Origin of the sequence: Mycobacterium alsense (assembly GCF_002086635.1) — a bacterium.
Classification (GTDB): Bacteria; Actinomycetota; Actinomycetes; order Mycobacteriales; family Mycobacteriaceae; genus Mycobacterium; species Mycobacterium alsense.
The window spans coordinates 111749-169419 of record NZ_MVHD01000002.1; the positions used below are offsets into that span (position 1 = coordinate 111749).

At 69.9% G+C, this 57671-nt stretch carries 51 protein-coding genes and 1 pseudogene (2 of these 52 running past the window's edge); 28 read left to right on the plus strand and 24 right to left on the minus strand.

All coding sequences use genetic code 11. The annotated features are described in order from the left end of the window. The 3 genes in view from BST11_RS01940 to BST11_RS01950 are tightly spaced (at most 43 nt apart) and all read right to left on the minus strand, a layout consistent with a single transcriptional unit that may run on beyond the window. Positions 1 to 416, minus strand: partial view of an Rv0361 family membrane protein gene (locus BST11_RS01940; protein WP_083136332.1) — the 5' portion only. Its footprint begins 70 nt before the window's first position; only the first 416 of its 486 coding nucleotides appear in the window; its start codon is at positions 414 to 416; its stop codon lies off the left edge, out of view. Between the two features lie 15 nt (positions 417 to 431). Continuing rightward, positions 432 to 2144 (minus strand): serine/threonine-protein kinase PknH/PknJ, encoded by a 1713-nt coding sequence (locus tag BST11_RS01945; protein ID WP_264010275.1) that lies wholly within the window; start codon positions 2142 to 2144, stop codon positions 432 to 434. Positions 2145 to 2187: 43 nt separating this feature from the next. Next, entirely contained in the window at positions 2188 to 3048 is an 861-nt protein-coding gene (locus BST11_RS01950) for an IclR family transcriptional regulator (protein ID WP_083136333.1), read from the minus strand. 138 nt (positions 3049 to 3186) lie between these two features. Here BST11_RS01950 and BST11_RS01955 point away from each other — a divergent pair, with 138 nt between their 5' ends. The 6 genes from BST11_RS01955 to BST11_RS01980 all read left to right on the plus strand — a co-directional run bounded on the left by BST11_RS01955 (position 3187) and on the right by BST11_RS01980 (position 11170). Continuing rightward, complete coding sequence (locus BST11_RS01955; protein ID WP_083136334.1) at positions 3187 to 4242, plus strand: zinc-binding dehydrogenase; 1056 nt, start codon at positions 3187 to 3189, stop codon at positions 4240 to 4242. Next, the gene (locus tag BST11_RS01960) at positions 4239 to 4652 is read left to right on the plus strand and encodes a nuclear transport factor 2 family protein (protein WP_067323615.1); all 414 of its coding nucleotides are present in this window, start codon (positions 4239 to 4241) and stop codon (positions 4650 to 4652) included. The genes BST11_RS01955 and BST11_RS01960 overlap by 4 nt, the downstream gene beginning before the upstream one ends. A gap of 1 nt (position 4653) precedes the next feature. Then, positions 4654 to 5472 carry an SDR family NAD(P)-dependent oxidoreductase gene (locus BST11_RS01965; RefSeq protein WP_083136335.1) on the plus strand — a complete coding sequence of 273 codons (819 nt, stop codon included), beginning with the start codon at positions 4654 to 4656 and terminating at the stop codon, positions 5470 to 5472. A gap of 275 nt (positions 5473 to 5747) precedes the next feature. Continuing rightward, a complete protein-coding gene (locus BST11_RS01970) occupies positions 5748 to 7043 on the plus strand; it encodes a sodium:proton exchanger (protein WP_083136336.1) in 1296 nt (431 codons plus the stop codon). A gap of 75 nt (positions 7044 to 7118) precedes the next feature. Continuing rightward, on the plus strand, positions 7119 to 10289 hold the full coding sequence (locus BST11_RS01975; RefSeq protein WP_244897446.1) for an ATP-binding protein: 3171 nt from the start codon (positions 7119 to 7121) through the stop codon (positions 10287 to 10289). A 41-nt stretch (positions 10290 to 10330) separates the two neighbouring features. Further along, on the plus strand, positions 10331 to 11170 hold the full coding sequence (locus BST11_RS01980) for an SDR family oxidoreductase (protein ID WP_083136337.1): 840 nt from the start codon (positions 10331 to 10333) through the stop codon (positions 11168 to 11170). Here the strand turns inward: BST11_RS01980 and BST11_RS01985 are convergent. The 3 genes from BST11_RS01985 to BST11_RS01995 are packed head-to-tail and all read right to left on the minus strand — an operon-like array spanning position 11083 to position 15128. Continuing rightward, positions 11083 to 12699, minus strand: coding sequence for a flavin-containing monooxygenase (locus tag BST11_RS01985; protein ID WP_083136338.1), 1617 nt, complete (start codon positions 12697 to 12699; stop codon positions 11083 to 11085). The two genes, BST11_RS01980 and BST11_RS01985, sit on opposite strands and share 88 nt — an antisense overlap. Next, positions 12696 to 14480, minus strand: a complete 1785-nt coding sequence (locus BST11_RS01990; RefSeq protein ID WP_083136339.1) for a flavin-containing monooxygenase — start codon at positions 14478 to 14480, stop codon at positions 12696 to 12698. The genes BST11_RS01985 and BST11_RS01990 overlap by 4 nt, the downstream gene beginning before the upstream one ends. Before the next feature lie 27 nt (positions 14481 to 14507). After that, a complete protein-coding gene (locus BST11_RS01995; protein ID WP_083136340.1) occupies positions 14508 to 15128 on the minus strand; it encodes a TetR/AcrR family transcriptional regulator in 621 nt (206 codons plus the stop codon). A 66-nt stretch (positions 15129 to 15194) separates the two neighbouring features. Between BST11_RS01995 and BST11_RS02000 the strand changes: the two genes are divergently transcribed. Then, the gene (locus tag BST11_RS02000; RefSeq protein ID WP_083136341.1) at positions 15195 to 15869 is read left to right on the plus strand and encodes a TetR/AcrR family transcriptional regulator; all 675 of its coding nucleotides are present in this window, start codon (positions 15195 to 15197) and stop codon (positions 15867 to 15869) included. Here the strand turns inward: BST11_RS02000 and BST11_RS02005 are convergent. After that, entirely contained in the window at positions 15793 to 16263 is a 471-nt protein-coding gene (locus BST11_RS02005; RefSeq protein ID WP_083136342.1) for a DUF417 family protein, read from the minus strand. The two genes, BST11_RS02000 and BST11_RS02005, sit on opposite strands and share 77 nt — an antisense overlap. An 86-nt stretch (positions 16264 to 16349) precedes the next feature. Then, positions 16350 to 16823: an SRPBCC family protein gene (locus tag BST11_RS02010; protein ID WP_083136343.1), complete on the minus strand. Its 474-nt coding sequence runs from the start codon at positions 16821 to 16823 to the stop codon at positions 16350 to 16352. A 325-nt stretch (positions 16824 to 17148) separates the two neighbouring features. Here BST11_RS02010 and BST11_RS26980 point away from each other — a divergent pair. The 6 genes and pseudogenes from BST11_RS26980 to BST11_RS02040 form a co-directional block, all read left to right on the plus strand. After that, positions 17149 to 17277: pseudogene (locus BST11_RS26980) on the plus strand (sulfotransferase family protein); the annotation flags it as partial. A gap of 61 nt (positions 17278 to 17338) precedes the next feature. Further along, positions 17339 to 18160 carry a mycofactocin-coupled SDR family oxidoreductase gene (locus BST11_RS02020; RefSeq protein ID WP_083136345.1) on the plus strand — a complete coding sequence of 274 codons (822 nt, stop codon included), beginning with the start codon at positions 17339 to 17341 and terminating at the stop codon, positions 18158 to 18160. A gap of 226 nt (positions 18161 to 18386) precedes the next feature. Further along, positions 18387 to 18599 carry a heavy-metal-associated domain-containing protein gene (locus BST11_RS02025; protein ID WP_083136346.1) on the plus strand — a complete coding sequence of 71 codons (213 nt, stop codon included), beginning with the start codon at positions 18387 to 18389 and terminating at the stop codon, positions 18597 to 18599. Beyond that, a complete protein-coding gene (locus BST11_RS02030; RefSeq protein WP_083136347.1) occupies positions 18596 to 20842 on the plus strand; it encodes a heavy metal translocating P-type ATPase in 2247 nt (748 codons plus the stop codon). The genes BST11_RS02025 and BST11_RS02030 overlap by 4 nt, the downstream gene beginning before the upstream one ends. Before the next feature lie 42 nt (positions 20843 to 20884). Next, positions 20885 to 22276 carry an alpha/beta hydrolase gene (locus BST11_RS02035; protein WP_142276160.1) on the plus strand — a complete coding sequence of 464 codons (1392 nt, stop codon included), beginning with the start codon at positions 20885 to 20887 and terminating at the stop codon, positions 22274 to 22276. A 219-nt stretch (positions 22277 to 22495) separates the two neighbouring features. Next, positions 22496 to 23305, plus strand: a complete 810-nt coding sequence (locus BST11_RS02040) for a polysaccharide deacetylase family protein (RefSeq protein WP_083136472.1) — start codon at positions 22496 to 22498, stop codon at positions 23303 to 23305. Here the strand turns inward: BST11_RS02040 and BST11_RS02045 are convergent. Next, positions 23292 to 24476, minus strand: coding sequence for an aromatic ring-hydroxylating oxygenase subunit alpha (locus tag BST11_RS02045; protein WP_083136348.1), 1185 nt, complete (start codon positions 24474 to 24476; stop codon positions 23292 to 23294). The genes BST11_RS02040 and BST11_RS02045 overlap by 14 nt on opposite strands. Before the next feature lie 60 nt (positions 24477 to 24536). Between BST11_RS02045 and BST11_RS02050 the strand changes: the two genes are divergently transcribed. Next, positions 24537 to 25322: a PaaX family transcriptional regulator C-terminal domain-containing protein gene (locus tag BST11_RS02050; RefSeq protein ID WP_244897448.1), complete on the plus strand. Its 786-nt coding sequence runs from the start codon at positions 24537 to 24539 to the stop codon at positions 25320 to 25322. Here BST11_RS02050 and BST11_RS02055 read toward each other — a convergent pair. Then, positions 25319 to 26707: an FAD-binding oxidoreductase gene (locus BST11_RS02055; RefSeq protein ID WP_083136349.1), complete on the minus strand. Its 1389-nt coding sequence runs from the start codon at positions 26705 to 26707 to the stop codon at positions 25319 to 25321. The two genes, BST11_RS02050 and BST11_RS02055, sit on opposite strands and share 4 nt — an antisense overlap. 156 nt (positions 26708 to 26863) lie before the next feature. Here BST11_RS02055 and BST11_RS28910 point away from each other — a divergent pair, with 156 nt between their 5' ends. Then, the gene (locus BST11_RS28910; RefSeq protein ID WP_083136350.1) at positions 26864 to 29887 is read left to right on the plus strand and encodes a helix-turn-helix transcriptional regulator; all 3024 of its coding nucleotides are present in this window, start codon (positions 26864 to 26866) and stop codon (positions 29885 to 29887) included. Here BST11_RS28910 and BST11_RS02065 read toward each other — a convergent pair. Together BST11_RS02065 and BST11_RS02070 are read right to left on the minus strand one after the other, a co-directional pair. Next, complete coding sequence (locus tag BST11_RS02065; protein ID WP_083136351.1) at positions 29780 to 30049, minus strand: DUF4242 domain-containing protein; 270 nt, start codon at positions 30047 to 30049, stop codon at positions 29780 to 29782. The two genes, BST11_RS28910 and BST11_RS02065, sit on opposite strands and share 108 nt — an antisense overlap. Before the next feature lie 75 nt (positions 30050 to 30124). Beyond that, positions 30125 to 30577, minus strand: a complete 453-nt coding sequence (locus BST11_RS02070) for a MarR family winged helix-turn-helix transcriptional regulator (RefSeq protein ID WP_083136352.1) — start codon at positions 30575 to 30577, stop codon at positions 30125 to 30127. 74 nt (positions 30578 to 30651) lie between these two features. Here BST11_RS02070 and BST11_RS02075 point away from each other — a divergent pair, with 74 nt between their 5' ends. Further along, positions 30652 to 31590 (plus strand): extracellular catalytic domain type 1 short-chain-length polyhydroxyalkanoate depolymerase, encoded by a 939-nt coding sequence (locus BST11_RS02075; RefSeq protein ID WP_083136353.1) that lies wholly within the window; start codon positions 30652 to 30654, stop codon positions 31588 to 31590. A gap of 31 nt (positions 31591 to 31621) precedes the next feature. On the opposite strand, the gene BST11_RS02080 is transcribed toward BST11_RS02075, so the two are convergent. After that, entirely contained in the window at positions 31622 to 32230 is a 609-nt protein-coding gene (locus BST11_RS02080) for a TetR/AcrR family transcriptional regulator (protein ID WP_083136354.1), read from the minus strand. 66 nt (positions 32231 to 32296) lie between these two features. Between BST11_RS02080 and BST11_RS02085 the strand changes: the two genes are divergently transcribed. The 3 genes from BST11_RS02085 (at position 32297) to fadD1 (ending at position 35634) form a co-directional block, all read left to right on the plus strand. Next, complete coding sequence (locus BST11_RS02085) at positions 32297 to 33127, plus strand: alpha/beta fold hydrolase (RefSeq protein WP_083136355.1); 831 nt, start codon at positions 32297 to 32299, stop codon at positions 33125 to 33127. Positions 33128 to 33165: 38 nt separating this feature from the next. Then, entirely contained in the window at positions 33166 to 33927 is a 762-nt protein-coding gene (locus tag BST11_RS02090; protein ID WP_083136356.1) for an SDR family NAD(P)-dependent oxidoreductase, read from the plus strand. Positions 33928 to 34002: 75 nt separating this feature from the next. Beyond that, positions 34003 to 35634: a fatty-acid--CoA ligase FadD1 gene (fadD1, locus tag BST11_RS02095; RefSeq protein ID WP_083136357.1), complete on the plus strand. Its 1632-nt coding sequence runs from the start codon at positions 34003 to 34005 to the stop codon at positions 35632 to 35634. Here fadD1 and BST11_RS02100 read toward each other — a convergent pair. Genes BST11_RS02100 through BST11_RS02125 form a run of 6 tightly spaced genes read right to left on the minus strand, consistent with a single transcriptional unit; the run spans position 35579 to position 41835 of the window. Further along, positions 35579 to 36226, minus strand: coding sequence for a MarR family transcriptional regulator (locus BST11_RS02100; RefSeq protein WP_083136358.1), 648 nt, complete (start codon positions 36224 to 36226; stop codon positions 35579 to 35581). The two genes, fadD1 and BST11_RS02100, sit on opposite strands and share 56 nt — an antisense overlap. Then, on the minus strand, positions 36223 to 36663 hold the full coding sequence (locus tag BST11_RS02105) for a Zn-ribbon domain-containing OB-fold protein (RefSeq protein ID WP_083136359.1): 441 nt from the start codon (positions 36661 to 36663) through the stop codon (positions 36223 to 36225). Before BST11_RS02105 ends, BST11_RS02100 begins: the two co-directional genes overlap by 4 nt. Continuing rightward, on the minus strand, positions 36660 to 37823 hold the full coding sequence (locus tag BST11_RS02110) for a thiolase family protein (protein WP_083136360.1): 1164 nt from the start codon (positions 37821 to 37823) through the stop codon (positions 36660 to 36662). The genes BST11_RS02105 and BST11_RS02110 overlap by 4 nt, the downstream gene beginning before the upstream one ends. Then, entirely contained in the window at positions 37813 to 38142 is a 330-nt protein-coding gene (locus tag BST11_RS02115) for a hypothetical protein (RefSeq protein WP_083136361.1), read from the minus strand. Before BST11_RS02115 ends, BST11_RS02110 begins: the two co-directional genes overlap by 11 nt. A gap of 1 nt (position 38143) precedes the next feature. Beyond that, positions 38144 to 40480 carry a CaiB/BaiF CoA-transferase family protein gene (locus BST11_RS02120; RefSeq protein ID WP_083136362.1) on the minus strand — a complete coding sequence of 779 codons (2337 nt, stop codon included), beginning with the start codon at positions 40478 to 40480 and terminating at the stop codon, positions 38144 to 38146. A 2-nt stretch (positions 40481 to 40482) separates the two neighbouring features. Next, positions 40483 to 41835 (minus strand): amidohydrolase family protein, encoded by a 1353-nt coding sequence (locus BST11_RS02125; RefSeq protein WP_083136474.1) that lies wholly within the window; start codon positions 41833 to 41835, stop codon positions 40483 to 40485. Positions 41836 to 42020: 185 nt separating this feature from the next. On the opposite strand from BST11_RS02125, the gene BST11_RS02130 reads away from it, so the two are divergent. The 4 genes from BST11_RS02130 (at position 42021) to BST11_RS02145 (ending at position 46976) form a co-directional block, all read left to right on the plus strand. After that, a complete protein-coding gene (locus tag BST11_RS02130) occupies positions 42021 to 43034 on the plus strand; it encodes a LacI family DNA-binding transcriptional regulator (protein ID WP_083136363.1) in 1014 nt (337 codons plus the stop codon). A gap of 138 nt (positions 43035 to 43172) precedes the next feature. Continuing rightward, entirely contained in the window at positions 43173 to 44627 is a 1455-nt protein-coding gene (locus tag BST11_RS02135) for an aldehyde dehydrogenase family protein (protein ID WP_083136364.1), read from the plus strand. Between the two features lie 64 nt (positions 44628 to 44691). Continuing rightward, entirely contained in the window at positions 44692 to 45804 is a 1113-nt protein-coding gene (locus BST11_RS02140; RefSeq protein ID WP_083136365.1) for a DUF1214 domain-containing protein, read from the plus strand. Then, the gene (locus tag BST11_RS02145; protein WP_083136366.1) at positions 45804 to 46976 is read left to right on the plus strand and encodes a sulfotransferase family protein; all 1173 of its coding nucleotides are present in this window, start codon (positions 45804 to 45806) and stop codon (positions 46974 to 46976) included. The genes BST11_RS02140 and BST11_RS02145 overlap by 1 nt, the downstream gene beginning before the upstream one ends. Positions 46977 to 46983: 7 nt before the next feature. On the opposite strand, the gene BST11_RS02150 is transcribed toward BST11_RS02145, so the two are convergent. After that, complete coding sequence (locus BST11_RS02150) at positions 46984 to 48012, minus strand: hypothetical protein (RefSeq protein WP_142276162.1); 1029 nt, start codon at positions 48010 to 48012, stop codon at positions 46984 to 46986. Between the two features lie 200 nt (positions 48013 to 48212). On the opposite strand from BST11_RS02150, the gene BST11_RS02155 reads away from it, so the two are divergent. From BST11_RS02155 to BST11_RS02165, 3 genes are read left to right on the plus strand one after another with little or no spacing between them, the layout of a single operon-like run. Beyond that, a complete protein-coding gene (locus BST11_RS02155; RefSeq protein ID WP_083136368.1) occupies positions 48213 to 48704 on the plus strand; it encodes a hypothetical protein in 492 nt (163 codons plus the stop codon). A gap of 55 nt (positions 48705 to 48759) precedes the next feature. Then, positions 48760 to 50292: a glycoside hydrolase family 25 domain-containing protein gene (locus BST11_RS28340; RefSeq protein ID WP_244897450.1), complete on the plus strand. Its 1533-nt coding sequence runs from the start codon at positions 48760 to 48762 to the stop codon at positions 50290 to 50292. Between the two features lie 45 nt (positions 50293 to 50337). Further along, positions 50338 to 51333 carry a peptidoglycan-binding domain-containing protein gene (locus tag BST11_RS02165; RefSeq protein ID WP_083136369.1) on the plus strand — a complete coding sequence of 332 codons (996 nt, stop codon included), beginning with the start codon at positions 50338 to 50340 and terminating at the stop codon, positions 51331 to 51333. 14 nt (positions 51334 to 51347) lie between these two features. On the opposite strand, the gene BST11_RS02170 is transcribed toward BST11_RS02165, so the two are convergent. The 3 genes from BST11_RS02170 to BST11_RS02180 are packed head-to-tail and all read right to left on the minus strand — an operon-like array spanning position 51348 to position 55212. Then, entirely contained in the window at positions 51348 to 51764 is a 417-nt protein-coding gene (locus tag BST11_RS02170) for a Zn-ribbon domain-containing OB-fold protein (RefSeq protein ID WP_083136370.1), read from the minus strand. A gap of 2 nt (positions 51765 to 51766) precedes the next feature. Further along, complete coding sequence (locus BST11_RS02175) at positions 51767 to 52975, minus strand: thiolase family protein (RefSeq protein WP_083136371.1); 1209 nt, start codon at positions 52973 to 52975, stop codon at positions 51767 to 51769. 17 nt (positions 52976 to 52992) lie between these two features. After that, positions 52993 to 55212, minus strand: a complete 2220-nt coding sequence (locus BST11_RS02180; protein ID WP_083136372.1) for an acyl-CoA dehydrogenase family protein — start codon at positions 55210 to 55212, stop codon at positions 52993 to 52995. A 144-nt stretch (positions 55213 to 55356) separates the two neighbouring features. Here BST11_RS02180 and BST11_RS02185 point away from each other — a divergent pair, with 144 nt between their 5' ends. Both BST11_RS02185 and BST11_RS02190 read left to right on the plus strand, forming a co-directional pair. Then, positions 55357 to 55956 (plus strand): TetR/AcrR family transcriptional regulator, encoded by a 600-nt coding sequence (locus BST11_RS02185; protein WP_083136373.1) that lies wholly within the window; start codon positions 55357 to 55359, stop codon positions 55954 to 55956. Between the two features lie 53 nt (positions 55957 to 56009). After that, on the plus strand, positions 56010 to 57089 hold the full coding sequence (locus tag BST11_RS02190) for a DUF190 domain-containing protein (protein WP_083136374.1): 1080 nt from the start codon (positions 56010 to 56012) through the stop codon (positions 57087 to 57089). Positions 57090 to 57110: 21 nt separating this feature from the next. Here BST11_RS02190 and BST11_RS02195 read toward each other — a convergent pair whose 3' ends face one another. Further along, on the minus strand, positions 57111 to 57671 hold the 3' portion of the coding sequence (locus tag BST11_RS02195; protein ID WP_083136375.1) for a fructose bisphosphate aldolase. Its footprint extends 333 nt past the window's final position; 561 of the gene's 894 nt are visible here — the last part of the coding sequence; the start codon falls outside the window, past its right edge; it ends in the stop codon at positions 57111 to 57113.

A 57671-nucleotide genomic window follows, 5' to 3' on the forward strand; every position in this document is an offset into this window, starting at 1 on the left:
TCGTTCTGGGCGTCCATTGTCGCGGTGGCGGTGTCGCCGGTGATCGCGACCGAGGTGACCTTGACCGTGGTGAGCCCGTTCTGCACGCGGGTCTTCTTCAGGTAATCCATGGTGGGGCCGGTGAATTCGACCCGCATCGCCGAGCACATCAGTTCGGTGTAGGCGTCCCAATTCTGCGTGTTGTAGGCGTCTTGGAAGGCCATGACGGTCTGCCGTATCTGGTCCTCGGCGGACTCCGTCGTCGGGGGTGCCGGCGCGGCGGAAGGGTTCGCGGGGGCGGCGCCGACCGGCGATGTCGGGGCGCTGGTGCGTGGCGATATGGCGGTGCCGCCGGTCACGACCGAGCAGGAGGCGGCGATCGCGGCGGCGGCCAGCGCCGCGGTGGCCGCGGCGAGTTTCGTTGGCTGCGCGCTCATTTCATCCAACCCTACTCACTGCCTGGGAACCTTGGCGGCGGTCGCGGTGACGAGGGCGGCGACGTCGGCGTCACCGGCGGCGCGGCATTGCCGGATGTCGATGAGGACGTTGCCGCGCACCTGTATCCCGTGCTGACAGGAGGCGCCGCCCCCGCGCAGGGTGGCCGCGAGGGTGAGCACGCCGGAGGTGGTGGTCGGCTGGCCGAACTCCCACGCCTGACCGGGCGCGCCCGGTTGGGCCACCGTGACGGTCTTGCCGCCGCACAGCCCCCACTGTCCGCGCTGGGTGATGTAGAACGGTCCCGCCTTGTCCGGCGGGAACGCGATGACGGCCTGGGTCACGCTGTCCTGCCACGCCGTCTCGTTCAGGGCCCGCAAATCCTGGACCGCCGCCCCGCTGTAGGCGCTCGAGCCGTACGTCGCCTGCTGCGCGGGCGCCCACGCGCCCACGCACTGCGGGTTGTCGAGGGCCGCGGAATCGTCCAGGAACGTCGTCCCGTCGCGCTCGAGGACCAGGGGTCCGCCGTCGGTTCCGCTGGGGATCTGGGCCGACGTCAGCAGGATCGAGCGCAACTGGGCGGGGGCGACGTCGGTGGCCGGCGGTCCCTGCGCGGCGACCGATCCCGAACCCGGGGCCGCGCCCGGCGCGCCGCCCGGGCCCGCCGACCCGCCGTCCGGCCAAACGACCACGGTGACCGTGGCGGCGACCAGCGCCACCGCGGCCGCCGCGGCGCCGATCAGGCCGCGGCGACGCCGCTTCGGCGGCCACGGGCCGGGTCCCTGCGCCATCGTGCGCGGTCCGCTGTGCTGCCACCAGGCCGGGGCCGGTGCGCCGACGGGATAGGGCCCGACCGCGCCGCTGGGCACGGGCGGCAGCGGCGCGGCCCGGGTGGGGTCGCGCAGTGCGGCGGCCGCGGCCGCGGCGAGCTCGCCCGCCGAGCCGAACCGGGCCGCCGGGTCCTTCGCCATGGCGACGGCGATCACCCGGTCCAGCGCGGCGGGCAACGACGGCACGGCGTCGGTCACCCGCGGGGGCGGGCTGAACAGGTGCGCCATCATCACCGCCGCCGCGCCGTTGGTGGCTGGGAACGGCGTCTGGCCCGTCAGCAGCCGGAACAACGCGCAACCCAGCGAGTAGATGTCGACACGGCCGTCGATCGGCGCGTTGGACAGCACCTCCGGCGCCGCGTAGGCGACGGTGGCCATCACCGAGCCGGTCGCGGTCAGCCCGACGTCGTCGAACGCGCGGGCAATTCCGAAGTCGCCCAGCAGGACTCGCTCGTCGGGGCCCACCGGGCCCGAGAGCAGGAAGTTGCCCGGCTTGATGTCGCGGTGCACCACGTTGTGGGCGTGGGCGAAGTCGAGCGCCCTGGCGACCTGGGCGACGACGTGCACGGCGCGTTGGGGGGCCATGGTTCCCTCGCGCAGCGCGGCGTCGGCGTCGATGCCGTCGACGAACTGCATGGCGATCCAGAGCTGGCCGTCCTCGGTTTGCCCGCGGTTGTAGACCGAGACGATCTGGGGGTGTTCGAGCGCGGCGGCCATGTCGGCCTCGCGGATGAATCGGGCCCGGAAATCGGGATCGCGCGACAGTTCGGAGGAGAGCACCTTGAGCGCGGTCTGGCGCGGCAGGGTCGGGTCGGCTGCCAGGTACACCGTGCCCATGCCCCCGGCGCCCAACACGCGCTCGATGCGGTACCCGCAGACCACCGACCCCGTCGTCAGCACGTCAACACCCTACGGTCACCCCCAACAATCCGTACGGCCCAAACTAGACGGCCCGGTCCGCCGCGTGCGCCTGGGACTTTGTGATGGCCGCCGTTTCGTCGGTCAGCTTCTTCCCGATGACCCGGATCTGCCGCGCGCTCAGCGGGCACAGCGGATGCACGGCCAGCATCAGGGCCACCTGCCCGCGATCGTCGAAAACCGGTGCGGCGATGGTGACGACGGGCTGTTTGCGGCGGCCCGGATTGTCGTCGGAAAGAAAGCCGATGGTGGTGAACTCGACGAGCAACTGGTCGAGGATGTGCCGCACCGGGGACGGCATCTCGCGGCTATCGAGCGTGCCCACCACCTGGACGGCCTGGGCCAGCGCCGGCGTCGTCCAGTCCACGTCGAATCCGCGCTCGCGCGTGTGCTCCAAAACGCGTTCGAGGCGTTGAATGCGGTCGACGTTGGTGCCCGCACCGCGCCGGATCCACGCCCGCTGTTCCTCCTCGGTGTCCCAGGCGGCCAGGGCGACGCCGAACGGCGGGGCGTAGGGGATGCGGTCGCCCGGTATTCCGGCCGGCTGGGTGGCGGGGTCACCCTCGAAGGCGGTGACCACCAGTGAATCACCGAATCGCTCGACGACCGAGCCGGCGTACCCGACGTCGCGGGAGAGCCGCAGCGCCGCGGAACGTGCGGCATGAGCGAGCGGGCGCGCGGTGTCCGTGCGAGCGGCGACCACCGCGAGCGCGGGCCCGAGCGTGAACGTCTTGGTGACGGGATCGCGGCTGGCCCAGCCCCGGTCGCACAGGGTCTTCAGGATCGCGTGTGCCGTCGCCTGGGTGAGGCCGAGCTCGCGCGCGATGTCGGAGAACCGCAACCGCGCGTGCGCGGAGCGCGCCAGCAGTTCGACGACGTCGAGCACCCGGGAGGTCGGCGCCGACGGCGATCCGCGAATGGCTTGACTCCCTTACAACGAGGTTCTTACAGTTGGGCCGAGCATTCGAGATTTTATATCGATTATTCGAGAAACACGAATCGAGGCGGATTCCTTTTGCGCGCAGTGGTGTTGAGAGAAGGCCGGCTGCAGGTTCGCGAGACGCCGGACCCCGCGCCGGGCACCGGCGAGTTGCTGCTGCGGACGCTGAGCACCGCGATCTGCGCCTCCGACGTGCACTTCATGGACCACCCCGAACTGGCGGTCGACGATCCGACCGGCCGTTCCCTCTACGACGCGGACCGCGACATCGTGCTCGGTCACGAGTTCGTCGGCGAGGTCGTGGGGCACGGCCCGGGCTGCACGGGCCAGTTCCCGGTCGGCACCCGGGTGACGTCGATCCCGGTGCGCCTGGTCGACGGCGGCGCCGGCGGCATGCGCATCATCGGGCAGCACCCCGACGCGCAGGGGAGTTTCGGTGAGCTGCTGGTGATTTCCGAGGCCGCCGCCAAGCCGGTGCCGGGCGGGGTCTCCGACGATGCCGTCGCGCTGACCGACGCGTTCGCCGTCGGCGAGTTCTACGTGCGGTCGGCGCAGATCCAGCCGGGCGAGATCGCCGTCGTCATCGGCGCGGGAGCGATCGGCCTGTCGGCCGTCGCCGCGTTGGCCGGTCGAGGCGTCGAACCGATCGTCGTCGCCGATTACAAGCCCGACCGCCGCGCGCTGGCCCGGGATCGCTTCGGCGCGCACGTCCTGGTGGACCCCGCCGAGATGTCACCCTTAGACGCGTTCAGGCAGGTGCGCGGCGAGCGCGGAATGCCCGGCCCCGCCGTCGTTTTCGAGTGCGTCGGCGCCGCGGGCCTGCTGCAGAGCATCGTGGAGTCGGCCGAGATGGCCACCCGGATCTACTGCGCGGGCGGCTGGTACACCGGCGACACGCTGGACGTCACCACCGCCACCCGCCAGGGCGTCACGATCCAGTTCGGCGGCGGCCCCTATCCGCAGGACTGGTACGGGACCCTGGATGCGATCGCGTCGGGACGACTGGACCCGCTGCCGAGCGTCGGCAGGATCATCGGCCTCGACGAGGTGCCGGACGCGTTCGACCTGGCCCGCAGATCCGACGGCCCGCCGCGCATCGTGGTTCATCCGAACGGAGACCCAACCAAAAGGGCACCATGACCGAACGTGAAGACCGCCAGGACATCTCGGAGCTGTTGGTGCGCTACGCCACCGGAATCGACCGGCGCGACTGGGCGCTGTTCCGCACGGTGTTCACCGACGACTGCGAACTCGACTACGGCGTGATCGGCGCGTGGAAGGGCGTCGACGCGGTAGCGGAGTTCATGGAGCAGGTGCATGCCCTGGCGGGTCACACCATGCACCGGCTGAGCAACCAGGCCATCACGCTCGACGGTGACAAGGCCGCCGCACGCACGTACATCGACGGGCTGATCATGGCCGGCGACAACGCATCCGGCGTCAACGCGATCGGCTTCTACGACGACGAGATCGTCCGCACCGACGACGGGTGGCGCATCGCGCGCCGCCGGTACACCCAGGTGCGACTGAGCACGGTTGGGAGCGCCTGAGGTGACTTTTGCAGCCAGGTACGGGCCGTGGGCGCTGGTCGCGGGCGCTTCCGACGGCCTGGGCGCGGCGTTTGCCGCGGGGCTCGCCGAGCGCGGCGTGCACGTCGCGCTCTTGGCCCGTCGTCAGTCGGCGCTGGAAGGCGTTGCCGCGGAGATCAACTCGCGGTATTCGGTCGAGACGCGGGTCCTGGCGACGGACCTCGCCGACCCCGGGGCGGCTGCGGCGATCGCCGCGGCCACGGACGACCTGGAGATCGGGTTCCTGGTGTATTGCGCCGGCGCCGACCCCAACTTCAAGCCGTTTCTCGACGCCCCGCTCGCGGCCGCCGAGGCGATGGTGCAACGCAACTGCATGGTGCCGATGCAGCTATGCCATCACTTCGCTCCCGCGATGGTGGCGCGCGGCGGCGGCGGCATCGTCATCTTCGGGTCGGGCGCCGGGTTGGCCGGAGGCCCCAACATGGTCGCCTACGGCGCCTCCAAGGCCTTCGACATGGTGTTCGCCGAGGCGCTCTGGGCCGAACTGCACGACAAGGGCGTCGACGTCCTGGGCCTCATCCTGGGCAAGACCAACACGCCCGCCTTGCGGGCACTCGAGCACAGCCGCGGGCAGATCGGCTCGCCCGACCAGGTGCCGCCGGGGGCCGCCGCGGTCGAGGATGTGATCGCGGAGGCGTTCGCGAACCTGACCAACGGCCCGACCTGGATGGTCGGCGAGGACATGCGCGCCGCCGTGCAGATGATGGCCTCGATGACCCGCAATCAGATCGTCGAACTGATGACACAACTCGGCGCCGCGGCGATGGGTACGCCGGGCTGACCCTTCGCGGAACCTCGGGGGCAGCCGCCGCGTCGTAGAAGGGTGGAAGCACACCCCGGCGCCGCGCGGAAGGTTTGCCAAAGTTTCGGATCAGCACGCCCGAACTTTCGGAATCGCCATGGGTAACCAGCAAAGATAGGTCCGGGAATGGAGGCCCTGACAGTCACCTGCAACGTTGCTGGCATACCGTTTCGCGGGTAGGTTGGGACAAAGCAGTCCGCGGCGGCAGGCGCGCCGACGTCGCACCAGACCGGCACCCCTCCAATACGCAAAGGATGACGATGCTGGCCGTAGACAGGCCCGTTGCCGCAGCCCCCACCGCCCGCGGGCGGCTCACCCTGACCCGTTCCGCGCTGATCACCGCGGCCTTCATCGTCCCCGCGGTCGTCGTCCGGATCGCGGGCCTGCGCCCGGATCCGGTGGCCGCCCTGCTGGTCTTCGGGGCCGCGGTGGTGGCGGCCAGCTTCCTGTTGGCGTGGGCCGCCGAGGCGGCACAGATCGACGTTTCCGGCGGGCTGGCGATCGCGGTGCTGGCGCTGGTCGCCGTGCTCCCCGAGTACGCCGTCGACCTCTACTACGCCTACGCCTCTGGCCACAATGCCGAGTACACGCAGTACGCGGCCGCCAACATGACCGGGTCCAACCGGTTGCTGATGGGTCTGGGTTGGCCCGTCGTGGTATTGGTCAGCATCGTCGTGGCGCGCAAGGCAGGCGTCGGCAAACCCACCGGGTTGGTGCTGGAGCCCGCCAATCGCGTCGAACTCGGCTTCCTGTTGTTCGCCGGGGTGGTCGCATTCGTCATCCCGGCGAGCGGCGAGATCCACCTCGCGCTGGGGCTGGTGCTGCTGGCCTGGTTCGGCTTCTACCTCTACAAGGTCAGCCACGGCGACGTCGAGGAGCCCGAACTCATCGGCACCGCGGCCGCGCTCGGCGAGCTACCCGATCGCGGGCGGCGCATCGCCGTCATCGGCCTGTTCGCCCTGTCGGGCGCCGTGATCCTGCTGTGCGCAAAACCGTTCGCGGACAACCTGGTTGCCGCCGGGACCGAGCTGGGCATCGACCGATTCCTGCTCGTTCAGTGGCTTGCCCCGCTGGCCTCCGAGGCCCCGGAGTTCATCATCGCGGTCATCTTCGCCAGCCGCGGCAAGGGCACGGCGGCCATCGCCACGCTCATTTCCTCGAAGGTCAACCAGTGGACACTGCTGGTCGGATCGTTGCCGGTGGCCCACGTGCTCGGCGGGGGCGGGGCCTCGCTGATGCTCGATTCCCGCCAGGTCGAGGAGGTGCTGCTGACGGCCACCCAAACCCTCATGGGTGTCGCGCTGATCCTCGGGCTCCGTTTCCCCCGCGCCGCGGCGTGGGCGCTGCTGGGATTGTTCCTCGTCCAGTTCCCGCTCGTCTCGACGCAGCAGCGGCTGGTGCTGTGCGGGGTGTACACCGCGGCGGCCGTCGCCGGGCTGATCATCAACCGCGGCCATCTGGTCGCCACGATCCGGGCGCCGCTCCTCGGCAGGGCGATCCGGCACGGCGGCCACCCGCACCACGCGGAGCGGCTCCCGCTCGGGGACTAGCCCCAGCAACGCGCGTTGCCCCGGTTTTCCGCTGGTACGCCACCCTTTTGTCACCGACTGGGTTATTGTGCTCGCGTGACTCGGGCACCCGAGGCGGAGCTGACATGCGTTTCGTGCGGCGCCGGATTGCGCGCCGCGGCGAAGTTCTGCGACGAGTGCGGGTCACGAGTCAGGCCTCCGGACCGCCCGGCGGAGTACAAGCAGGTGACGGTGCTGTTCGCCGACGCCGTCCGGTCGATGGACCTCGCCGCCGCCGTCGGCGCCGAGCGGTTGCGCGAGATCATGGCGGACCTCGTGGAGCGCTCCTCGGCGGTGGTGCATCGATTCGGCGGCACGGTGGACAAGTTCACCGGCGACGGGATCATGGCCGTGTTCGGCGCGCCGGTCGCGTTGGAAGACCACGCTTTTCGCGCTTGCCTGGCGGCGCTGCGAATCCAGGATGCGGCCGCGCGGCTGGCCGCCGAGGTCGCGGGTCGCGACGGGGTGGAGCTGCGGCTCCGGATAGGGCTCAACTCCGGTCAGGTGATAGCCGGCGAAATCGGTTCCGGCGCATTGGGTTACACCGCGATCGGTGAGCAGGTGGGGATGGCGCAGCGGATGGAGGCCGCGGCGCCGCCGGGCGGGGTGATGCTCAGCGAGTCGACCGCGCGGCTGGTGGCGGACGTCGCGTCGCTGGCTGAACGGGAATCGGTCCACGTCAAGGGAGCGGCCGAGCCGGTACCCGCGCACCGGTTGATCGCGGCCAGCGGCGGTCACCGCCGGCGCAGCGACCCGCGGCTGGTCGGCCGCAGCTGGGAACTCAACACCATCGCCGGGCTCCTCGAGGAGGCGATCGGCGGGGCCGGCTGCGTGGTCGGTGTCCAAGGGCCGGCGGGCATCGGGAAGAGCCGCATCGTCCGCGAGGCAGCCGCGATGGCGAACGCTCGCGGCGTGGAGGTGTTCGCCACCTACTGCGAATCCCACACCGCCGAGATTCCCTTCCACGCGGTGACGGGGCTGCTGCGCGCGGGCCTGGGGGTGGACGGCCTGAGCGGCGAGGCCGCCCGGGCGCAGCTCCGCGCCCGGTTTCCCACCGCCGATGCCGAGGACCTCTGGCTCCTGGGGGACCTGCTGGGAGTTGCCGATCCCGCCGTCGACGCGCCCGGCATCGAAGGTGATGCCCGCCAGCGGCGTCTCACCGCGCTGGTCAACGCCGCGTCGCTGGCCCGGACCGAGCCGGCGCTGTATGTGATCGAGGACGCCCACTGGATAGACGACGTCAGCGAGTCGATGCTGGCCGGCTTCATGGCGGTCGTCGCGCAAACCCCCTCGATGGTGCTGATCACGTATCGCCCCGAGTACCGCGGAGCGCTGACCGCGATCCCCGGCGCGCAGACGATCGCGCTGCGGCCCCTCAATCCGACGCAGACGACGGCGCTGATCGGTGAGTTGCTCGGCACCGATGCCTCGCTGGGCGAGCTGACCGGCGTCATCGCCGAGCGCGCCGGCGGCAACCCGTTTTTCGCCGAGGAGATCGTGCGCGACCTGGCCGAGCGCGGGGCCGTCCGCGGCGACCGCGGGTCGTATCTGCTCCACGGAGACATCGCCGACGCCGCCGTGCCGGCGACGCTGCAGTCCGTCATCGCCGCGCGCATCGACCGCCTCAGCGCCCCGGCCAAACGCACGCTGAGCGCCGCGGCGGTCATCGGCTCCCGGTTCAGCCCCGAGCTGGTGGCGGCCCTGGGCACCGACCCCGCCCTCGACGAGCTGGTCAACGGCGAGCTCATCGACCAGGTCGGCTTCACCCCTGAGGTCGAGTACGCGTTTCGGCATCCGCTAATCCGCTTCGTCGCCTACGAGTCGCAGCTGAAATCGGACCGGGCCGAGTTGCACCGGCGGCTGGCCGCCGTGATCGAGCAGCGCGAGCCGGCGTCGGGCAACGAGAACGCGGCGCTCATCGCCGAACACCTCAAAGGGGCGGGCGATCTCGTCGCGGCATTCAGCTGGTACATGCGCGCGGGTGAGTGGCTGACACACCGCGACATCACCGCGGCGCGGGCCAGCTGGCGGCAGGCCCGCGACGTTGCCGATCAACTACCCCAAGCGGTCCCGGAGCGCAGTGCGATGCGGATCGCGCCGCGAACGCTGCTGTGCGCCAGCGCGTGGCTGGCCGGCGGGACCATGGCCGACACCGGATTCGACGAACTGCGCGAGCTGGCGAGCGCCGCCGGTGACAAGGTGTCGCTGGCCATGGCGATGGCCGGGTGGGTACCGGCGCTGATCGTCCACGCCCGGTTCCGCGAAGCCTCGGAGTTGGGTTCCGAACTCGAGAGCCTGCTCGAGTCGATCGGCGACCCGACCCTGACCGTCGGGCTGCTCTACGCGCCGATGTCCGCCAAGCTGCAACGGGGCGAGGCATCCGAGGCCCTGCGCCTGGCGCAGCGGATGATCAAGCTCGCCGACGGCGACGCCACCAGGGGCAATTTCATCATCAGCTCCCCGCTCGTGGGCGCCGTCATGCTGGCCGGCTGCGCACGAGTACTGCTCGGGGACCCCGGTTGGCGGGCCGACATCGAGCGGGCGACCGAAATGGTCCGTCCATTCGATGCCACGATGCGCGCGCTGTTGCTGCTGTTCAAGTACATGCTGGTGCCCAACGGGGTGCTGCTGGCGAAGGCGGCGGACGTCCGGGCGACGGCCGAGGTCCTGGAACTCGCGGAGCGATCCGGCGACAACCTCACACTCGCCTGCGCACAGTGTGTGCACGGCATCGTTCTCTCCGCCTACGGCGGTCCGCACCGCGCCGACGCCTTTCCGCTGCTGGCCGCAGCCCGCGAGGCCGCCCTGCAAGAGCGCTTCACCCTGTTGGTGGCCACGTGGGTGGACGTGTTCTTCGCCCGGGAGAAGGCCCGCACCGGCGATCTCGACGGCGCGATCGAAAGACTGGGCTCCGCTGTCGAACACGAATACGCCTGCGCCGACATGATCGCCCGCGCGGCGACCGTCGCGGATCTGGTGGAGGCGCTGCTGCGCAGGGGCACGCCCACCGACATCCAAGGCGCGCGTGCGGCCATCGACCGGCTGGCCGCGGTGCCGACCGAGCCCGGGTTTGTCGTCAACGACATCTGGCTGCTGCGGATGCGGGCGCTGGAGGCGCAGGCGCGCGGCGACGATGCTGCCTATCGCGACCATCGCGACCGCTATCGCGAGATGGCGAATTCGCTTGGCTTCGAGGGGCATATCGCCTGGGCGCGGGAAATGGCGTAACCCGGCTCCGCCCGAAATCATGCGGCGTATACGGTCCACGTATGAATCGAGTGTCGGTGATCACGGGCGGCGCGGGTGGGATGGGCCTGGCCACGGCCAAGCTCGTGGGCCGCGACCACGCCCTTGTCCTCTGCGACGTCAGGAAGGACCGGCTGGCCACCGCGACCGCAACCCTGAAAGAGCTCGGCATGGTCCCCACCGCGGTCCACTGCGACGTCACCGACCGGGGCGCGGTCGGTGAACTGTTCGATACCGCAGAGGGCCTCGGTACGCTCGCCTCGGTGATCCACACCGCGGGGGTCAGCCCGAGCATGGGCCCCGCCGATTACGTGATGCGCACCAACGCAATCGGCACCGTCAATGTCAACGAGGCCTTTCATGCGATAGCCGGCGAGGGCTCCGCGATCGTCAACGTGGCATCGATGGCCGCCCACGTCATGCCCGCGGAAATGATTCCGACAAGCCAATTCCCTTCGGCGCTCGACGATGCCGACGGCTTCATGGATGCCATGATGACGGCGTGCGAGGTCGCCCCCGAGGAGCTGCGATCCGGTATCGCCTACGCGCTGAGCAAGAGCTTCGTGCGGTGGTACAGCCAGTCACAGGCGGAGAGGTTCAACGCGCGCGGGCTGCGCATCGTCTCGGTCTCCCCCGGGTCCATCGACACCGAGATGGGCCGGCTGGAGGAGCAGGCCGGGGCCGGCGCGATGGTCGCCGACGCCGCGGTCCCGCGCTGGGGCACGCCGGAGGAGATGGCCGAGCTGCTCGCGTTCTGCGCCAGTGCCAAGGCGAGTTACTTGACCGGCACCGACATCCTCAACGACGGCGGGGTGATCGCGTCGATCACGGAGCGGGCCAGGGTGGCCGCGGCCAACGGCTGATCCGAGACACCACCGGCGCGGTGCAGCCAGTCCCGTGGCCGCAGCCGCCACGTGCGCCGCGCGTATTCCAGCTCCGTGTAGGGCCATTGGGTCACGATGCGGCCGGTGGGCGACCGGAAGTAGCTGTCGCACTGGGTCCAGACCGTGCGTTCGAGGTCCGCGGAAAGCCGGTCGTTGTAACGCCTTTCGGCCTCCGGACGCACGTCGACGTACCCGCCCCGGCGCGCCACGCGGCTCACCGCGCTGGCCACCAGCCGCGCGCCTGCCTCCAGGATATAGACGATCGAGTTGCCGCCCTGGTTGGTGTTGGGGCCGTAGAGCATGAAGAAGTTCGGGAATCCGGCGACGGCGACGCCCAGGTAGGCGCTCGGGTCGGCGCCCCACCGCTCGTGCAGCCGCTCGCCGTCGATTCCGATGACGTCGATGCCCGACAGGTAGCGGGACGTCTCGAACCCGGTGGCCAGCACGATCACATCGGCGTCGACGGCCCGGCCGGTAGCGGTGATCACCGAGTCCTCGGCGACGCGGGCGATCGGGTCGGTGACCAGCTCGACGTTGTCCGCCTGCAACGCCCGGTAGTAGTCGTCGCCCAGCAGCACCCGCTTGCAGCGGAACGGGTAGTCGGGCGTCAGCGCGCCGCGCAGCGCCGGGTCGGCGACGGTGCGCTCCAAAAACGACGACGCCACCTGGGTGCGTGCGGCGACCACCGGGTCGTCGGAGAAGGTCGCGGTGTTGTCGTGCTGGAATTTCCAGATCTGCCAACGGGTGCGACGCACCGCGAGGGGGTCGCGCCGAAAGCGCGCCAATTCGGCTGCGCTGTAAGGCCGGTCGTCCTTGGGCACCATCCACGGCGGGGTCCGCTGGAAGACGGTCACGCAACGTGCGGCCTTCGCGAGCTCCGGGACGACCTGTACCCCGCTGGCGCCGGTCCCGATCACCGCGACCCTCTTGCCCGCCACCTCGACGCCGTGGTCCCACTGCGCGGTGTGCATGAGCGTGCCGCCGAAGCCTCTCAGGCCGTCGATGTCGGGAAGTTTCGGGGACCCGAACAGTCCGACGGCGCAGACGACGACGTCGGCGCCGAGCATCTCGGCACTGCCGGCGCGGTCCAGGCTGCAATCCCAGCGCCGGTTATCGGGGTTCCATCGCAGCGCACGCACCGTGGTGTCGAGCATGAGGTGGCGGCGCAGGTCGAATTCGTCGGCCACGGATTCGAGGTAGGCCAGGATTTCGGGCTGCCGGGCGTAGGTGCGGCTCCAGGATTTGTTGGGCGCGAAGGAAAACGAGTACAGGTGGCTCTGGATGTCGCACGCGGCGCCGGGGTAGGTGTTGCGCCGCCAGGTGCCGCCGACCCCGTCGGCGCCGTCGATGATCACCAGGTCGTCGATGCCGGCGCGGCGCAGCGCGACCGCCGCGCCGAGGCCGCCGAAGCCGGCACCGATGATCGCCACCCTCGGTGAGCGCCGGCGGCGCGTCGCGGCCCGCAACCAACCGCCCGCGTAGCGCCGACGGGCCTGCGGGCTGGTCACCGCCCCGCCCTCCCGCCACGGATGTCGAATCCGTCCAGGTCTCCCTCCGCCCGCCACGCCCGAAGGATGTCGGCGTATTCGGTGGGCGCGCCGATGAAGAAGCTGCCCTGCCGGGTCTTGGCGTCGGCCTTGCCTTCCCGGTTGTAGTAGCCCGGGGTGCACGTCCGCGCCCGTTCGGCGGTGGCGGCGGAACGGGCCACCACCATGTCGACCCAGGCGGCCTCGGCGACGGGCGACGCCTCGACCTCGGCGACGCCACGCTCGAGCGCCCACGCGATGATCCACGCGGCGTGGCTTGCCTGCACGTCCAGCAGGTACGGGAAGTTCACCGTCAGCCCCGCCTGGGCGATGCTCTCGATGAAGCAGTTCGGGAAACCATTGGTGCACAAGCCCTGAAAGGTGCGCACGCCGTCGCGCCACCGGTCGGTGAGGGTCACGCCGTCGCGGCCGATCAGCTCGAACCCGGTGCGCCGGCAGTAGTCGGTGCCCACCTCGAAACCCGTCGCGAAGATCAGGCAATCGAGCTCGTAGGTCACCCCGTCGACGACGACGCCCGCTTCGGTGATGCGTTCCACGCCGCGACCCCGGGTGTCGACCAGGGTGACGTTGTCGCGGTTGAAGGTCTGCAGATAGTCGTCGTGAAAGCAGGGCCGCTTGCAGAAATAGCCGTACCACGGCTTGAGCGCCTCGGCGGTGGCGGTGTCGGCGACGATCTCGTCGACCCGTGCCCGGATCTCGTCCATCTTGGCGAAGTCGGCGAGTTCGATGTTGGGCGCCGGGGCGCCGTCGCCGTCGTGACGCATGACCGGAAGCTTGCGCGTGATGCTCGTCCAGGCGTCGGCGACCAGGTCTTCGTCGGCCCGGCCGCCGGCCGTGAGCACCTGGAAGTTGCGGATGCGCCGCTGCTGCCAGCCCGGCGGCAATGAGCTGGCCCATTGGTAGTCGGTGGGCCGGTTGTCCCGCACGTCGACCGACGATGGCGTGCGCTGAAAGACGTACAAATGCCGCGCGGCCGCGCCCAGGTGCGGCACGCACTGGACGGCCGTGGCGCCGGTGCCGATGATGCCGACGCGCTTCGTCGCCAGGTGCTCGAGCTGCTCGCCGGTGTAGCCGTAGTCCCAGCGGCTGGTGTGGAAGCTGTGCCCGCGAAACCGGCCGAGCCCGTCGATGCCGGGCAGCTTGGGCTTGGCCTGATACCCGTTGGCCATGGAGACGAACCTGGCCCGCATCTCGTCACCGTGGTCGGTCCGGATGATCCAGCGGGAAGCGGCGCTGTCCCAGCGGATTTCGTGCACATCGGTTCGCAGGCACGCGCCGCGGTAGAGGTCATAGTGCTCGGCGATGCGCCGGCAATGCGCGAAAATCTCCGACCCTTTGGCGTACTTGTCGGAGGGAATGTAGCCGAGTTCCTCCAGCAGCGGCATGTACACGTAGGACTCCACGTCGCAGGCGATCCCCGGGTAGCGGTTCCAGTACCAGGTACCGCCCACGTCGGCCGCCCGGTCGATGAGCCGCACGCCGTCAACGCCGAGCTCACGCAGCCGCGCCCCCGTCAACAGCCCGCCGAAACCCGCGCCGACGATCGCGACGTCGACCTCGTCGGTGAGCGGCTCGCGGGTGAACCCCCCATCGACCCACGGGTCCTCGGCGAACCGGGCGAAGGCGCCCGCGGTCTCCACGTACTGCGCTATGCCCTCCGGGCGCAGGCGCCGGGCCCGCTCCTCGGCGTACTTCCGTCGCAGCGCGTCGACGTCGAACGCCGCGCCCACGGTCTCGGTCACGGCCCGACTATATAATCAATCGTTTGATCATATCAATGCCTCGCCCCTTCCCGCCGAGTCCAGCAGGGTCCCCCGGATCAGGCGCTTGGCCGCCGCCAGGGCCGCGTGGTAGTCGCGCGGCGGCAGCGACGCCCCGAGTTCGGTCAGGCCGTAGATCAGCGCATAGACCGCCTCCGCGGCGCCCCGCGCATCGGCCGGGGCGCCCTCGGCGTCGCCGAGGACGCCCTCGATGATGTCGCGAAACGCGGCGAACCCCGCGTCGCCGGCCACGCGGTCACCGAGCGCGCTGTCGGCGCGGATGGCCCACTCGAACGCCGCGAGATCGGGGTACTCGCGCATCAGCCGGCCGGATTCGTCGAGCACCGCTTCGATTCGGTCGACGACGCCGCCGGGGCGGGCGGCGGCGCGGCGCAGTCGCGGCAGCGCGACATCGGTTCTGGCGGCGACGGCCGCCTTGATCAACTCCGATTTGTTGGGGAAGTAGTTGTACAGGCTGGCGCTGGTCACCTGTGCCGTGCGGGCGATCTCGCGGATGGTCGCCCGCGAGTAGCCCGACCTGGACACGCAGCGCATGGTGGCGGCGATGATGCGCCGGCGGGTCTCCTCGCCGCTGGCGCCGACCGGGCGGCCGAGTTGCGCCCGCGTCATCGTGATGGCCTCACCCGTGCGAATATAATCGGACGATCAATTACACGCCCGCGGCGCGGAGGTGCGATGGGTAGACGAGCGCCCGCGCCGTCGCGGCTCGGGCGACCGGTGGGCGCCGACGGCGAGCAGACCCGGGCCCGGATAGTCGGCGCGGCGATGCGCTGCGTCGCCGAGGTGGGCTACTCCCGGGCGACCATTCGTGAGATCGCCAGGGCCGCCGACATGACCAGCGGCAGCCTGTATCACTATTTTCCGAACAAGTCCGAGCTGCTCACCGCGACCGTCGGCGAAATCGACGAGATCGCGGCCCCGAGGCTGCGGGCGGCCGCGGCGCGGGGCGAGGACGTCGTCGCTCGCGTCGAGGCGGTGCTCGACGAGCTGGCCCGATTGACGCGCGAGTATCCCCACCTGAGCGCGTTCGACCGGGCGATGCGCGCGGAGCGCACGGCCCACCCGCGCGACGGACGGGTGCGGCACACCGGACTGAAAGCGGTGCGCGACATCATCGATGGGATCGTCCGGGACGCCCCGGCGCTGCCGCCGGGCACCGACGCGCACGCAGCGGTCGACGCGATCTACGCGCTGGCCCGCGGCCTGACGGAGCGGGCGGCCAACCTGAGCCCGGAGGCCTATGCCGCCACGCTGGACGCGGCCAAGCAGCTGATCAGGGGAACGCTTTTCGCGCCGCCAGCGCTTCGCCGAGGGTCCACACCGCAACGCCGATCAAGACGAGGTCCTTGAGCAGGAACTGGCCCGGCAGCGCCGAGAGCACCGGCAGCCCGGCCGCGTGGCTGGACACCGCCCCCGGAGTCGTGAACAGGAAGCTCAGCGTGCCCAGGAACAGCGCCACCGCCAGCGCGCTGCCCAGCGCCGACGCGCTCGGCAGCACCGGCCGCAGCGCAATGAGAAGCGCGGCAACGATTTCCATGGTCCCCAGCCCGCGGGCCACCACCGTCACGCTGGCCACGTCATAGATCCAGCTCATCAGCGGGCTGTGCTCGATCAGCGTGCGGGACTCCATCTTCGCGTACTTGCCGAACCCGATCCAGGCCAACACGACCACCAGGCCGTAGCGGGCGAGCAGCTGTCCCGACCGGGTGAGCAGCGGGGCGACGCGATGCGGGCGGTCGATCATCGAGACAGAACCCTCCGGGGCGATAGATTGCTGACGGCAACTGTTCCGAGAGCAACACGACTGCCAGCCCGATCGGGTTCAGCGACCTACTGCCCCGCGTAGCGATCGCGCAGCTTGGCCAGCGTCGCCTCGATGCCCGCCGCATTGGCCTTCCGGAAGCCCGTTCGCTCGTAGTACTTCAGCGCCTTCTTGATCGCGCCGGCCCGGCTGTAGTCGAACGTCTCGGTGACCCGCGTCCGCGTCGGCGACAGCGATTCGAATTCCCACCGCCAGCGGTGGCCGAGCGGATGTCGCCATTCGACCAGTTCATTCGGATCGAGGGCGGTCACGGTGCTGGTGATCCGGTACGGCAGGCCGTACATCTTCATGTGCGTCGAGAACTTCGAACCCACAACGAGTTCCGCCGGGACTTTGATGTTGTCGCGCACCGTGCCCGAACCGTCCAGCTCGTGGTGGCGCCGCGGATCGGCGGCCATCGCGTAGAGCTCGGCGGCCGGGGCGTCCACTTCGACCGACCGACTCACCTGATGGGGCCCCACGTCGACGACGTTGACGGTCATGACGGTCTCCTTTCGGCCCGCGGCTGGCGCGAGGTAGAGGCTACGCCTGGTTCCCGGCACGGCTCCGCGAGGCGGGGTGATCCCGAGGTCCTCCGGCGTTTGCCTAATTGGTATTCAGGTGAGGGAGGTCGACGATGACGCTGCAGGATGACGTCATGGTGAACAATGCGGCGATGGTGGCCGACGGGCCGACGCCGTGCTGACCAGCCACGAGGTCATCGGCGAGGCCTGCGCGCACACCGGCCTGGCCGACTCCGGCGAGGACGGGTTCCGCGAAGGCCTGGGATTGCTGTTGTCCGCCCTGCGCGACGAGGCCCGGCTGCACGACGCGCGGTTCGTGATGACGCACCGCGAATCCACCGACGTCATCCTGTCGGTGGCCGACCTGTATGCCGACATCATCGGATCGTTCAGCGCCGCAATCGACCGTTCCTACATCGGGCGGCTCAATGTTCGAGCGTTGCAACCCGCTTGACAAGATCACTCGCGACTAGAGAAGGGAACCCAAAGAGCCGATGAGCCAATCACTCTCGGGAAGGGCGGCGCTGATCACCGGCGCGGCGCGCGGGCAGGGCCGAGCACACGCGGTACGCCTGGCCGCCGAGGGCGCCGACATCATCGCGGTCGACATCGCGGGGCCGTTGCCCTCCAGCGTTCCCTACGATTCCCCCACGCCCGACGACCTGGCGGAGACGGCACGGCTGGTCGAAGCCAGCGGCAGGAAGGCCGTCGCCGCGGCGGTCGACATCCGCGACTTCGACGCGCTGCGAGCGGCGGTCGACGCCGCCGTCGGCGACCTGGGCCGCCTCGACATCATCGTCGCCAACGCCGGGATCTGCAGCCCCGCACCCTGGGACCAGATCACCCCCCAAGCGTTCCGGGACACCATCGACACCAACGTGATCGGCACCTGGAACACCGTGATGGCCGGCGCCCACCACATCATCGACGGCGGTCGCGGCGGGTCGATCATCCTCATCGGGTCCGCCGCCGGCATCAAGATGCAGTCCTTCATGGTCCACTACACCGCAAGCAAACACGCCGTCGTCGGGATGGCGCGCGCGTTCGCCGCCGAGCTCGGCCGCCACAACATCCGGGTCAACAGCCTGAATCCCGGGGCGGTCTCCACCCCGATGGGAACCGGCCGGATGCGCGAGGCGCTCCGGTCGGCCGCGGATACCTATCCGCATCTGCGCGGCATGCACAAACCGCTGCTGCCCGAGGGCATCGCCCAGCCCGAAGACATCGCCGACGCCGTCGCGTGGCTGGCTTCGGACCAGTCGAGATTGGTCACGGCCACCCAGGTTTCGGTCGATATCGGCGTCGGTTACGTGTGATGCGCGGCTGAAGCGCGGCAGTGTTGCCTGCTCTTCGGGGCGAGTGCAGCACCGGCCAGGTCTTGCACATCGGCGGCGGATCACACCTTCGGCAGTGACAGAATGGCGCTGCCTGCGTTCGCCGCGGTGATCACCCCGAACGCGGGAATACCCCGAGGGACCGCGGCGTTGCAGGTGAGTATACCCCCCTAGGGTATTTTGCGGCATGGGTGAATAGGAGCGCGTCATGGCATCGAGCGAGTATCGCGTGAGCGGCATGAGCTGCGAGCATTGCGAGGCCGCCGTCCAGGCCGAGGTCAGCCGGGTCCCGGGCGTGCGGGGCGTGGACGTCAGCGCGCGCACCGGCAAGCTGGTGGTCGCGAGCGCGGCGCCGGTCGACGAGCAGGCGATCCTGGACGCCGTCGACGAGGCCGGCTACGAGGCGGTGCTGGTCGCATGACGGCCGGTACCGATGCGGTGCGCAGCATCGAGCTGGAGATCGCCGGAATGACGTGCGCCTCCTGCGCGGCGCGCATCGAGAAGAAGTTGAACAGGCTCGACGGCGTCGCCGCGCGGGTCAACTACGCCACCGAGAAGGCCGCCGTGACGGTCCCCGCCGGATACGATCTGCGGGCGCTGGTCGCGGAGGTCGAGAGGGCCGGCTACACCGCCGCGCTGCCGCGCCCCACCGCGGATGACGGGGCGGACGAGCTGCGATCGCTGCGCGCCCGCCTGATCGGGGCCGCCGTGCTCGCCGGCCCCGTGATCGCGATGGCGATGGTCCCCGCGTGGGAGTTCCCCTACTGGCAATGGGTGTCGCTCGCGCTGGCCGCGCCGGTGGTCGCGTGGGCGGGCAGCCCGTTTCACGCGGCCGCGTGGGCGAACCTCAAACACGGCGTCGCCACCATGGACACGCTCGTCTCGGTCGGGACGCTGTCGGCGTTCCTGTGGTCGCTGTACGCCCTCGTCCTGGGCACGGCCGGGCACCCGGGCATGCGCCACGGCTTCGAGCTGACCGTGACCCGCGGCGCCGGCACGGACAACGTCTACTTCGAAGTGGCCGCGGGCGTGACGCTGTTCGTCCTGGCCGGCCGCTACTTCGAGAAGCGCTCCAAGCGGCGCGCCGGCGCGGCGCTGCGCGCGCTGCTGGAGCTCGGCGCCAAGGACGTCGCGGTGCTGCGCCCGGAGATGCCGGGCGTCGAAACCCGCGTCCCCGTCGCCCGGCTGCGGGTCGGCGACGAGTTCGTGGTGCGCCCGGGCGAAAAGATCGCCACCGACGGGATCGTCGTCTCGGGCTCCTCGGCGGTGGACGCCTCGATGCTCACCGGCGAGCCGGTGCCCGTCGAGGTCGGCGCGGGCGACGCCGTCACCGGCGCCACCGTCAACGCCGGCGGGCGCCTGGTCGTGCGCGCCACCCGCGTGGGCGACGACACCCAACTGGCGCAGATGGCCAGGCTCGTCGAGGCCGCCCAATCCGGCAAGGCCGAGGTGCAGCGGCTGGCGGACCGCGTCTCGGGCGTGTTCGTCCCGGTCGTCATCGTCGTCGCGGCGGCGACGCTCGCGATCTGGCTGGCCCTCGGCTTCCCCGTCACGACGGCCCTGACGGCCGCGGTCGCGGTGCTGATCATCGCCTGCCCGTGCGCGCTCGGGTTGGCGACGCCGACGGCGTTGCTGGTCGGCAGCGGCCGGGCGGCCCAGCTCGGCGTGCTCATCAAGGGGCCCGAGGTGCTGGAGTCGACGCGCAAGATCGACACCGTCGTGCTCGACAAGACCGGCACCGTCACCACCGGCAAGATGACCCTCGTCGGCGTGGTCGCCGGGCCGGACACCGACCGGGAAACGCTGTTGCGCTATGCCGGGGCGGTCGAGGACGCCTCCGAGCACCCCGTCGCCCAGGCCATCGCCAAAGCCGCCAGGGCACGACTCGGCGCCCTGCCTCAGGTCCGGGATTTCGCCAACCAGGACGGCCGGGGGGTGCGGGGCGAGGTCGACGGCCACGCCGTCGCCGTCGGCCGCGAAAGCCTGCTGGCCGATTGGGGCGAGCACCCCGAGCTGACGGCCGCCAAGGCGCGCGCCGAAGCGGAGGGCAAGACCGCCGTCGCCGTCGGCTGGGACGGCCGCGCGCGCGGGATGCTCGTCGTCGCCGACACCGTCAAACCGACCAGCGACGAGGCCGTCCGGCAGCTCAAGGCGCTGGGCCTGACGCCGGTGCTGCTGACCGGTGACAACGAGACGGTCGCCAGGCGCATCGCCGACGAGGTCGGCATCGCAACCGTGATCGCCGGGGTGCTGCCCGCCGACAAGGTCGCCGCCGTCGAACGCCTGCGCCTGCAGGGCAAGGTCGTGGCCATGGTCGGCGACGGCATCAACGACGCCGCGGCCCTGGCCGCCGCCGACCTGGGGCTCGCCATGGGCACCGGCACCGACGTCGCGATCGAGGCCGCCGACCTGACCCTGGTGCGCGGCGACCTGCGCGCGGCGGTCGACGCGATCCGGCTGTCCCGGCGGACGCTGCGCACGATCAAGACGAACCTGTTCTGGGCCTTCGGCTACAACGTCGCCGCGATCCCGCTGGCCGCGCTCGGCCTGCTCAACCCGATGCTGGCGGGCGCCGCGATGGCGTTGTCCAGCGTGTTCGTCGTCGGCAACAGCCTGCGGCTGCGCTCCTTCGCAAGCACGACCCGTGAGGACCCTGTGGGATAGTTGATCTGGCCCGGGATCGGATTCAGCGAAGGTCATCAACCGTTGCCCCATTTCGTCGAACAGCTGTCCCTGCTGCATGGCTGGTTGCCGGTGGCGGTTCAGGCGCTCGCGCTGCTGGTGGCCGTGGCCGCGGTCGGGTTGCGCCGCCGGCGCTGGCGCGGTTGGGCACTGCCGGTAGCGGTGGGCGTCGCGGCGCTGGCCACGGCGCTGGCCTACTGGTACATCACGTCGATCGGCCTGGCCGGGGATCCGGCACCGGTGTCGCTGTGGCTGTGGATCGCGATGAGCGGACTCGCCCTCGCGGTGCTGGTGCTGGGCTGGTCCGGCGCGCGCTGGTGGCGTCGCGGCGTGGCGCTGGCATCGGTTCCGCTGTGCGCGCTGTGCGCGGCCCTGGCCCTGAACGGCTGGGTCGGCTACTTCCCCACGGTGCTGGCCGCGTGGGACCAGCTGACCTCGGCCCCGCTGCCCGATCAGGTCGATCGGCTGCGCGTCACCGCGATGCAGCTCGAGGGCACCAAGCCGGACAAGGGTGTCGTGGTGCCGGTGACGATCAGCGCTGACGCCTCGCACTTCCCCCATCGCCAGGAACTGGTCTACCTGCCGCCGGCCTGGTTCAACAGCAATCCCCCGCCCCGGTTGCCGGCGGTGATGATGATCAGTTCGGCATTCAACACCCCCGCCGACTGGCTGCGCCCCGGCGGCGCCTTCACCACCATCGACGACTTCGCGGCCCGGCATCACGGCTTCTCCCCGGTGCTGGTGTTCGTCGATCCCACCGGCTCGTTCGACAACGACACCGAGTGCGTCAACGGCACCCGCGGCAACGCCGCCGATCACCTGACCAAGGAGGTGGTCCCGTTCGTCGTCTCGAACTTCGGGGTGAGCGCCGACCGGGCCAACTGGGGCGTCGCCGGGTGGTCGATGGGCGGCACCTGCGCCGTCGACCTGGCCGTGATGCATCCCGAACTGTTCAGCGCGTTCGTCGACATCGCGGGTGACCGCAGCCCCTCCGTCGGATCGAAGGACCAGACGATCGCCCGGCTGTTCGGCGGCGACGGCGCCGCCTGGTCGGCGTTCGACCCGGCCACCGTCATCTCCCGGCACGGGCCGTACACCGGGCTGTCGGGGTGGTTCGACGTCCCCGCATCGTCCGGTCCGCGCACCGTCGCGCAGGAAGCCAGCCCCGCCCTGGGCGCCCCCACCGCCGACCCCGAGGCCAACCCGGAAGGCCAGGACGCCGCCGCGCACGCGCTCTGCTCGATCGCCACGGCGAACGGGATCGGCTGCGCGGTGGTCAGCCAGCCCGGCAGGCACGACTGGCCGTTCGCGGCCCAGGCCTTCGCCGCGGCGCTGCCGTGGCTGGCCTCGGCGCTGGGCACCCCGAACGCCGAGCCCGTCCCGTTGCCGCAGCGCAGCGGGGGCGCGCCACATTGATCCGGCACACGGGAGCCGTTACCTTTTCGACGCCGAATTCACAGCTGACCCTCCTGCAACGAACCCGGCATAACGAAACCCGCGATGATACGGTTCGCTGCTGTGACGACGGAGTTTGGCTCGGCGCTTGGCGAAGCGGGCACCCGCGGCGGCCGGTCGCGGGCGCGAACGTCGCACCGCACTCGGCGCGTTTCGGTCCCGAGTCGTGCCGAAGGGGAGCTGAATCGCCGCCGGTTCCTCGGGGCGCTGGCCGCGGCCACCGTCGCCGGCGTGGGCGCGGCCCGCCTGGTCGTCGACCCGCAGCCCCGGACCTTCGCCCAGACGCCTCCGGTGGGCGTGGCAACGTCGGGTCCCACCGCCCCGTCGGCCCTGCTGCCTCCCCCGCCGCCGGGCGCCCGCATCCCGCTGCCCGGCGGCGGCGCGCTGACCAAGATCCCCGGCGAAGGCGATCTGCTGGCGCTGACCGTCGACGACGGCGTCAACAGCGAAGTGGTGCGCGCCTACACGCAGTTCGCCGAGGACACCGGTGTCCGGCTGACGTTTTTCGTCAACGGCGTCTACGACTCGTGGACCGAAAACGTGCAGGCGCTTAGGCCGCTGGTCGACTCCGGACAGATCCAGCTGGGCAACCACACCTGGTCACACCCGGATTTGACGACGTTGTCGAAGGAGCAGATCGCCGAGCAGCTTTCCCGCAACGATCAATTCCTGAAGAAGACCTACGGTGTCGGCGCGAAACCGTACTGGCGGCCCCCGTACGCGAAGCGCAACGCCGCCGTCGACGCCGTGGCCGCCGACCTCGGCTACACCGTTCCGACGCTATGGTCGGGTTCGCTGTCGGATTCCACGCTGATCACCGAGGACTACATCGTGAAGATGGCCGACCAGTACTTCACCCCGCAATCCATCGTCATCGGCCATCTCAATCACCTGCCGGTCACGCACGTCTACGGCCAACTCGTCGACATCATCCGCGACCGCAACCTGCGCACCGTCACGCTCAACGACGTCTTCCTCAAGACGCCGTAGCGCCCGCCATCCGGGCCAGCCGCTCGTCAAGGGTGGCGTGGAAGTGCCCAATCGCGCTCTCGTGCTTGCCGAATTCGACGAATTCGTTTGCGCCCGCGCGCAATCCGTGCTGCACACCCGCGGACATCTCGTTGTCCTCAACCGCGCCGCGCGTGATGAAGCCGCCCGCCCCCGCCGGGTCCCGGGGCGGCTCCGACGGCGCGCGGTCTCCCCTGACCATCGAATAGACGACGACGGCGCTGTGGTCGACGTCGACCGGGTCGATCGCGATCACGAGCACCAGATCCGGGAACGTCGCGATCATGACGTTGGGAAACAGCTGATACACGTAGGTCGCCCGCGCGTCCGTCGTCCAGGTGGCCTCGGGTCGGTCACGCAGCCGCTCGATGTTGCGGTACGGGAACGTGATTCGGCTGTTCGGGCCGAAGGTTTCGACCACGTTCAGGTCGTCGTACTGCACCGGGAAGAAGGTGTCTTTGTGCGTCGATCGGATGTGATACCCCTCGAGGAACTGCTCGACGAGCACCTTCCAATTCATGGCCCGCACGGTCGAATCCACATGCACGAGTCGCTGCGCCGGCACCAGTTTGTCCCGCCACGGTGTGCCGTCGGCCAGCGCGGCCAGCGCGGCCAGCGCCCGGGCCCGCGCGCCCTCGTCGACAGCCTCGAGCGCGCCGATGACGACGAGCCCGTCCACCTCGCGGCTTTCGACCTCGACCAGGCCGCGGGCCGACGCGTCCAAGCCGGGGAACGCCTCGGCGTGCGGCACGTGCGACAGCGAACCGTCCAGACGATACGTCCAGCCGTGGTAGCGGCACACCAACGCGTTCGAGCAACCGGCCCCCTCGACGAGGGCGAAGCCACGATGCCGGCACGCGTTGCGGAACCCCCGCGCCCGCCGATCCCGCCCGCGCACGGCGAACAGGGGCACGCCGAAGGCGGTCCGCGCCACGTGGTCACCCGGACCCGGGATGCTCGCCGAGGGGACGAACACGCTCGGCATCGCACGAAGCATCCGCAGTTCCGCGGCGAAACGCCCCGGGCTCAAGTAATTTTCGACCGGTTCACGCCAGGCCTCGCCCTCGTCGGTGGTGCCGGCGTCGATATGAGCGAGGATGCGCCGGACGATCTCCACATCGTCGGCCAGCACCGACGTCGCCGGCGAGCTCATTCGTGCAGTATCACACTTCTATCGCCACGCGTCAACGATTTGGTGATATCGTTGCGATTCGTGGACCCGATCGACGTCCGGCCGTTGAGCGCGCGTTCGGTGCTGGCGTCGGCCCTGTTGGGCTCCGACCGCGGAAGCCTCAGTGTGGCGGAATTGGTCGCGGTGGCATCGCTTTTCGGTATCAGCCCCGGCGCGGCCCGAACCTGCCTGTGGCGGATGGCGTCCGCCGGGGAGCTCACCGCCGGCGACGGCACCTACACGCTCGCCGGGCGCTTGTCGGAGCGGCGAGAGCGCGTCGACGAGGCCGCCCGGTTCGACGACGCCGTCACGCGCCGGTGGGACGGGACGTGGGAACTGGCGATCGTCGCGCTGGAGCGCAGGCCGGCCGCTGAGCGCCTCGAGCTGAGGAAGGCCGCGGCCGCCCTGCACCTGGCTGAGCTGCGCGAGGGCGTGTGGATTCGCCCGGACAACCTTGACCCGCAACGGTTCCCGGCGTGCAGGGCGGTGCTGGACCGCCAGTGCACCCACTTTCACGGTGCCGCGACGGACATCGGCGCGGACCGGGTGCGCTCGCTTTTTTCCCTGACGGCCTGGGCGGACGGCGCCGGTGCGCTCGTCGATTCGATGAACGCCGCGCTGACGGCGGCCGACCGCGAGGATTCGGCCGAAAGCTTCACCCACGACTTCGCGCTGTCGATCGCGGTGGTCCGCCACCTCCAGCTCGACCCCGTGCTGCCCCCCGAATTCACCGGCGACCGCTGGCCGGGACCCGCATTGCGCGCCACGTACCGCCGTTTCGATCGGGCGTTCAAGCAACGAATGAACGCCGCCTTCCGCCGACCTTAGGTTTCGCGCGATCGCGCCGGGACGATGTTCTGGTTGATATGGAACAGGTTGGCCGGATCGTATTGCGCCTTGATCTCACTGAGTCGCTGGTAATTCGGGCCGTACGTGGCGCGGACCCGGTCTTGGCCCTCGTCCATCATGAAGTTGACGTAGGCGCCGCCGGCCGAATACGGGTGGGTGGCTTCCCAGTAGGCCTTCGTCCAGCGTCGCAAAACCTCCGCGTTGGCCGGATCGGGATCGACTCCCGCGATGACCTGCGAGAAGTTCACGTCCCGGTAGGCCCACGCGGTGTCGGTCCGGCCCGCCCGATGGACCGCGCCGTCGACCGGGTAGAGGTGCATCGTGGAGTGCATCGTGGGCAACTCCTCGGTGAAACGGGCGTGGGCATCCACCGCGCCGTCGGGCACCGTCCGGAAGAAGTCACCGCGCCAATACCATTGCAGGCCTTTGGGGTACAGGGCATCGAAGGTGGACTGCAGCGCGGGATAGGGGGCCGCGACGAGGCCCTCGAAGGCCGGCTGCATCTGGCGGACCGGCGCGAACGCCTCGTCGGCCCGGGCGGGGTCGCCGCCGTAGCACCAGACCACGGCGCAGGCCTTTTGCAGATGGAAGGCCTCGGGGAACGGCGGCGCCGGCGGGACGGTGATGCTCGCGAAGAACCCGTAGAGATCGTCGTCCTGTGCGGGCAGGAAATCCCGGTACCACTTGAGGATGTCGGCCGTGGCCGACGCGGGCCACACGGTGGGGCCGCAGATCACGGTGTGCACCGGATGCAGCCGGAACGTGAACGAGGTGACCACGCCGAAGTTTCCGCCGCCCCCGCGCAGTGCCCAGAACAGATCGGGGTGCTCCGATTCGGACGCGCTCACCAGGCGCCCGTCGGCCAGCACGACCTCGGCCTCCAGCAGGTTGTCGATGGTCAGCCCGTACTTGCGGGTCAGGTAGCCGTGGCCGCCGCCCAGAGTCAGCCCGCCGACCCCGGTGCTGGAGATGATGCCGGACGGTGTCGCCAGGCCGTGCGCGTGGGTCGCGCCGTCGACGTGTGCCCACGTGGCGCCGCCCTGGACGCGGGCGATTCTCCGATCGGCGTCCACGTCGACGCGGTTCATCAAAGACAGGTCGATGACGAGGCCCCCCTCGACGCTGCCGAAACCCGGGCCGTTGTGGCCGCCGCCGCGGACGGCGACCGGGAGACCCAACTCGCGGGCGAAGTCGAGAGCGCCCGCGACGTCGGTGGCGGACCCACAGCGGAGGATCACCGCGGGCCGCTTGTCGATCATGCCGTTGTGCAGCGCCCGCGCCTCGTCGTAACCGGGATCGTCGGGCAGGATGGCCTCCGCTCCGAAGCGGCCGCGCAGTTGGCCGGTTGCGGTTGCCAGGCCCATGTCCCGCCCTCCTTGTTTGCTCGGGAAGCTCGATGCCGCGACGCTATGGGGGCCGCGGGCCGCGCGTCATGACCACAACGGAGCATTTCCGAGGCACTCCACGATAGTCACATCTGACTATCGACCGACCGGAGCCGAGGCGGCTACGTTGTTTGCATGGCGCAGTGGGTACCGCCACCGCTTCCGGCCGACCTGGTGGCGCGCCGCCGCGGCCCGCTCGTCGGCCGCGCTGCGGAGCTGGCCGCCTTCGAGCAGGCCTGGGAGCGTGCCGAGGGCGGCAGCCGTCAGGCGGTGTTCATCGGCGGCGAACCCGGGGCGGGCAAGACGCGTCTGGCCGCCGAGGTGGCCGGCACGCTGGCCGACCACGACGTCGCCGTCCTCGTCGGGAGCTCGACGGCCGACGCGGACGTGCCCTACGCTCCGTTCGCCGAGGTGCTGGACCGCCTGCTGACCGCCAACACGCCGGGTTCGATGGCGGACGTTTTGGGCGACGCGGGACCGCAACTGCGGCGGCTGTCGCCCCTGGTGGACCGGCTGTTGCCCGACTCCGGCCCCGCGGCGGAGGTCACGTCGCCGCGGCAGGCGCTTTTCGAGGCGATGACGGGGTTCCTGCGGCGCCTGGCGCAGGATCGCCCGATCGCGCTGATCCTCGACGACCTGCATTGGGCGCACCTGCCCACCCTCGCGATGCTCGAACGCGTCCTGGTCGGCTGTGCCGACGCCCGCATGCTGGTGGTGGCCACGTTCCGCAGCACCGAACCGGACCGCTCCGACGAGCTCACCACCCGGCTGGCCGAATTGCATCGCTTCGACGGCATCCGGCGCCTGGACCTCGCCGGGCTGGACACCGAGGCGATCGCCGAATTCGTGCGGCGCACCCAGCAGCTGGCCCCGGCGTCGGCGCGCACCGCCGCCGCCCTGCTGCGCGACAAGACCGGCGGCAATCCGTTCTTTTTGACCGAACTCGTCAGCGACCTGGAGGCCCGGGGCGGGCTGGCCGCCCTGGGCGCGCAGCAGACGGTCCCGGCCTCGATCGGGGACGCCATCACCCGCCGCCTCAGCGGGCTGGGGGCCGGCGTCCGGGGAGTCGTCGAACAGGCGGCGGTCCTGGGCGAGACGTTCGACCTGCCGGCGCTCATCGCCGCCAGCGAAACCGATCTCCCCGCGACCCTGGCGGCGGTCGACGCGGCCGAGGGCGTCGGGCTGATCCGGCCGGTTCGCGACTCCGACGGCGAATTCTCGTTCGTGCACGCGCTCACCCGAGAGGCCGTCGTGGGCGGGATGGCGGCGTCGCGGCTCCGGATCATGCACGCGCGGGCCGCCGAGGCGCTCGAGGGCCGGGCGGATCCCGCGGTCGTTCCGCGCCTGGCGAACCACTACCTGCGCGCGCACGTGCTGGGCTACCACGAGCAGGCGCTGCGGTATGCGCATCAGGCGGCCCGGATGGCCGAGCAGAGCCAGGCCTACGAGGTCGCGGCGCGCTGGTTCGAGCGGGCGGCGTCGCTGCCCGAGTTGAGTCGCACCGATCGCGCGCGGCTGGACCTCGACGCGGCCGCAAATCATGTGCGCGCAGGCGATTTCGTCCGTTCGCGGGCGATCTACGAACGCATCAGCGCGATGGACGACCCGCTGATCCGCCTCGGCGCGGCCGTCGGCTACGAGGAGGCGAACTGGCGCCGCGGCCAGTCCGATTCGACGGCGGCCGACCTGCTTGCGGCGGCGCTGGAGACCTGCGGGCTGGACACCGGCGACCCGCGCTACGTGCAGGCGCTCGGCAATTTCGGGCGGGCACTTGCCTTCGCCGGCGAGGCGGCGCGAGCGCGCGAAGTCGGCAACAACGCCATCGATCAAGCCCGGGCCTCCGGCGATCCGGCCGTGCTGATGCACACGCTCAAGACCAGCCTGTGGCACGGGCTCACCCCGGAGCTGTGCGAAGTTCAGGCGGAACGTTCGGCCGAGGTTTCGCGAATGGCGTTGGCACGCCGCGACTACGAGACGCTGGGCGCGTCCTCACATTTTCGCGCGATGGTCAGCTATCTGGCCGGCCGGCCCGACGACCTCGCCGCCTCGACCGCGGACATGCGGCGGGCGGGCCAGGCCATCGGGCAACCCGTCTTCGGCTACGTCGGCGCTTGCGTCGAGCAGGCGCTGGCCTTCCTTCGCGGCGACTTCGCCGGGGCCGAGCGCTGGGCCGACATCGCCTTGCGCACAGGCGATTTGTTCGACGCGGACGACACCGAGGGCTCCAACGGCGTCCAGATGTTCATGATCCGGCGCGAAACCGGGGACCTGGGCAGGTTCGCCGGATTCATCGACGGCGCCGAGACTTTCGCCGGGCGGTGGGTGCCCGGCCTGCTCGCGTTGTACACCGAGCTGGGCTGCGAAGCCGGCATCACCCGCGCCCTGACCCACCTGATGAACCGCAAGTTCGACGACCGCGCGGACGACGCCCAGTGGCCCATGGAACTCGTGTTCATGGTCGAGGCGGCGCTGGAGCTGGGCAACCGTGGGGCGCTCGAGGCGCTGCGCCCGCACCTATCCCGCTACGCGGGCAAGAATCTGGTGGCCGGCCAGTTCGTCGCCCTGTTCGGCAGCGCCGACCGCTACCTCGCCCGGATCGCCGCGCTGGACGGGGACGCGGCGTCGGCCGAGCGCCTTTTCGGCGCGGCCCTGGAGATGGACCAGCGGATGGGCTCGGTGGTTCACGTCAGCGACACCCTGGCCCGCCGCGCGATGTTCGCCGCGTCGCACGGCCGCGCCGAGGAGGCACGGCGCCTGGCCGACGAGGCCCGCGCCATCGCCGCACCCATCGGGCAGAAGCGTGTCGTCGACCTGGCGGATTCGTTGCTGACCACGAACTTCCAGGGACCTGACGGGCTGACGGACCGCGAGGTCGAGGTGCTCCGGCTGCTCGCCGAGGGGCTGAGCAATCGCGCGATCGGCGAGCGCCTCTACATCAGCACCAACACCGCGGCCAACCACGTGCGCAACATCCTGACCAAGACCGGCGCCGCGAACCGCACGCAGGCGGCGATGTACGCCGCCGACCACGAGCTGCTCGGGCGGGCCCCTTCAGATGTCGGCCAAAGCGCCGTCGGGCGTGAGGCGGTCGCGCACCTCGACGATGACATCGGCCGGCAGGCCCGCGCGGGCGGCCGCGGTGCGGATGGCCTCGGGTGACGGCGCCTCGTACAGGCAGTACGTCTTTCGTTTGTCGGCCGACAGGAACGAGTACATCCAGCGCACGCCCTCGTGGTCGTTGATCCGGTTGATGCCGTCGGCGACCTCGAAGCTGGGTTCGAGTTCCTCGGCAAAGTTGCGCTCGACCATGAAGATGGGCACGAAGGACTCCTGTCGCTGTCTTGGGTCGAACCTAGCCCCGCGTGACGCTCAACACCAGCAAATTTCCGGTCGGCGTCAGCCGCCGGGAGATTCGGTCTCACCGGACAGCAACAGCTGCAAGGTCTCGCGGAATTCCCCCAGTCGCCGGGCGCCCAGGGCGCGTTCCCAGCGTCTCTCCAAATCGAGTGCGTGGGAACGCATCACGCGCAGCGCCTGCCGGCCGCGGGGCGTCAGCTCGATGATGCGGGCCCTGGCGTCGCCGGGATCGGCCACTCGGGTGACATAGCCGTGCCGCTCCAGGCTCGCGACGCCCTGGGCCACCGCCTGGCGGCTCACCTTGAGCCGGTCGGCCAAATCGGACGCGTGCAGGCCGCCGGCGCGCAGCGCCGCGAGTGCCACCGCTTGCGCGGGGCGGATCCCGTCCAGCCCGGCAGCGGCAAACGCCGCCCTCAAGCGGGGCGCCCCCGCGGCGGCCACCGAGTTCACCAGCGCCGGGACCGTGGGCTTCCAGTCGGCGTCGGGTCGCATGGAACGAGTGTGCCACCCACCGCAACTTTGACAAGTAACTTGTCAAATCTGGCTTCCGCTGCCACGATGGGTCCATGCGATCGCTGCGCTCCCGGGTGTTCGGCGCCTGTCTCGCCTCGATGCTGGTGGTCGCGCTCGGCGGGTGCGCCGGTGGCGGGCACGCGCTGGGAACGCCGGGCGCCCAACCGATTCCGGTCGGGCGGTCCACCCAGACCATCGATGCCGGCGGGGTCGGCAGGACCTTCCACCTGTACCGGCCGCAGGGATTGCCCGACGCGGCGCCACTGGTGGTGATGCTGCACGGCGGCTTCGGCAACGGCGCCCAGGCCGAACGGTTTTACCACTGGGACGCCGAGGCCGACCGGGGGCATTTTCTGGTCGCCTACCCCGACGGGCTCCACCGCGCCTGGAATGCCGGGACATGCTGCGGGCAACCGCAGCGCGAGAACGTCGACGACGTCGGTTTCCTCACCGCGATGGTGGCCGCCATCGCACACGAGGTCCCCATCGACCGGGCGCGCGTCTACGCCACCGGCATGTCCAACGGGGCCATGATGGCGCTTCGGCTGGCCTGCCAGAGCGACGCCTTCACCGCGGTCGCCCCCGTGGCCGGCACGCTGCTGACCGATTGCTCCCGGGCCCGGCCGGCATCGGTGCTGCAGATCCACGGCACCGCCGACGACCGGGTGCCCTACAACGGCGGGCCCGGAAAGGCCTTCGCGATCAACGGGAATCCGCGCGTGGACGGCCCCTCGGTGGAGTCGGTCAACGCCACCTGGCGAGCCATCGACGCATGCGGGCCGCCGACGTCGGCCACCACCGCGAGCGTGACCACCCTGCGGGCCGGGTGCGCCGACGGGCGCACCGTCGAGTTGATCGCGGTGGCGGGGGCCGGCCACCAGTGGCCCGGCGGCGAGCCCAGCCCGCTGACGGAGCTCGCGGGGATTCCCGGCCCGTCGACGGCGCTCGACGCCACGGACACGATCTGGCAGTTCTTCACGCGGGCCCACTAGGCCACCGCGGGCGTCGCGCGGGCCGCGAGGGTCAACGTTCGCCGAGCATCGCGTCGATGAGCCGGTGCAGCACCTCCCCGGTTTCCCGGCGGGCGCGCTCGGGGTCCTCCGCGGCCGCGACGTACATGGCCGCCTCGTCGAGCGCGCCGATCAGCACGTGGGCCAACGGCCGGACCGGCTGCCGGGCAAGCTGTCCCGCATTGATGGCCTCGCTGAGCAACTGTTCGGTCATCCCGAGGCTGTACCGCTGTGCGACCTCACGAAACGCGGCCCAGCCCAAGACACTTGGCGCATCCAGCAGCATCAGCTGCCGCACCTCCGGGTCCCCCGAGACGTCCAGCCATGCGTCGACCGCGGCGCGGATCGCGTCGGCGGGCACCGTCGCCTCCGACTCGGCGACTAGCGTCGCCATCCGCGCCATCACGTCCTGCTCGACGGCCTCGAACACCGCACGAAAAAGCGCCGCCTTGTCGGCGAATTGGTGATACATCGCGCCCCGGGTGACGCCCGCGGCCGAGGCGATCTCGGGCGTCCCCACCTCCGCGTAGCCGCGCCGGCCCCAAAGCCTGCGGGCGGCCGAGATCAGCGCGTCGCGGGTCGCCGCGGAGCGCTCCTCCTGTGTCCGTCTCTTGATTTCCATACAACCTGTTGGTAACTTACGAACAGACAGCCTGTTTGTAAATGTCCTCTACCTAGGAGTTGTCCGATGCCGACGATCGACATTAGTGCCGGGACCATCCATTACGAAGCAACCGGACCCGACGAGGGCAGGCCCGTCGTGTTCGTCCACGGCTACATGATGGGCGCCCAACTGTGGCGGCAGGTCGGCGAACGCCTCGCCGGTCGTGGCCTGCGTTGCATCGCCCCGACCTGGCCGCTGGGCGCGCATCCGCAGCCACTGCGCCCGGGCGCCGACCGGACGATCACCGGCGTGGCGGGCATCGTCGCGGAGACGCTCGCGGCCCTCGACCTCGATGACGTGGTGTTGGTCGGCAACGACACCGGCGGGGTGGTCACCCAGCTCGTGGCCGTGCATCACCCCGAGCGCCTCGGCGCGCTCGTGCTCACGAGTTGCGATGCCTTCGAGCACTTTCCGCCGCCGATCCTCAAGCCGATCATCCTGGCGGCCAAGTCGAAGACGACGTTTCGGGCCGTGGCCCAGGCGATGCGCGCGCCGGCCGTGCGCAAGCGCGCGTTCGACGGGCTGGCGCACCGCAACATCGACGACCTCACGGCGGCCTGGGTGCGTCCGGGCCTGTCCGACCCGGCCGTCGCCGAGGACCTGCGCCAGTTCACCCTCTCGCTGCGCACGGAGGTGACCACCGGCGTCGCCGCGCGGCTGCCCGGGTTCGACAAGCCCGCGCTGATCGCCTGGTCGGCCGACGACGTGTTCTTCGAACTCGGGGACGGCGAACGGCTGGCCGCAACCATCCCGAACGCCCGCCTCGAGGTCATCGCCGGGGCGCGGACGTTTTCGATGGTGGACCAGCCCGAGCGGCTCGCCGACCTGCTGTCGTCGATCGCGGTGCGCGCCTAGGGCCCTTCCCCGCGCCTGGCCGGCATTACGCTCTCGGCATGGAAAACGTGCTGCAGGGCCGCCGGATCCTCGTCACCGGCGGGGCGACCGGGATCGGCGCGGCCGCCGTTTCGGTGCTCGCGGCGGCGGGGGCCGACATGGCCGCCACCTATCATCGGACCCCGCCGCCGGACGACCTCGCCGCCGCCTGGCTGCCGTGCGATGTCCGTGACGCCCAGGCGGTTTCGGCAATGGTGCAACGGGCCGTCGAGCACCTGGGCGGCCTCGACGTTCTGGTCAACGCCGCCGGGCTGTGGCAGGCCGGAATCCCGGGATACATCGGCGACGACGAGATCTCCTTCCTGCTGGACACCAACGTGAAGGCCACCATCCTGACCAATCAGGCGGCCTACGCCGCGATGAAGGAGCAAGACCCCAAGGGGGGCCGGATCGTCAACTTCGGATCGTCGGAAGCCGTTATGGGCAGCCCCATCTCGGCCGTCTACGCCGCGACCAAGGGCGCGGTGCAGGCGTGGACGCGATCGGCCGCCAAGGCCTGGGCCGCCGACAACGTCACCGTCAACGCCCTTGCGCCCGCGGTCCAGACGCCCGGGGCCGACCGGCTCCGGGAGTTCCTCGGCCCGGAGGCCGGCGCCCTCATCGACCAGCAGATGAAGATGATGATCCCGCTGGGTGGGGCACTGGGGGAGCCGGCGCGGGACCTCGGGCCGATGCTGGTGTTTCTGGCCGGTCCCGGCTCGGGCTTCATCACCGGGCAGCTGCTCGCCGTGGACGGCGGCCTGATGATGGTGGGCGGCTAGCACCGGGCGCCGCTCACCCGCCCGCTACGATAAGACGGACCGTCTCGTCTCGTGAAGTAAAGGTGGATCGCCCCGATGGCCGACGACACGATTCAGGCGTTGCTGCGCAAGCGGCTGTCCGATGCCGCCGTCGCCGTCAAACACGCGGACGTGCAATGGAGTTGGAGCCGGTATCTGGCGGAGTCGGCCGCGCGGGCGGCGGCTTTGATCGAGGCCGCCGATCCGCAACGGCCGCTGCACGTCGGCGCCCTGCTGGGAAACACCCCCGAGATGCTGGCGCAGATGGCGGCGGCCGGGCTGGGCGGGTATGTGCTGTGCGGCCTGAACACCACGCGGCGCGGCGAGGCGCTGGCCGCCGACGTCCGGCGGGCGGACTGTCAGTTCGTCGTGACCGACGCCGAGCACCGGCCGTTGCTGGACGGCCTGGACCTGGCGGGCGCGCGGATCCTGGACGCCTCGGCGCCGCGGTGGTCCGAATTCGTCGGCGCCGCGCGCGAGCTGGTCCCCCACCGCGATGTCACCGCCATGGACGCGTTCATGATGATCTTCACGTCGGGAACCAGTGGAAATCCCAAGGCGGTGCAGGTATCCCACTTGATGGCGACCATCGCCGGTCTCAGCCTGGTCGAGCGCTTCGCCCTGACCGACGAGGACACCTGCTACGTGTCCATGCCGCTGTTTCACTCCAACGCGGTCGTCGCGGGATGGGCGCCCGCGGTGGCCTCCGGCGCGGCGATCGTGCCGGCGAAGTTCTCGGCGAGCAATTTTCTCCACGACGTCCGCCGTTACGGTGCCACGTACATGAACTACGTCGGCAAGCCCCTCGCCTACATCCTGGCGACCCCCGAACGCGCCGATGACGCCGACAACCCGTTGCGGGTGGCATTCGGCAACGAGGCCAACGACAAGGACATCGAGGAGTTCGCGCGCCGGTTCGGGGTTCAGGTCGAGGACGGGTTCGGCTCCACGGAGAACGCGGTCATCGTGATCCGCGAACCCGGTACGCCGAAGGGCTCGATCGGCCGCGGGGTCGACGGGGTCGCCATCTACAACGGCGACACCGTCACCGAATGCGCGGTCGCGCGATTCGACGCCAACGGGGCGCTGGTCAACGCCGGCGAGGCGGTGGGCGAGTTGGTCAACACGGCGGGATCCGGCTTTTTCACCGGCTACTACAACGATCCCGACGCCAACGCCGAGCGCATGCGCCACGGCATGTACTGGTCCGGGGACCTGGCCTACCGCGACGCCGACGGGTGGATCTACCTGGCCGGCCGCACGGCCGACTGGATGCGGGTCGACGGCGAGAACATGGCCGCGGCGCCCATCGAGCGAATCCTGTTGCGGCACAGTGCGGTCAACCGCGTAGCGGTGTACGCGGTGCCGGACGAGCGGGTCGGGGATCAGGTCATGGCCACGCTCGTCCTCAACGACGGCGCCGAGCTCGACCCGGACGCGTTGGAAGCGTTCCTCGGCGCACAGCCCGACCTGTCGCCGAAAGCCTGGCCCCGATACGTCCGCATCGCCGCCGACCTGCCCAGCACCGCCACGCACAAGGTGCTCAAGCGCGAGCTGATCGCCCGGGGAACTTCCGTGGCCGCGGGCGAAACCGTGTGGGAGCGCGCGGCGCGCGGCACGGCGTACCGGCGCGCTAACCCCGCGGTGCCCGGCGGCGGATCTGCCCCTTTGCCCGTCGCACCCGCTTGACGGGGTCCCGGCTGGTGCCGCCGGCGATCTCGTCGCGCAGCTGCGCGATGTTGGCGATCTCCGCATACAGGCCGCGGATCGCGTAGTCGAGGACGGCGAACGAGAAACGCTGGCCCGGATCGTCGATGATGCCGAGTTCGCGGGAGCGTTGCCGCGACCACAGCGCCTCGTCCAGCCGGGTGCGGGTGGCCTCGAGATGGCGATCCAGCGTGTCGATTACGTGTTCCGGGTCGCCGCCGCGGGCGAGCCAGGTCTTGAGGATGACCGGGTGCTTGATCACCACCCGGTCCTCGCCCGGGAAGCGTTGGACCCACCGCCGCAGCGCGTCGAGCCCGGCGTCCGTCGTCTCGTAGAGCGTGATGGCGCGCCTGCCGGACTGCGCGCCGGTCTCACCGACCAGGCCGCGCTGCAGCAACCGGTTGAGCTCGCGCCGCACGTGGCTGACCGACGGCGACCAATAGAAGTGTCCGACCGACAGCTCGGCGCGCATCTTGATCTCACCGGCGGTGAGCCGTTCGTCGTTGGCCGCCAACACGCCCAGCACCAGGTAGGCGGTGGTCGGCAGGGCGTCGGTGCCGCGCGCGGGGCTCACGGGGCCCCGGTGAAATACGGCAGCGTGACGTCGGGTCCGGCGGCGTGGAATTGCGCCCGCACGCGCATCCCGACCGCCAGGTCCTCCGGCGCCACCCCGACGACGTTGGTCAGCATTTGGTACCCCTCGTCGAGGGTCACGATCGCCGGTGCATAGGGCGGCCGGAACTCCGCGGTGACCGGACGATGCACCACCGTCCAGCTGTAGATGTCGCCCAGGCCGCCACTGCGCTCCCACCGCAGTTCGGCCGAAAGGCATTGGCGGCACTGCTCGGTCGGCGGGAAGTTGGCCCGGCCGCAGTCCCCGCAGCGCTGGTAGCGCAGCTCGCCCGCCTGGCAACCCCGCCAGAACGGGACGCTGAGGTGGCTGCTGGCGTGGGGAACGGGCCCGGCCTGGGGTCGCAGCGGTTCGGGGGTGTCGGAAGTCGTCGAGGTCACAGCGGTTCGTCTCCCAGGATCAGCACCGTGGTGAACAGGGCCCCCGCTCCCCCGTTGCTGCACAACGCGATGTGCGCGTCGGGCACTTGCAGCTCGCCGGCCTGGCCGCGCAGCTGCTGGACGGCGCGGACGGCCCGCTGCATCATCTGCGGGTTGGACCCCGCGTGACTGAAGGACATCGTTCCCCCGTCGGTGGTCACCGGGTGGCTGCCGTCGACCGCGATGTGGCCGTCGGCGACGAACGGTCCGCCCTCGCCGTCGCCGCAGAAGCCGAAAGCCTCGAGCTGGCGGATGATTTCGAAGGAGAACGGGTCGTAGAGTTCGAGCACGTCGATGTCCTCCCGCCGCAGTCCGGCGTGGCCGAACGCGCGCTCGGCCGCGCGCCTGCCGACCACACCGTTCACGTGATCTCCCCGCCGGCCGGCAAGGTCCCACGCCGGTGGATGCTGATACGACGGGCCGTGGAAGTCGGCCCCGCTGCCCAGCACGTAGATGGGTTGGCTCGCGACGTCGATGGCATCGACGTCGGCCACGACGAGCGCGCATCCTCCCTCGGAGGTGGTGGCGCAGTCGAGGAGGTGAAAGGGGTCGGCGATGGGCCGCGACGCCGTGATGTCCTCGGGCGTGAACGGACCCCGTTGGTAGTAAACGGCTTCGGGGTTTCGCGAACCGTTGTTGCGGATGGTGGCGGCCACTATGGACAGCTGCTCGCGGGTCGTCCCGTACACGTGCATGTGTCGCCGGGCGATCAGCGCGAACTCGGCGGCGGTGAACATCCCCCACGGCGCCACGAATTCGTTTTCGGGCCGGGTCCACGGGGCCGTGGCCTCGTGGTCGCGGTACTCGCCCGCCTGGGCGGCGACCAGGACGACGACGTCGGCCATGCCGTGCTCGATCGCGGTGGCCGCCTCGGTGATCATGCCGACCCCGAAGGCCAGTCCCTGCCAGGCCGGTCCGAGGCGCAGGTCGTAGATCAGCGCCGTGGACAGCGGGCCGGCGCTGATTCCGTCGACGTCGTCGAGGCCCAGGCCGGCGTCGGCGAGCGCCCCGTGGATGGCCTGGAGCGCGAGGCCGCGCGACGTTTCGCCGTCCAGGCGACGCCCCTGACGCGTGTTGTGGACCCCGACGATCGCCGCGGTGCGCTTCGGCCTAGTTTTCATCCGCGACAACTCCCAGGTAGGTGCCCACGACGTCGTAGCTGCGTCCGTCCCGCTCGATGGTTCCGATCGTCGTGGTCCGCTGATCGGACGGCGCGGCGCCCGGTTCCACCACGTCGATGCGCACGTCGACCGGCCGCGCGGTTTGCGGGTCGGTGATTTCCACGACCATCGCGACCGCGCGTTCGCGCTCGTCCCACTCGACCCCGGTGATCCGGTGGCGCGCAGTCAGTTCCATCACCACCGAGTCCCGGCGCACCAGGAACCGGACCGGCGCGCACAGCTCGCCCGGACGCGGCGGCACGCACAACGTCACGGCCACGTCACAAGCCCGCCGGCCGCACGCTGGTGACCCCGGCGGCGCGCAATTCGGCCAGATCCCGTCTCCCGCGCCCCAGCACGCCGGTGAGCACCTCATCGGTGTGCTGGCCGTACAGCGGCGGCACCCGCCTGATCCAGCGCCGCGGCCTGCCCAGGAACGCGAAGGGCATCCCGGTGCACAAGAACGAGCCCGCGACCGGATGGTCGACGGTTTCCCAGAAGCCGCGGGCGAGCAACTGCGGATCGTTCAGCAGTTCCGCCGCCGCGGTGACGCGCGCGGCAGCCACCCCGGCCGCGCGCAGCGCATCGACCGCGTCGGCCACCGCACGGCGGGCGGCCCATTCGGCGATCTGCTTGTCGATCTCGTCGGCACGGTCCCGCCACCCGTCCTCGTCCGCGCCGAGCTCGGTTCGGTCGATCAGCCGCGCCAACCCGACCCGCGCGGCGTCACCCATCGCGGCCAGGGCGACCCATTCGTCCTCGCCCCGGCACGGGTAGACGCCCTGCGGTGTAGCACCCGGCCCGCGATTTCCGTTGCGCCGCAGCTTGATTCCGTTGCACGAGTACTCAACCAGCATCTCGGCGGCCACGTTCAGCGCGGCCTCGACCATGGTGGACTCGACGAGCATGCCGAAGCCGTCGCCGTCCCGGATCACCAGCGCCGCGACCGCGGCGAACGCGGCGTGCAGTCCCGCGATCGGGTCGCACACGCCGCGCGGAATCACCGGCGGGCCGTCGGCATGCCCGGTCATCCACGCCATCCCCGTCGCCTGCTCCATCGTCTGCGCGAAGCCGACGCGGTCACGCCACGGGCCGTCGAGACCGAACGCCGGCATCCGGACCATGATGGCGCGCGGGTTCGCGGCCGCCACGGCGTCCCACTCCAACCCGAAATTCGCCATCACCCGGGGGGAGAAGTTCTCGATGACGAGATCGCTTGCCGCGACAAGCTCCAACGCGACAGCACGGCCGGCCTCGGTGCCGAGCTCGACGCTGATGCCGCGCTTGTTGTTGTTGCTGCACAGGAACACCGGGCCCCACTCCCACCATTGGTCCCAGTCCGGGGGGCGCCCGGCGGAGAACCTCATGCCGTCGGGCCGGCGCACGCCCTCGATCTTGATCACGTCGGCGCCCAGCGCACCGAGCAGCTGCGTGGCGACCGGTCCCGCCCAGAACGCGGTGAAGTCGGTGATCCGGGTATCGGAAAGCGGCAGCGCGTCGGCGTCGGCGCCCTCGGGCCGGCGCGGCCGCGGCGGCCAGTGGACCCGCCCGGCGTCGGCGCCGAGTTCCGGCGGCACGCCGGGCGGCCGGGTCGTCATCGCGTCGCTGCGATAGGGTACCCGCGGCTGCAGCACACCCCGCTCCGATTCGGTGAACACGCCGCGTTGAACGAAATGATCGATCGTCGGCAGCATTTCGGGTGTCGCGATCGGAGCCACCGGGATTCGCAACGCTACCGCGAGGTCGACGATCTCCTGCGTGCTGCGCGCCCGGGTCCACCGGGTGACCATGGCGAGGAATTCGTCGCGGCGCTCGACGCGACCCGCGAACGATGCCAGCTCGGCGTCGTCCACCAGGTCGGCCCGGTCGATCATGACCAGGAAGTCCTGGAACTGCTGCGCGGTGATGGTGCAGAACCCGACCATGCCGTCGGCGGTGGGGACGATCGACGGCAGCTCCAGGCTGCGTTGGTGCAGCAGCGAATCCGCGCCCAGCACGCTGGCGGACATGGCCGACAGGCCGCCCATCGCGATGGCCATCGCCTCGTAGGTCGAGACGTCGACGACCTCCCCGCGGCCGCCCCGGGCGGCGTGGCGGGCCGCGGCGGCGGCGACCGCGGCGGCGAAGGTGCCCGCCAGCCACTCGCCGAGCCGCCCGCCCGCCTGCACCGGCTCGTCACCGGGCCAGCCGCGTCCGGCGATCGACCCGCACAACGCCTGCAGGATGAACTCGTTGGCGATGAGCTGGTCGTCGACATACGGGCCGGCGGTGCCGAACGGCGTCACCGCCACCACCACCGCCGACGGACCGGTGTGGGCGGTGAGGTCGTCGAGGGCCCAGGCGTCGGTCAGGTCGGTGAGCACGATGTCCGCGCCGGCGAGCAGTGCCGCCGCCTCCGGCCGGGCGGCGACCACCGACCTCTTGCCGGCCGCCAGATAGCCGAACAGCGCGCCCGGCGGGCCGCCGGCCGACCAGCGACGCATGGAGTCGCCCTGCGGCGCCTCGATTTTCACGACGTCGGCGCCGGCGTCGGCGAACATCTTGCCGCAGTAGGACACCGCGATGCCGTTGGACTGCTCCAGCACCCGCCAGCCGGCGAACGGTGCCCGGTCGGCCACGCTCAGTTGCCCAGGGTGGTGGCGCGCATCCCAGCGGATCGCCGGGAAATGTCAGAAGCCTCCGCGGTCACCTGTGCCTGCAGCGCGAACTGCGTCATCCGGGTCCACGCGTCGCGGTCACGCTGGCCGGCCGGGCGGCCGACGTGCGTGACGACGTCGACGTCGGTGGCCTGCGAACGCAGGTAGCCGGCGCGGGCATGCTCCTTGGGGAGGTACCGGAACGGGTCGAACGAGTATGCGGCCATGGCGTTTTCGTGGGTGATCTTGTTGATCACCGAGTCGTCGAGGTGACCCATGGTTTCCATGACGTCCTCGGGCGCGAACGGCCAATTGCTGTCGGAATGCGGGAAGTCGGACTCCCAGCACAGCATGTCCTCGTTGAACCAATCCAGATTGCGGACGCCGACCTTGTCGCTGATGAAGCAGGTGTAAAAGTGCCGCTTGAACACGTCGGTCGGGCCGCCGTAGCCGGGCGGGAACTTCGCCAGCGTCCAGCCCGAATGCCGGTTGTGGACGTGCTCGGCGCGCCACAGGAAGTAGGGGATCCAGCCGACGTCGCCCTCGGTCAGCGAGAACTTCAATTGCGGGAAGTCGGCCCAGAATTCGGCCCAGATCAGTTCGGTGAAGGTGAACATGCTCATCATCGACGACGCCGTCATCTGCACGCTCGGCGGGGCGTCGCTGGACACCTGTGGGGACCGCGACGCCGAGCCGACGTGGGTGCACAGCACGGTCTTGTTCTCGCACGCCGCCTCGAACAGCGGATACCAATACTTGGTGTGAATGCTCGGCATCTGCAACGCCTCCGGGTTCTCGGAGAACGTCACCGCGTGACAACCCTTGTCCGCCAGGCGTTTCACTTCCTTCGCCGCCTCGGCCACGTCGAACAGCGGCAGGATGCCGCAGGGGATGAACCGGCCCGGGTAGGCCGCGCACCACTCGTCGACGTGCCAGTCGTTGTAGGCCTTGATCATCACCAGGTTGATGTCGCGGTCCGGTCCCTGGTTGAGCACCTGGCCCGAAAAACCGGTGAAGTTGGGGAAATTGAGACCGGCCAGCTGGCCGCCGGCGTTCATGTCGCGGACGCGCTCGTCGACGTTGAAGCAACCCGGCCGCATCTCGTCGTAGCGCGACGCGTCGATGTTGTACATCTCGCGGGGTTTGCCGGCGACGGCGTTCAGGCCCATGTTCCGCCCGCGCACCTCGCCGTAGTACCACTGCTGGATGCCGTCGGGCTCGACGACGACCCGGGGCGCGAGCTCCTTGTACTTGGCGGGGACGTGCGCGTCGAACATGTCGGCCGGCTCGGCGATGTGGTCGTCCACGCTGATCAGGATCAGGTCGTCCTTGTTCATGCCGCGCTCCTCGCCCACCGATATAGTGACTAGTAGACAATGGCCCCGATCGCGGTGTCAACGGTGCCAACACGCAAGATTGCGCCCGGTTCGCCGAAAGGTCCCGGACAATCATGTGACTATTAGTCCATCGCGCTTCGCGGTGTCCCGAGACCGCCGATTGCCCCCGCGTGCCACCATGAGGCATGGCGCGGCCCGAAGAGCCCGAAAAGCTCGTGCAGTTGGGCGCGAACAAGGCCGTGCGGCCCACCAGCGCCGACGTGGCGCGCCTCGCCAGCGTTTCGACCGCCACCGTCAGCTACGTGCTGAACGACGCCGAGGGCCGCAGGATCTCCGCGGAAACCCGCGAGGCGGTCCAGCGCGCCGCGAAGCTGCTCGGTTACCGGCCCAACCTCGCGGCGCGAAACCTCGCCCGCGGCAAGAGCGGTGTGGTCCTCTACGTGCTGCCCCACGTCGCGGTGGGCGAGATGCCGATGCAGGCCGGCAGCCGGATGACCACTGAATTGGCGCGCCAGGGCCTGCTTTCGGTCCAGATCTTCGAGACCGAGGACGATCGCCACGTCGTCGATGCGATCGAGAACCTCGACCCCGTCGCGGTGACGAGCCTGTTCCCGCTCAGCGGGGCCGCGGCGGCCGCGGTGGAGGCGGCGGGCATACCGCACATCGAGGTGGGCACGCTGCCCGCGCTGCACCGACCGCACCTGTCGGTGGGCGAGCTGCGGGTCGACCATCTCGTCTCGCGCGGTCACCGCCAGATCGCATTCGCCTACACCGGGATCGCCAAATGGCGTCCGCTGGGCGACTACTGGTTCGAGGGCGTCGAGCGGGCGGCGCAACTGCGCGACCTTCCGCCCGTTCGCGCCGGCGTCATCACCCTGGACAATGCGGAAGACGTGGTGGCCGGCTGGGTGGCCGACGGCGTGACCGCGGTCTGCGGCCAGAGCGACGAGATCGCCTGCCTCGTCCTGTACGGCATTCACCGGGCCGGGCTGTCCTGCCCCGGCGATCTCGCCGTGATCGGCGTCGACGCCAGCCCGATGGGGGTGATGAGCACGCCGCCGTTGACGACGGTGGAGTTCAACCCGCGCGCGGTCGCCGACGCCGCGCTCGCCGCCGTCTTCGAGCGCCTCGGGCCGCCCGCGCCGCCGCCGGCCGAGCCGACCGACGTCGCCCGCCTGATCGAGCGGTCATCCACGTAACTGGGCGAAAATCGTCGCATCTGACAACGCTGGACACCGAAAAATCCTCATCTGCGGACTTTTTCCCCGGCTGGACATTCGGTGGTTACGCGCATAACCTCGGCTGTCGAATCGCAACGGCGCGAGAAGGGAAACCGCATGTCGGTGCAGGCTGTGCTCGATGAGATCCGCGAACGACCCGGCAGCGGTGAGACGATCGCGGTCGTCGATCCGGCCACCGAGGAGCAGGTCACCGAGTTCAAGGACTGTGGCCGCGAAGCCGTGGACGCCGCGGTCGCGCGCGCGAGGGCGTCCTTCGAGTCCGGTGTCTGGCGGGATCTGCCGCCCAGCGAGCGGGCCAAGATCCTGTGGCGCGTCGGCGAGCTGATCGACCAGAACGCGGAGATCCTGGCCGAGCTCGAATCCCTCAACGCCGGCATGACACCCCTGCAGGCGCAGGGCACCGTCACCGTCGGCTCCGAGTTCTTCCGCTATTACGCCGGCTGGTGCACCAAGATCGAGGGCATCGCGGCCGACGTCCACACCGGCGGCCTCACCGGCATCGACTCGCACCAGCACGCCTACACGCTCAAGGAACCCTACGGCGTCGTCGGGCTGATATTCCCCTGGAACGGACCGGTTTTCAATTTCTGCGCCAAGCTCGCGCCGTCGCTGGCGGCGGGGTGCAGCAGCGTCGTCAAGCCGGCCGAGGAGACCCCGCTGTCGGCGCTGGTGCTGGACAACATCCTGCACGAGGCCGGCGTGCCCGAGGGCGTCGCGAACCTGCTGCTGGGCTACGGGCACACCGCGGGCGCGGCGATCACCGCGCACCAAGGCGTCGAAAAGGTCGCCTTCACCGGGTCGACCGAAGTCGGCAGGGCGATCGTGCACGCGGCGGGTGACAGCAACCTGAAGAAGGTCACCCTCGAGCTCGGCGGCAAGTCCCCGGTGGTCGTCTTCGACGACGCCGACCTGACCAAGGCCGTGCCGATGGCGGCGTTCGGCACCTTCATCCACTCCGGCCAGGCCTGCGTCTGCGGATCGCGCATCTTCGTCCAGCGCGGCATCTACGAGCAGTTCGTGGAGCAGCTCGCGAACGTCGCCAACGGCCTGCCGCAGGGCGGACCCAAGGACGAGGGGAGCCTGATCGGCCCGCTGATCAGCCAAAAACAGCTCACCCGCGTGCTGGGCTACCTCGACCAGGGGCGCTCCGAAGGCGTCGAGGTCGTCACCGGCGGGCACCGCCTCGACCGCAAGGGCTACTTCGTCCACCCGACCGTGCTGACCAACGTCGCCACCACGAGCCGGCTGTTTCAGGAGGAGATCTTCGGGCCGGTGGTCACGGTCATCCCGTTCGACGACGAGGACGAGGCGGTCGCCCTGGCCAACGACAGCACCTACGGGCTGGCCGCGACCGCCTGGACCTCAGACCTGGGCCGCGCGCACCGAATCGCCAAGCGGCTCAAGGCCGGGACCGTCGGGCTGAACTGCCAGATGCAGTTCGACCATTCCATGCCCTTCGGCGGGTACAAGCAGTCCGGCTGGGGCTACGAGTCCGGCAAGGCGGGCTTGGAGACATACCTGCAAACCAAAGTCGTCTGGGCGCAGATGTAATCGGCCACACCACATTCGGGCAATTCGGCGCCCGGAGGCCGACACATCGTCTATGCATGTGACTATGGCTGAAAACCAGGCGCCGGAATCGTCCGATCAGCTGGGCCCGAAGGCGCGCGCCGCGTGGCAGTTCTTCCAGCAGATGCTGGCCGATGTCACCAAGATCGTCATCGAGGACGCCGAATCGGAACGGGAGCTGCTCGAGGGGATGCGCGTCATCGCCCGCGTCTCCTCGCTGTGCGCGCAGCTGTCCGTCGAGGCCGACCCCGACCGGCCGTCGTTCTCCGACATGTGTTCTCCGACAAGGATGGTCGGCGGACCCAACCCCGACGGCGCCTACTACCTGGCGATGATCCGCGGCGACCGCAGCTACCGGATCACCGGCGCCCGCGGCACCAGCGCCTACCTCGGCTTCCAGATCCTCGCCGGCACCGGGCTGACGCCCCGCCGGATGGCCAACTATGTCAGCGACTCCGACCTGTCGCTCAAACCCGGCGACGGGGGCGGCGAATTCGCGCTGGTGCTCTCGGCGGAGGAACCCGCCGATCTCGCCGGTGCCCAATGGGTGAAGATCCCCGACGACGCGTCGTCGGTGGTCGTCCGGGAGTACATCGGCGATCCCGCGGCCGAGGAGCTGGCCACGATGCGCATCGAGGCCCTCGACCCCGACCCGCTGGCACCGCTGACCGACGGCGAGCTCGCCGACCAGTTCACGGCGATGGCGTGGACGTTGATGAAACTCGTTACGCTGCACCGCACCATCAAGCCGGAGCTGGTGACCACCCCGAACACGCTGGTGACGGCCGAGGCCGCCGACCTCGGCGCGGCCGACACCACCCCGGACAACCTGTACATGATGGGAACCTTTCGGCTCGACCCCGACCAGGCGCTGGTGCTCGACATCGCGCCGCCCGACACCCGCTACTGGAACGTGACCCTGGAAAGCATCTGGCACGAGTGCCTGGAGCCGCGCCACCGGCACAGCTCGGTGACCAATCGCGGGGTGCGCCCGGGCGCGGACGGGCGGGTGCGCATCGCAATCTCCGCGGAGGACTTCGGCTTTGGCCACTGGCTCGACACCGGCGGGCGGCGACGGGGGTTCGTGGTAGTGCGCTGGCTGGACAACCCCACCCCGCCCGACGTCTCGGTGGCGGTCCGCAGGCGCGGGGACCGGTGATGACGTTGCGGGAGCGGTTCGCGCCGGAGCGGCTCATCGCCACCGCGTGCGAGGAGGCCGGGACCGACGACTTCGGCGGGGACGGCTGGCGGCCGGGGCTGCAGCGGCTGACCGACGGGCTGATCAACGAGGCGCGGCTGTCGGCCATCGGCGTCGAGATCGCCTATCTCGATGTCATGCGCGCCCTGAAGAACCGGCTGGACGTGATGGCCTGGCGCAAGCAGCATCCCCAGGTCGCGGCGCGGCCGGTCACCGCGCCGATCGTCATCGTCGGGCAGCCCCGCACCGGCACCACGATCCTCTACGACCTGCTCGCCCAGGATCCCGACCTGCGCGCCCCACTCACCTGGGAGGTCGACGCGCCCTGTCCGGTGCCGCGGCCCGAGACCTATCACGACGATCCGCGCATCGCGCAGACGCAGGCCAGCATCGAGCTCTCCGAGCAGATCATCCCCGGATTCCTGGCGTTTCACCCGATGGGCGCCCTCGTCGGCCAGGAGTGCGTCCGCATCACCGCCAGCGAATTCACCAGCATGATCTTTTCGGTGCAGTACCGCCTGCCGAGCTACTACCGCTGGCTGCTGTACGAGGCGGACCACGCCGGCGCCTACCGGTTTCACCGAATCTTCCTGCAGCACCTGCAGTCCGGCGTGCCCGGCCAGTGGCTGTTGAAGTCGCCGGCGCACCTGTGGCACCTCGACGACCTGCTGGCCGAGTATCCCGACGCGCTGATCGTGCAGACGCACCGCGACCCGCTCAACGTCATCTCGTCGATCGCCGCGCTGACCCATCACCTCCGGCGGATGGGCAGCGACGAATCGGACATCGCCGAGTGCGCCGCGCAGTCCTACGAAGAGATCGTCGTCGGCCTCGAGCGGGAGATGGCGCTGCGCGAGGCCGGCGCCATCCCCGCCGGACGCGTGATCGACGTGCTGTTCACCGATTTCATGAACGACCCGTGGACCACGATCGACGACATCTATCGCAAGCTGGGCCGCCAACTGCGGCCCGAGACCGAGCAGAAGATGCGCGAGTTCCTGGCCGCCCACCCCGGGGACGGCGGCGGGAGCCGCTACACCTGGTCGGACACCGGCCTGGACGCCGGCGAGGTCCGCGAGCGGGTGCGCGCGTACCAGGACCGCTACGGGGTGCCGACCGAGCGGTTGCGCTGAGTTGACCTCAACCCTTGTTCGCGAAACTGCTCTTCCCCGGACCCGTTTCTGCCGTGAGGATCTCGCTGGCGCGCTGGTCGACATACCTCGTGACCGCGTGCTGACCCGCCCCGAATACGGTCGCGAGGAGCAGGGTACCGATCAGCGTGTTCGACGATCCAACATGCAGCACGTCTGCGTCCAGGATCAGGAGTCCGACGACGGCGACCAGCGGGCCGAGGACCAACTTCAGTAAGCCTTGCTGGAGCGGCAGATTGAAGGGACTGTGGTCCAACGGCACCTTGGACATGGCCGGGATCGCGGTGAACAGCGCGCCGACGGACCCGAAGAACATCACCAGGAAAAGGTACTGCCAGGGCGAATCCTTAAAGGTGTCGTCGGGCAAGGTGAGGAAGTGATTGTTCCGGAACAGCCGCTGGGTCAACAGGGTCAGGGCAGCAAAAAAGAGGCAGGCCCCGGATGCGAGGATCAACCGGTTCCTGAGGTACCGCGCCTCTTGGTTGCTGCGATCGGAGTTCTCGTGCGCGGTCCGCAACACAGCAACGATGGACGGGCGCAGGTCTGCGGCGTTGATGTGGGACGGATCCGCCAGTAACGCTTGCAGATGCTGCTGCCTCGTGTCGTCCGCGTCTAGGTGCACGCTTGCGTATCCCAAGGCTTCGCTGGCGCGGGCGGCAAGCTCCGTGTCGGGCAGCAGATCGATCGTGCGCTCCTCGACCTCATGCAGGCGGGCCCAGGCCCGCTCGATCTCGTTGCCCCACCACCACTTTCGGATACCGACTTTGGTTTGTGACGCGGTGTTGGCGTCGGACAGGAGGCCGTTGATCAGGAAGGCGCGCTGCTCTTGCTCGGAGGGATCCTTCAGCTCGAGGCGGGCCAGGTCGTCCAAGAGCATGATCCGACGACGTTGGATCGTTTGCCTCCAGGGCGAGGCCGACTTCCACGACTTCGGCAGCCCCGACTCAAAGCCGTTCCAGGTATCGCCACGGACGTCGGGTGCTGGCGACGTCGAGCCGGCGTTCGGCGGTGTGGACATGGATTCCTCCCCAGGGTGAACGGGTCGGGCGACAGAATCGCCTTGAGTTCACCCCCGCAGGGCAAGCCGCAATAGCGTAGTCGGCTACTTGCTCGTGCGGCACCCGGCGAGCACTCCTTTCGTACGCGTTGACGTAGTCAACTACTCATGCGCCGGATGGAGGGGAGTGGCACATTCTCACCCAACGACAGGAGCCGGCCATGCTCATCGCGATCCTCAACCAGTCGAAACTGGTGTCCAATGCGGACGGCGCGGCCATGACGCAAGCGATCGCCAAGCAAGTCCGAATGGACGTTGCGCCACTCTGGGATCGGACCGCCGCGGCGGTGATCTTCTACACCCACGCCAAGGACGTGCCCCCGGCGGCGCACGGCATCGCGCGCGTCGACGCCATCATCGACCAGCCCGACGGCGTGCTCGGCTACCACACCGAGGACCGCGGCGGAAAGCTCTGGGGCGTGGTTGCGGCCGAGCCGGAACTCGACAACGGCGGGACCCCGACGAAGGGCGACACGCCCCCTTCAGCCATTCTCGGGGGCGGCTACGTCGTTTACGCGGCAGCCGGGGCCGAGCACCAAAGGTTCGGCGACGAGTCTCCCGGCTGGCCAAAGGAAATGAAGGCGGGAAAGTTCGCCCGCACCCGGCGTCGGCTCGAGCAGACCGGAGCGATGCCCGCTCGGGCAACCGCGTGAAAGCGGACCGCACACCGAGCCCCGAAAACCCAACACTGCAAAGGAGGGCCGACCCATGCCGGTGCCACGCAAGACCATTTCCTTCGGGCAGCAGATCGCCATCGACCGCGAGGGTAACCCGTACGACTACGGTGGCAACTGGGATCCCTTCAACCGCCGGAAGGGCACCGACTGCTCGGGCTGCGTCGTCGACGAACTCGACGGTGGCATCAACGGCACCGCCATGGAGTGGTCCCGCCACGGCCTGTGCACGGAGAGTTGGCGGGCGCCGTCGCACGGCGGCCAGGCCAATCCGTTTGACGGACCGTTCCACACCATCCAGGTAGCGAACCCCAGCGCGTTCCCGGCCGATGCCGCGATCAGGATCGCCCTGCACCACGGGCCCGGCGGCGGAATGAACTCCCACATGTGGTGCCAGATCGGCGATCTGCGCGTGGAAACCAACGGCGACAACGGGACCGTGCTGCGCGATCAGGCGATGGCGGTGGACAACCCCTACGCCAACGACTGGTGGTTCGTACCCGGCCCCATCGTCGAGGACGGCACACCAATTCCGCACCAGCCCAGCGGTAACGGTCCCGCGCCGGAAGGCGAGCCGCGGGACACGTTGTTCGCCGACGTGTCCGAGCACCAGGTGCCGGTGACCGATGCCTACACCGACGCCACGTACCACCAGGACGACGCTGACTGGCACTACCGCTGGCTGTCGATCAGAGCCAACGACGGGACCCACCGCGACAACAACTTCGCCCAGAACTACGGCTGGTGCAAGCAAGCCGCCGACAGTGGCAGGCTCAATGGCTTCATCGTCTACGCGTACTGGCGTCCCGACTGGCAGGCGACGCTGGCGACCTTCCAGGATCAGATCAACTCCAACGGCGGTCCCCACCCCAAGATGGTCGCCATGATCGACGTGGAATGCGGAGATGGGAATCCGAACTGCGACCAAAGCGCCGCCGTCAACGGCATGTACTACGCGCTGGCCAAGTGGCTCGGCGATGCGCGCCGGGTGATCGGGTATTGCAACCTCAACGACATGCGCCAGATGTGGCAGACCAGGCCGGAGCACGTGCCGATGATCGTCGCCGGCTACGGCTCAAATCCCAACGACCCGAACGTGTTCAAGGTCGCGCACCAATACACCGACGGCCAAGGCTACGGAGGAGGCCTCCCCGAGGGGGTGCCTCCCTTCGGCAACTGCGACATGAACAGCGCCGACGGCCTGTCGCCGTCCCAGTTGGCCTCGGTGCTAGGGGTAGGCGACGCGGTAGCGGTCACACCCTCGCCGCTGGTGGTGCCTACCGTGCCGGCGGACTACCAGCGGCTCATCTACGAGCAGCTGGCGGGGCCGGTCGGCTCGGATGGCTACGGGCATGGCTGGCCGCAGCTCGGCAACCTGACGGTCGTGGACTATTTGGCCAAGTACAAGCCGGCCTTGGATGTCCTACTCGCCCAGGCGCCCCGGCCGGCCAAGAAGAAAACGGCTCCCCGCATCGTCATCCCTGCGGCCGGCAACGGAGCGGCGTCGAGACCTGCCACGGCTGCCAAGAGGGCGCCGGCGAGGAAGGCCCCCGCAAAGAAGCCATGACGCTGACGCTGAGAAAACAGCCGCCCCTCAAGGAGATTCACCGAAATGCCGCTCCCCTACAAACGCGGGTCCCACGGCCCGGAAATCGAATACTGGCAGGCATGGTTCAAGCGCGAATACCGCGCCTACGCGCCGCCGGAAGACGGCAACTACGGCAGCGACGAAGTCGCCGCGGTCAAGGAAATGCAGCGCCGCCTCGGCCTGCCGCAATCCGGAGTATTCGACGCCACCACAGCCAGCCGCGTCGGATACGTGCCACCGGCCGCTGGCCTGCGGCCCATCATGTTCACTGTCGAAGGGCACAGTTCGAACATGTTCGCCGGGCCCGTCGCCGACACCGGCGCACAACTCGAAGCCGAAGGACTCTGTCACCACCAGCCGATCGGTTACAACAACGGCCCCATCCCGTTCGACAACGCCAGCGGTGTCAACGAGTTGGCCCGGCTCGTCGGCTCAGAGGTCATGGACAACCTCGTCCCCTTCCCGAAAGGCACGCCCTGGTCACTCGGTGGGTTCTCCCAAGGTGGCATCGTCATCTGCGACTTCTACTTCGACTACCTGGCGCCCGGTAAGCCGCTAGACTGGCGAGCGCCCGACCTCAAAGGCGTTCTGGCCTACGGTAATCCAGGCCGTCAGACCGACAGCATCGCGGACTGGGCCCGGGCCTGGATCACCCAACCCGGCAGCCATGGGCTCGACCCGATCCGGCGGTTCGGACTACCTGGCTGTGCGGAGAAGCCCGATTTCTGGGTTGACGTTTACCGCGAGGGCGACATCTTCGCCGAGAACACCGACGACAAATCGAGCGAGGTGAAGGCCGCCGTGTACCAGGCCGTGGCACGCTCCGACTTCTTCTCCAACCCGTTCTCCCTCGCCGCACAGATCGCCATCCTGTTCGGCGAACCGGTCGAAGAGGTCTTGGGCATCGTCATGGCCATCGTCAGCGGCGTGGCGTTCCTGGGCGATCAGCCCAATCCCCACTACTCCCCGTACGACATCACCGGCGGAGTCGCTTGGATGCGAGACCGCCTGCGTAGCTGAACCGGAGCCTCCTTTCAGTCCTCTTCGGCCGGCTCGTACCGAAGCATCGTGACGTCGTGCTCGGGATAGTCGCAGAACACCGGGCGCACCCGCATCCCGACCCGCAGGCCCTCCGGAGCGACGTTCACCATTTCGCTGGAAAACCTCGGGCCCTCGTCCCATTCGACGATGGCGAGCAGCTGGGGAACGGCGTCGGCGAAATGCGGGCCGACGGGCCGGCGGGCGACGGTGAACGAGTACAGCGTGCCCATGCCGGAGATCTCGCGCCATTCCAGGTCGTCGGCCAGGGTGCGGGGGGCGCGCACCCGCGGATAGAAAACGTAGCTCTGCGTGGACGGCGAGTACTGGATGACGATGCGATGCCGCGCCAGCGCGTCCCAAAACGGCGCGGTGGTGGGCGTTTTGACTGGCATGGGCCGCTCGAATTTCATCGTCAGTCTCCCTGCAGGACGAGTGTCGTCTGCTCGGACAGGATGCCGCCGTTGCCGGACACGAAGGCGCGGTTGCAGTCGGCGACCTGGGCCGCACCCGCCCGGCCCATGATCTGGCGGGTCGCGTCGCACACGTGGTGCATGCCGCCGGCCAGGCCCGCCTGCCCGAATCCCAGCTGCCCGCCGGCCGTGTTGAGCGGGAAGTCGCCGCGGAAGGTCAGGTCGTGGCCGGCGACGAACTCCATGCCCTTTCCCTTCTCGCAGAAGCCGGCGTCCTCGAGCGACAGCAACACGGTGATGGTGTAGCAGTCGTAAATCGAGACCATGTCCACCTCGCCGCGTCGCAGGCCGGCCATCGCGAAGGCGGTATCGGCGGCCGCGGCGATCGGTGTGCGCAGCAGATCCTCGGCGTAGGTCGGCGTCTTGAACGGCACGTGCTCCCCGAATCCCTTGATCCACACCGGGCGGTTGCGGGCGCGCCTGGCGAGGTCGGCGTTCGCGACGACCACGGCCGCGCCCCCGACGCAGGGCATCACGATCTCCAGCATGTGCAGCGGATCGGCGATCACCGGACTGGCCAGGACGTCGTCCACCGTCAGCGGCTTGTCCTTCCAGATCGCGCCCTCGGTGTGGTTGGCGTTGACCCGCGTGTCGACCACGATCTTGGCCATCGCCCGCTCGTCGTAGCCATAGACCGCGGCGTAGCGCTGGGCGACCTGGCCATAGGGGCCGTTCTGACCGAGGTTGCCGTAGGGGATCTCGAATTCCGCCTGCGGGGAACCGTATTGGTTGCTCGACGACCCGAAGAACATGGCGTCGATCATGGGCCTGGGTTTCTTCTCCGACGACGGCGTGATGTAGCGGGCGGGCAGCGCGCAGAGGACGGCGTCACAGATGCCGAGTTCGATCGCCGCGGCGGCCCGCCAGACCATGGCCGCGGCACTGGCGCCCCCGAGATCCACCAGTTCGGCGAATCGCGCTCCCACCCCGAGGTATTCGGCGATGGTCGACGGCACGAAGATCTCCGACTCGGCCAGGTGCGAGGCCGCGATGCCGTTCACGACGTCGCCGGGCAGCCCGGCATCCTCGAGCGCCGCCGCGGACAGTTCGGCCCATTGTTCGAGGACGAACGGGGCCAGCGACGCCTTGTTGAGCCGCTCCGGCGGAAGTTCGACGTAGCCGACGATCGCGGCCTCTCCGCGTAATCCCATGTGCGGTCCTACTTTCGCTATTTGCGGGGCAGGCCCAGGATCATCTGGGCGATGATGTTCAACTGGATTTCCCGGGTCCCACCGCCGATCAGCTCCGCCGGCAGGTGCAGATACGGTTCCACGATGGCGGGCTCGGAGCCAGCGACCATCGCGGACCGGCCCGTCAATCGCAGCGTCGCCTCGAACGTGCGCCGCAGCAACACGTTCATCGCCACCTTGGCGATGCTCGATGCGGGCCCGGAGGGTTGGCCGTCGAGCAGCCGGATGGTTTCCCGCACGCCCAGCGCCTTGATAGCGTTGGTGTAGGCGTCGAGTTCGCCCAGCTCGCGCAGGGCGTCGTCGCGGTCGGGCCCCGGCCTGGACGCGAGCGAGCGCAGCGCGGCGGCCCGGTCGAATTTGACGTAACCGCTGATGGCCGAACGCTCCTCGGCCATCGTCGCGATCGCCAGGCTCCATCCGTCCGTAGGGCCGCCCAGCAGCATCTCGTCGGGGACGAACACGTCGTTGAGGAAGACCTCGTTGAAGTGCGCGTCGCCGGTCGCCGTCTTGATCGGCTGGATCTCCACCCCGGGGGACCGCATATCGAGGATGAAGTAGCCGATCCCGCGGTGCTTGCCGGCTTCGGGGTCGGTGCGGGCCAACAGGGCGCCCAGGTCGGCGTATTGCGCCAACGACGTCCAGATCTTGTGGCCGTTGATCCGCCAGCCGCCGTCCACCTTGGTCGCCCGGGTGGTCAGCGACGCGAGGTCGGAGCCGGCGCCCGGCTCACTGAACAGCTGGCACCACAGGATCTCGCCACGTTGCGTCGGCGGGATCAACCGCTCCTGCAAGCCTTTTGGCGCCGCGGCCAACACCGAGGGCAGGATCCACTCGGCGATGTTCAGCGACGGCCGGACCAGACCGGGACGCTTGGCGAACTCCTCGTCGATGATGAGCTGTTTCAACGGCCCCGCATCGACGCCCCACGGCGCCGGCCAGTGCGGCATGATGAGGCCCGCGTCGGCGATCAAGGTGCGTTGCGGCCCCGTGGCGAGATGCTCATAGTCGCCGTGCGGTGCGGGTTTGTCGTTCCGCAACTGCATTGCCGCATCCAGCTTCTCGGCGACCCAGGACCGGAATTCGGATTCCGCGTCACCGAGGTTCACCGACATGTCGCGCGTCTGCGTGCAGGTGAGCTCTCCCAACCGCCGCGCCCACCGATTGGTCGGGCCGATCGACCCCGCCAGGCTGATCGCCCGTCGCCAGTACAGGTGCATGTCGTGTTCCCAGGTGAAACCGATGGCGCCGAGCATGGTGAGCGCATCGAGCACGAGATCCGGCATCGGTGCGACGGCGATCAGCGCCGCCGCGGCCGCCGCCAGCCGGAGTTGGTCGAGCGATTCGTCGACGGCGCGCACCGCGTCCCAGGCGGCGGCGGTGGCCAGCTCGGTGTTGACCAACAGCATCGCCGCGTTGTGCTGCAGGGCCTGGAAGGTCCCGATCACCTTGCCGAACTGTTCCCGGGTGCGCAGGTGCGCGGTCACCGCCTGGACACACCATTGCGCGATACCGGCCATCGTGCCGGCCACCAGACCCACCGCGAGGCAGGTCGCGCGGTCCGGGTCGATGCCGGAAAGCGCCTCGGCGGCGCGATATTCCTTCAGCCGCACGATCCCGACGTCGGAGACCAGGTCGGTGCCGGACGCGGGTTCGACTGTGGCAGTGGGCGCTCCGGTGTCGACCGGCACCCAGACGAGGCCGCCGTCCTCGGCGCGGGCCGCGACCAGGATCGTCCGTGCCGAAGACGCCCCCGCAGTGGCCTCCGAGGCGCCGCTGAGCAGCCATCCTGGGCCGTCGGCTCGTGCCCGGAAGTCGCCGCCGTCGGGCAGGACGACGGCCGCGGACAGGCCGGATGCCAAATCGCGCACCAGTGATTCAGCGGGCGGCGTCGGATCGGCCAGCAGCGCAACGGCTCCCGTCGTCACCGTCGGCAGCAGCGGGCCGGGCAGCAGCGCCTTGCCCGCGGCCTCCAGCACGCAGGCCGCGTCGATCAGCCGCCCGCCCTGCCCGCCGAGGCGCTCGGGCAGGTGCACGGCGTGAAAGCCGTTGGCCACCAGCGCTTCCCACCAGACCGGGAGGATCCCCGCGGCCAACGCGTCGAAGCCGTCGCGGGTCGCGGCGATGGGGGCGTGCCGCTCCGCGAACTGCGCGACGGCGTTGCCGAGGTCCTGCTGCTCGGGGGTCAGTCCCAGGGTCATAGCGGCACCCCCGCGCGGCCGAGACGACACGCCATCGAAGACCGCTGTCCTTCCTCTTACAAGACGAACCGTCTCGTCTTGTGGCAGACTACGGGTCGGGTCCGGATAAGTAAAGCCGGCTCGACCCGCCGACCAGGACACCAGATGCCAACCGAACTCACCCGGGAGAACTCGCCGGCGCCCTCGCCGAGACGCCGCAGCGAGAAGTCGCGCACCGCGATCGTGACCGCCACCCGCGAGTTGCTGCTCGAGCGCGGATTCGACGGCCTGACCATCGAGGCGGTCGCCGCGCGGGCCGGGGTGGGCAAGCAGACCATCTATCGCTGGTGGCCCACCCGCCCCGCGCTCGTCGCCGACGTCATGCTCGAGGACGCGGACAAGATCCTGGCGTCGGTGGATCACACCGGGGATCTGGCCGCCGACCTGGTGCGGTGGGTGGGCAAGCTCGTCGCGAGCCTGACCACCGCGCGCGGTTCGGCGATGCTGCGGATCTTGACCGTCGCGGGAATGGAGCACGAGGACACCGCCGTCAAGCTGCGGGCGGGATTCAGCGCGCCGCTGCACGACAGCGTGCGGGACCGGCTCGTCGCCGCCGGCCTCGACGCGCCCGCCGCGGAGTCGGCCGCCGACGCCATCGTCGGCGGCGTGGTCTACCCGATACTCTCCGAGCCGCAACGGTACTCACGACGCCGCGCCGAGCGCACCACCCGAATGATCGTCGGGGCGCTGGGGGCCGGCCGCTGATATCCTGCAGGTCGCATCGAAAACGCTTGCCCAGCAAGGCCTGAGGAGCGGCCGTGGACGAAGACTGTCTGAAGCTGACCACCTACATGGCCGAGCGCCGACGGACGAGCGACGGTTTCGTCTCGGACGTGCTGCTGCGCCTCTACGAGCAGCACCGCATCGCCAGCAGCGTCGTCCTGCGCGGCATCGGCGGGTTCGGGACGGGCCGACACCTCAGGACCGACGAATCCCTGACCCTGTCCGAGGACCCACCCGTGGTGATCATCGCCGTGGACACCAAAAAGGCGATCGAGGCGCTGCTCGAGCCCGTGCTCGCGATCAAGCAGCGAGGCCTGGTCACGCTGGAGCGCGCGCGGTTGCTGCGCGAGGACATCGGGCCGCTGCAGCTCGCCGACGAGCTGAACGAGGCCGTCAAGCTGACCATCTACGTCGGCCGCAAGGAACGCGTGTACGGGGTGCCCGCCCACATCGCGATCTGCGACCTGATGTACCGGCGCCGGCTCGCGGGCGCATCGGTGTTCCTGGGCGTCGACGGCACCGCGCACGGGCGGCGCCAGCGCGCCCGCTTCGTCGGCCGCAACGCCGACGTCCCGATGGTGGTCGTGGCCGTGGGCTCCGGCGAACGCATCGGCCGGGTGTTGCCGGAGCTCGGCGGGCTGCTGCGCCGGCCCATGGTGACGGTCGAGCGGGTCCGGGTGTGCAAGCGCGACGGTGAATTGCTCGAGCGGCCGCACGCGTTGCCCGAGGCCGATCGGAACGGCCTGCCGCTGTGGCAGAAGCTCACGATCTACACGTCCGAGACGGCGCGCCGCGATGGTTCGCCGATTCACCGCGCACTGGTCCAGCGGCTGCGGCGCCGCCCGACGCCGGACGGCGCCACCGTCCTACGCGGCGTCTGGGGTTTCCACGGCGATCACCAACCCCACGGCGACAAGCTGTTTTCCCTGGGGCGCCGCGTCCCCGTCGTCACCGTGGTCATCGACACCCCCGCCAACATCGCCGATTGTTTCGACGTGGTCGACGAACTCACCCGGCACGAGGGGCTGGTGACCAGCGAGATGGTGCCCGCGCTGGTGTCCGACGAGGGCGGCGCCGGGCCCGGCCGGCCACCCATGGCCAGCCACCGCTATTGATGCGCGCAGCTTCGCCGGGCCTCAGCCGGCGACCGAGGCCTCGTAGATCGACTGGATGGCCTTGTCGAGCGTGTCGTTGAACTGCTCGTCGGACTGGTCGACCGAGAGCCCCTCGGTGAGCGCGCGGCTGAAGCTGGCGATGAGCCCGGTGTTCTTTGCCAGCAGCTCGTTGGCCTCCTCGCGGGAGTAGCCGCCGGACAGGGCCACCACCCGCATCACCTTCGGGTGCTCGATCAAAGGGCGGTAGTAGTTGGCCTCGGTGGGCAGGCTGAGCTTGAGCATGACGCGCCGACCGTCGGGAACCGTGTCGAGTTGCTTGGTGATTTCGTCGCGCAGGATGGCCTCGGCCTCGGCCTTGTCCGAAATCGAGATGGTGACCTCGGGTTCGAGGATGGGCACCAGCCCGTGCGAGAGCACCTGACGGGCGACCTCGAACTGCTGGCCGACCACCGCGGCGATGCCCTCGGCGTTGGCGCCACCGATGACCGAGCGCTCCTTGGTGCCGAAGATGCCCTTGCTCACGGCCCGCTCCAGCAGCTCGTCGAGCCCCGGCATGGGCTTCATCAGCTGCACATCTTCGGA

Coding starts and splice junctions, on each gene's coding strand:
- BST11_RS02030 (WP_083136347.1), top strand. CDS start 18,596: ATGACGGCCGGTACCGATGCGGTGCGCAGCATCGAGCTGGAGATCGCC.
- BST11_RS01970 (WP_083136336.1), top strand. CDS start 5,748: ATGACGATGCTGGCCGTAGACAGGCCCGTTGCCGCAGCCCCCACCGCC.
- BST11_RS28340 (WP_244897450.1), top strand. CDS start 48,760: ATGCCGGTGCCACGCAAGACCATTTCCTTCGGGCAGCAGATCGCCATC.
- BST11_RS01995 (WP_083136340.1), bottom strand. CDS start 15,128: ATGACGCGGGCGCAACTCGGCCGCCCGGTCGGCGCCAGCGGCGAGGAG.
- fadD1 (WP_083136357.1), top strand. CDS start 34,003: ATGGCCGACGACACGATTCAGGCGTTGCTGCGCAAGCGGCTGTCCGAT.
- BST11_RS02005 (WP_083136342.1), bottom strand. CDS start 16,263: ATGATCGACCGCCCGCATCGCGTCGCCCCGCTGCTCACCCGGTCGGGA.
- BST11_RS02020 (WP_083136345.1), top strand. CDS start 17,339: ATGAGCCAATCACTCTCGGGAAGGGCGGCGCTGATCACCGGCGCGGCG.
- BST11_RS02090 (WP_083136356.1), top strand. CDS start 33,166: ATGGAAAACGTGCTGCAGGGCCGCCGGATCCTCGTCACCGGCGGGGCG.
- BST11_RS02145 (WP_083136366.1), top strand. CDS start 45,804: ATGACGTTGCGGGAGCGGTTCGCGCCGGAGCGGCTCATCGCCACCGCG.
- BST11_RS02045 (WP_083136348.1), bottom strand. CDS start 24,476: ATGAGCTCGCCGGCGACGTCGGTGCTGGCCGACGATGTGGAGATCGTC.
- BST11_RS02130 (WP_083136363.1), top strand. CDS start 42,021: ATGGCGCGGCCCGAAGAGCCCGAAAAGCTCGTGCAGTTGGGCGCGAAC.
- BST11_RS01960 (WP_067323615.1), top strand. CDS start 4,239: ATGACCGAACGTGAAGACCGCCAGGACATCTCGGAGCTGTTGGTGCGC.
- BST11_RS02075 (WP_083136353.1), top strand. CDS start 30,652: ATGCGATCGCTGCGCTCCCGGGTGTTCGGCGCCTGTCTCGCCTCGATG.
- BST11_RS28910 (WP_083136350.1), top strand. CDS start 26,864: ATGGCGCAGTGGGTACCGCCACCGCTTCCGGCCGACCTGGTGGCGCGC.
- BST11_RS02080 (WP_083136354.1), bottom strand. CDS start 32,230: ATGGAAATCAAGAGACGGACACAGGAGGAGCGCTCCGCGGCGACCCGC.
- BST11_RS02175 (WP_083136371.1), bottom strand. CDS start 52,975: ATGGGATTACGCGGAGAGGCCGCGATCGTCGGCTACGTCGAACTTCCG.
- BST11_RS02180 (WP_083136372.1), bottom strand. CDS start 55,212: ATGACCCTGGGACTGACCCCCGAGCAGCAGGACCTCGGCAACGCCGTC.
- BST11_RS02110 (WP_083136360.1), bottom strand. CDS start 37,823: ATGAAAACTAGGCCGAAGCGCACCGCGGCGATCGTCGGGGTCCACAAC.
- BST11_RS02170 (WP_083136370.1), bottom strand. CDS start 51,764: ATGAAATTCGAGCGGCCCATGCCAGTCAAAACGCCCACCACCGCGCCG.
- BST11_RS02025 (WP_083136346.1), top strand. CDS start 18,387: ATGGCATCGAGCGAGTATCGCGTGAGCGGCATGAGCTGCGAGCATTGC.
- BST11_RS02055 (WP_083136349.1), bottom strand. CDS start 26,707: ATGGGCCTGGCAACCGCAACCGGCCAACTGCGCGGCCGCTTCGGAGCG.
- BST11_RS02010 (WP_083136343.1), bottom strand. CDS start 16,823: ATGACCGTCAACGTCGTCGACGTGGGGCCCCATCAGGTGAGTCGGTCG.
- BST11_RS02135 (WP_083136364.1), top strand. CDS start 43,173: ATGTCGGTGCAGGCTGTGCTCGATGAGATCCGCGAACGACCCGGCAGC.
- BST11_RS01980 (WP_083136337.1), top strand. CDS start 10,331: ATGAATCGAGTGTCGGTGATCACGGGCGGCGCGGGTGGGATGGGCCTG.
- BST11_RS02085 (WP_083136355.1), top strand. CDS start 32,297: ATGCCGACGATCGACATTAGTGCCGGGACCATCCATTACGAAGCAACC.
- BST11_RS02140 (WP_083136365.1), top strand. CDS start 44,692: ATGGCTGAAAACCAGGCGCCGGAATCGTCCGATCAGCTGGGCCCGAAG.
- BST11_RS02155 (WP_083136368.1), top strand. CDS start 48,213: ATGCTCATCGCGATCCTCAACCAGTCGAAACTGGTGTCCAATGCGGAC.
- BST11_RS02000 (WP_083136341.1), top strand. CDS start 15,195: ATGGGTAGACGAGCGCCCGCGCCGTCGCGGCTCGGGCGACCGGTGGGC.
- BST11_RS02070 (WP_083136352.1), bottom strand. CDS start 30,577: ATGCGACCCGACGCCGACTGGAAGCCCACGGTCCCGGCGCTGGTGAAC.
- BST11_RS02150 (WP_142276162.1), bottom strand. CDS start 48,012: ATGTCCACACCGCCGAACGCCGGCTCGACGTCGCCAGCACCCGACGTC.
- BST11_RS02185 (WP_083136373.1), top strand. CDS start 55,357: ATGCCAACCGAACTCACCCGGGAGAACTCGCCGGCGCCCTCGCCGAGA.
- BST11_RS02125 (WP_083136474.1), bottom strand. CDS start 41,835: ATGAACAAGGACGACCTGATCCTGATCAGCGTGGACGACCACATCGCC.
- BST11_RS02165 (WP_083136369.1), top strand. CDS start 50,338: ATGCCGCTCCCCTACAAACGCGGGTCCCACGGCCCGGAAATCGAATAC.